The following is a 57,671-nucleotide window of genomic DNA, read 5'->3' as shown; positions in this document are numbered from 1 at the left end:
CAGAAGACTGGGCCTATGCTTATGAGGTTGTAGGACACCCTGAATATGAAGGTGTGCGTTATACTCAAGCCCTAAGTAGTGTTGAAGGTATGCCAGAATATCATGCAGGAGAAGCAGATACGATTTCAGGAATTGAAATCATTAATGATAAGACAATTAAATTTACGTATCATCAGTTTACACCATCACTATTATCAAGTGGTGTATGGGCATATCCGTTAGCTAAGCATATTTTTGAAGATATTCCAATTGCAGAGATGGCATCATCAGATGCAGTACGTCGTAACCCAATTGGTTATGGACCATATAAAGTTGACTCAATTGTTCCAGGTGAGTCTGTAACAATGGTTAAAAACGAAGATTACTGGAGAGGCGAACCACAACTTGATGCTGTAACTGTTCAAGTAATTAACCCGAACGTTGTCGTTCAATCACTTGAAACAGGTCGTGTTGACGTAGTAAGTTCATTCCCAGCTGATCAATATGCAGATAATTATGAAATGTCAAACGTTGAGTTCTTAGGTACAATTGATAATGCTTATACGTACATTGGATTTAAGTTAGGTCGCTGGGATGCTGACGCTGGTGAAGTGGTTATGGATCCAGATATGAAGATGGCAGATGTTAACTTACGTCGTGCAATGTGGCATGCGGTTGATAACGATGCAATCGGGAATCGTTTCTATGATGGCTTACGTTGGAATGCAACAACATTAATTCCACCTTCACATCCAGATTACCATGATGACTCGATTGAGGCACCAACATATGATGTTAAAAAAGCGAATGAAATCTTAGATGAAGCTGGTTATCTTTATGTTAATGAGGATGATGAGTTCCGTTCAGACAAAGATGGCAATGAGTTAGTGATTAACTTTGCCTCAATGTCAGGTGGAGATACGGCTGAACCACTTGCACAGTATTACATGCAAGCATGGGCAGAAGTCGGCTTAAACGTAAAACTTTTAGATGGTCGTTTACAAGAATTCAACACATTCTATGACCGTGTTGAAGCAGATGATCCAGATATCGATGTTTATCAAGGTGCTTGGGGTGTAGGTTCTGACGTTGACCCTTCAGGACTATATGGCCGTACAGCAGCATTTAACTACCCACGTTTTGCAAGCGAAGAAAATGATCGCTTACTAGCAGAAGGTTTATCTGAAGAATCATTCGACTACGAGTACCGCCAAGCTGTTTATAGCGAGTGGCAACAACTTATGGTTGATGAAATCCCAGTATTTCCAACTGTTTACCGTGCACTTATTGTTCCAGTTAACAACCGTGTAACGGATTACTATATCGGTAATGGTACTGGTAAGTATCGCTATCAAATTGGTGTAACTCAAGATGAGCCATTTGAGGCTGATGAAATTACGCCTGTAGAAGAAGAAGAAGCAGACGAAGAGTAAGAATATTAATCTACCCTGTTAGGAACACCTAGCAGGGTAGGTTTTTTATGTGCATTATTTATTTTTCTAGAAAAATAGTGTATAGGTTAATCCACTTTCGGTAAAGCTAGCAAATGGAGGTGGAGAGGATGCATTATTGTCATATTTGTGAGACAAATCAGTCAGAGGGCATGTTTATCTATTATTTATACGTCTGTGATCAATGTCAGACGAAAATGATTGCAACTGATCCAGAAGATCCCAGTTACCGTTTCTTCATTAATAAGTTAAGAAGAATGAGGGAACAGCCGTTAAAAAGTTGACTTAAAAATCTCGTATTCTAATCCACTAAGAATACGAGATTTTTAAGTGAAGCTAGATAATTATACAAAGACCTAAATTATTCATAGTTTATCGCAAAGTAATTGATAATGCTTAACTAAATGCCTTTCGTTTATATGTACGCACTCACTTAAAGGGTGAACGGAAATAATGTATAGTCATCTGAAGACACGAAGACTCCAGCGGGAATCGGATGAGCCGAAGATCCACTTTTGTAGCGATTTTTGCTACAAAAGTTAGCTAAGGCCATCCCCGCGGAACGCGAAGTGTCTTCAGATGACGACCTCTCATATGAATAATTAAGGAAAGAACATTTAATTTTTTCGCATAAACATGATACAATAATAGTAAGAATTAACAGAATGCTTTGTTGATGAGAAATGGATTCTAGCAAAGTGGATCGTCTCAGCAAGCTAAAGGAGAATAATAAAGTGAGTGGATATTTTGTCACATTTGAAGGAGGCGAAGGGGCAGGTAAATCGTCAGCTTTAACTGGTGTTGCGGAATTGTTGAATTTACAAGGCTATTCAGTTGTGATTACTCGTGAACCGGGTGGCATTAGTATTTCTGAACAGATTCGTGAAATTTTATTAGATAAGAAGAATATCGAAATGGATGCCAGAACAGAAGCTTTATTGTATGCTGCTGCAAGAAGACAGCATCTTATGGAAAAAGTTAAACCTGCTTTAGAAGAAGGAAACATCGTTTTATGTGATCGCTTTATTGACAGTAGCTTGGCTTATCAAGGTCATGCACGCGGTTTAGGAATCGATCATATCTATCAGATCAATCAATTCGCAATTGATCATTTTATGCCGGATTTGACCTTATTTTTTGATTTGAAGCCAGAAGTCGGATTGGCTAGAATTCAAGCAAACCAATTTCGTGAGAAAAATCGTTTAGATGTTGAGCACTTATCATTTCATCAAAAGGTTTATCAAGGTTATCAATTATTACAAAAGCGTTTTCCCTCAAGGATTTATTCGATTGATGCGGAGCAATCATTAGAAAGTGTGATTGAAGCATCTTTTAAAAAGATAATGTTGCAAATTAATGGATAGGAAGATTATTCAGGAGGCGACTGATCATGAAGTTAATTATGGCTGTTATTGAAGATAAAGATAGTAATCGACTAATTGATGCACTCAATAAAAAAGATTTTAAGACAACGAAGCTATCTTCAACAGGTGGTTTTTTAAAAGAAGGTAATACAACATTAATTATTGGTTGTGATGATGAGTATGTTGATGATGCACTTGAGATTATCAAAGAGAAGTCTAGTCAACGTGAGCAGATGGTTGCTCCGATTTCTCCAATGGGAGGAAATACAGATTCATATATTCCACAGCCAATCAATATCGAAGTTGGCGGATCAACAGTATTTGTTCTACCAGTGGATCAATTCCATCAATTTTAGTGATTAAAGGATGAACGTATTGTGAAGATTAATAAAGATATTAGGTCACAGCTTGATGCTCGAAAGCCAAAAAAAGCAGCGTCTAAGAAGAAGAGTCTATCTTTTGATGCAATGGTGATGGCGCAGTCCGAAAAGCTACAAGTCGATCAACTTGAACAGTTGATGGAGGAAATTACTGACCAAGGTGAACGTCTTTCCCGTTATCGTACGATTCGAGAATTAACGAAATTCAAACGTTTTGTGAAGGATTTTATTCAAGAAGCTGTCCAGTATGGCTTGGATATATCTCATTCTCATACGTTTCAAATGAATGGAAATAGTCGTCGATTATTGATTGTAAAGCAAATAGATGAAAAATTAATTGAGCTAACGGAAGCAGTTGTCGAGCAAGAAAAGCGTTCAATTGACTTATTGGATATGATTGGAGAAATTAAAGGAATGTTGATCAATTTATACTCGTGAACAAGTGACATTCCAACGATCTGTGGTAAAATAATGATAACAACAAAAGGGTGAAATCGATCATGTTGATTTCATTCTTTTTTAATAGAGTGAATTGAAATTGGTTTCTAGATTGGTGGTGTGGTTATGAGAAGTTGGTCAAATATGATAGAACGTCAACCGATTGCTACAAAAATGTTGCAGCAAATGTTAGTCAGAAAACGTGTTTCACATGCCTACCTAATCCAAGGTGACAAAGGAACAGGTAAGGAAGCAATCGGCTATTTATTAGCAAAGAGTTTATTCTGCAAGCAAATTGACAATAGTGAACCGTGTAATCAATGCCATGATTGTAAGCGAATTGACTCTGGTAATCACCCAGATGTCCATTGGATTCGCCCAGATGGAGCATCGATTAAAAAAGATCAGATTGCTCACTTACAAAAAGAGTTTACGTATACAGGGATGGAGTCGAATCAAAAGGTTTACTTGATTTATCATGCGGATTTAATGACAACAAATGCTGCTAATCGATTATTAAAGTTTTTAGAAGAGCCAAGTCGAAAAACGACTGCTATTTTAATGACTGAAAATAATCAGGCTATTTTGGATACGATTAAATCAAGATGTCAAATACTAACATTAAAACCGTTGTCACCACAATCTGTTCAACAATTGCTAGAAGCTGATGGTGTTTCTCGAGAAAATGCCCGTTTATTTTCTGTTGTGATGCCAAACCTTGAACAAGCGATGAAGTTAGATCAAGATGAGTGGTTTGCGCAGGCACGAAGCTTAATGGTACAATTGATAGGTATACTCCAATCGAATTGGGATGAGACCTTATTTTTTATTCAAAAACAATGGATGACTCATTTTTCAGATCGAGACAAACTTAATTTGGGCTTAGATCTGTTAACATATTGGTTTAAGGATTTGATTTATTTACAGCTTGACCAACAAGAGTCACTTGTTTATCAAAGTTATTTAACAGAGTTAGAGAAGGCTACCTGGCACTGGTCACGACAAGATATTGTTACGATTCTAGCTTTAATCTTAGAAGCTAAAAAACAATTAACACAAAATGTTCATCCGACATTAGTGATGGAGAAACTAGTACTGCAGATGCAGAGGTGATGATAGATGATAGAAGTTATCGGTGTCCGTTTTAAAAAGACGGGTAAAATATATTATTTTGATCCAGACCGTTTAGATATAGTTAAGAATGAATATGTGATTGTAGAAACATTACGAGGTGTAGAGTTTGGTAAGGTTGTGATTGCAAATAAATCAGTTGATGAGGAAGATGTCGTCTTACCGCTTAAAAAAGTCATTCGGATTGCGACGAAAAAAGACAAGCATACCGTTTTAGATAATAAAAAAAGTGCTGAAGAAGCTTATCAAACTTGCTTCGATAAAATTAATCAACACAATCTAGACATGAATTTAGTTGATGTTGAGTATACTTTTGATCGTAATAAGGTGATCTTTTACTTTACAGCTGATGGAAGAATTGATTTTAGAGAATTAGTTAAAGATCTCGCAGCAATTTTCAAAACAAGAATCGAATTAAGACAAATCGGTGTCAGAGATGAGGCAAAGCTATTAGGTGGTATCGGTCCATGTGGTCGGATGCTATGTTGTTCAACTTTCCTAGGTGATTTTGAGCCTGTTTCGATTAAAATGGCTAAAGATCAGAATCTATCACTAAACCCTGCAAAAATATCGGGGCTATGTGGCCGTCTCATGTGTTGTCTAAAATATGAGAACGATGATTATGAACAAGCGAAAAAGCAGCTTCCTGACCTTGGTGAACGAATCGAGACCCCACTTGGAAAAGGAAAAGTTGTTGGTTTAAACATACTTGAGCGTGTGATTCAAATTGAAATTACTGATAAAGAGCGCGTTGTTGAATATACTTTAGATGAATTAATTGAGCAAGGTATTGTTGATTTAATGACCATGGAATAATGAGGTGGTAAGTGTCATGAACAATAAAGAAATGTTTGATCAAGTATCGAGTATGGAAGAACAAATCGGTCAACTTTACCAACAACTAGGTGATTTAAAAGGGCATATTAAAGAACTTTTAAAAGAAAATCATCGGATGACGATCGAAAATCACCATTTACGTCAACGTTTAGACCAAGAAGTTGAACAAGAGGCGACAAAAGCTTCCGAAAAGAGTGATCAGTCAAATGTGATTGGTGAGGGTCATGATAACTTGGCGAGGCTTTATGAAGAAGGTTTCCATATTTGTAATGTTCATTTTGGAAGTCCGAGACAGGACGCAGACTGCCTATTTTGTTTGCAATTTTTAAATAAAAAATAAGTTAAAGTGAGATAAAGACTGGATTTTGGGGTGTAGAGTGACGGACCAATTGGTGCGCAATGCGTACGTAATGCAGAGTCGGCCTTTCCTCAAAAGTTTAGTCTTTTTCTTATCTTGTTATGACAATGTATGGAGGTAAGTTATGGTTGCTTTAGTTGGTGATGAGCGACTTGATTATTTATTTATGGATCAGTCGATGCAAATTATCCAAAGTCCAACAGTCTTCTCTTATTCAATCGATGCAGTCTTATTAGCTAATTTTGCATCAATCCCGCTAACGAGAGGAAAGATGATTGATTTATGTACAGGGAATGGTGTGATCCCATTACTGATCAGTAAAAACACGCAAGTTCCGATCATTGGGGTTGAGATTCAAGAGCGTCTGTTTGATATGGCATCTAGAAGTGTTGAGCATAATCAAAAGCAGGAACAAATCCAGTTAATTCATGATGACATTAACAATATGCCTCACTTTTTTGGTAATGATAAGTTTGATCTTGTCACGGTTAATCCACCCTACTTTAAGACAACGAGTGAAAAACAATTCAATAAAAATGATCATTTGACGATTGCGAGACATGAAATGCTCGTTACTCTTGAACAGGTCATCGATGTCTCAAGCCAGTTAGTAAAACCTGGTGGTAAATTTGCAATGGTCCATCGTCCAGGCCGACTTGTTGATATCATTAACTTGATGAGGCAATATAAACTTGAACCTAAACGGATGCAGTTTGTTTATCCGAAAGCTGGTAAGGAAGCGAATATTTTATTAATTGAAGCGATTCGAGATGGTAAACCAGATTTAAAACTATTACCGCCATTACATATTTTCAATCAAGATGGGAGCTATACAAAGGAGTTGCAGCAACTTGTCTATTGAGCATTGTGTTTATATGATTGAATGTAAGGATGGCTCGTTGTATACGGGCTACACAAACCATTTAACTAATCGGCTTGAGATGCATGAATTAGGTAAAGGGGCTAAATATACGCGTGGTAGAGGTCCATTTAAATTACGTTACCACGAAGTGTTTGAGACAAAAGAAGAAGCAATGCGAGTCGAGTACCGAATTAAAAAGTTAACTCGAAGAAAAAAATTAGCAATGATTCAACAACAAAAGATAGGTGAGCAGATTGAAATCACAGAAAAGCTTTCTTAACCAAGATCAGGCTGGCACACTATATGTCGTTCCAACGCCAATTGGAAATTTAGAAGATTTAACGATCAGAGCGTTAAATTTGTTAAAAACAGTTGATTTAATTGGAGCCGAAGATACACGAAATACAAAAAAGCTGCTAGCACATTACGAGATTCACTGTCCGCTAACAAGTTATCATGAGCATAGTGATGATTCCAAACTGAATTATTTATTGAGTGAATTGCAAGCTGGAAAGCAAATTGCAATTGTCAGTGATGCGGGTATGCCTGGCATTTCTGATCCAGGCACGTCGTTAATTCAACAAGCGATCCAAGCTGGAATAAACGTTGTTGTTTTACCTGGCGCTAATGCAGCGCTCTGTGCCTTAGTTGGATCAGGCTTGCCGACAGATCAATTTTATTTTTATGGTTTTTTACCGAGGAAAAATAAAGACCGTCGCCAAGCTTGGCAAGATTTAAATTGCCAGACAGGGACAATCATTTTATATGAGTCACCTTATCGTGTACGATCAACATTAAAAGAACTGAAAGATCATTTAGGCAATCGGAGCATTGCGATCGCCCGTGAATTAACAAAAAAATTTGAAGAATATGTCCGTGGAACAGTTGATGATGTTTTACAGTGGGCAGAAACAGGCACGATCAAAGGTGAATTTTGTATCGTCATCGAAGGCAATCAGTCGATTCCTCAATTAGAAGAAGATTGGTGGAAGGATTTAACGATAATAGAACATGTTGATCATTATATGGAATCTGAACAACTGATGAGTAAAGAAGCAATCAAAAAAGTGGCTCAGGAACGTCGTTTACAAAAAAGAGCCGTTTATCAAATTTATCATAAAATTGAGGATTAAAAAAAGAGCCATTCGATTGGATTTGTTCATGAGATCAATTCAATCGATGACTCTCTTTTTTTACTTACTTGTTCAATGTTTGATTGATTTCGTCAATCAGTTGTTTTGCACCTTCAGGGCTTAAGATTAACTTACCATTCGCAAGCGAAAGGTTATCATCTGAGATGTCACCAGTAATTGCGCAAGTCATGTTTGGCTTATACTTCTGTAAGATGATACGCTCATCGTCTACATAGATTTCCAAAGCGTCCTTCTCAGCAATACCTAGTGTACGGCGTAATTCGATTGGAATGACCACGCGTCCTAGCTCGTCAACCTTACGTACAATACCTGTTGATTTCATTTTATTCTCCCCTTTAATTTATATTCGGCATATTTCGACAACACCTATATTGAATATACCAGTAATTTCAATAAGTGTCAACAATAAAAAGCCAAATTTATTATAATAAAGGAAAAATATTATTTTAGACCAATTTACTGTACTGAACAGCCTATATTTAATGGAATGAAACCACTTAAACATGGCAAAACTGTAGCAAATACCAATGATTTATCAAGGTATAGATGGTAAAGCAAGCAAAAAACCGTTACAATATATAGAGTGTCAATACATCGTTATTATCGTGATTGGATCAGATCGTTTAGGAGGACAAAACATGTCAGACAAAAAAACATTTTATATTACGACACCAATTTATTACCCAAGTGGAAAACTCCATATAGGTAGTGCGTATACAACTATTGCCTGTGATATTCTTGCACGTTATAACAGACTTCAAGGTAAAGATGTGTATTATTTAACAGGAACAGATGAACACGGACTAAAAATTCAAGAAAAAGCCGAAAATGAAGGAAAAACACCACAAGAATTTGTTGATCGTCAAGCAACAGAAATAAAAGCACTTTGGAGTAAATTAAAAATTTCAAATGATAAATTTATTCGAACAACAGATGATTATCATAAGCAAGTCGTCGCAAAAATATTTGAGAAATTACTTAAGCAAGGTGATATTTATCTTGATCAATATGCGGGCTGGTACTCTGTCTCTGATGAGGAATTTTTCACTGAATCACAATTAGCAGAAGTGTATCGTGATGAGTCAGGAAAAGTGACCGGTGGTAAAGCACCGAGTGGGCACGACGTTGAATGGGTAAGTGAAGAATCGTACTTCTTCCGCATGAGCAAATATGCTGATCGCTTATTAGCTTATTACGAAGAGCATTCAGACTTTATCCAGCCAGAATCACGTAAAAATGAAATGATTAATAACTTTATTAAACCAGGATTAGAGGATCTTGCCGTATCACGTACGACCTTTGATTGGGGTGTTCAGGTTCCTTCTGATCCAAAGCATGTTGTTTATGTTTGGATTGATGCATTAACAAACTATATAACGGCATTAGGCTATGACCCGGATTTAGGTGGATTCGAAAATCAACCTGAATTATTCCAAAAGTTTTGGCCGGCAAACGTGCACATGGTTGGTAAAGAGATCGTTCGATTCCATACAATCTACTGGCCAATTTTACTAATGGCATTAGACTTGCCATTACCTAAACAAGTATTTGGTCATGGTTGGTTGTTAATGCGAGATGGAAAAATGTCTAAGTCAAAGGGAAATGTTGTTTATCCTGACTTTCTAGTCGATCGTTATGGACTGGATAGCTTGCGTTACTACTTAATGAGAGAAATACCATTTGGTTCAGACGGTATTTTCACACCTGAAGACTACGTCATCCGGACAAATTCAGATTTAGCCAATGATCTAGGTAATCTCTTAAATCGAACAGTCGCAATGATTAATCAATATTTTGATGGTGAGATTCCAACATCAGCAGATGAGAAGAGTCAATTCGATCAAGAACTGGAGAAAGTTGCAGGTGAAGTTATTGCTAATTATGGTGAGACCTTAGATCAACTGCAATTTAATGTTACGTTGCAAAATATTTGGACGCTTATTTCGCGGACGAATAAATACATTGATGAGACCGCTCCGTGGGTACTTGCTCGTGAGCAAAAAACAGCAGAATTAGCTAACGTTCTTGCTCACTTAGTTGAAAGTTTACGGATTGTAGCTACATTACTGCGTCCATTCTTTGTTGAAACACCAGTTAAAATTGCTGAACAACTTGGATTGGATTTAGCAACAGATTTAACTTGGGAAAAGTTAACCTATGGTCAATTCCCGGCAGGAAGAAAAGTTGTTAAAAAAGGAGAGCCGATTTTCCCAAGGTTAGATGTTGAAAAAGAAACAACTGTGATTCAAGAATCGATGACAGCACCTACTGAAGATGCGGAGGATGCACCATGGGATCCTGAAGCAATCGATTTAACGACAGTTAAAGCAGGTGATGTCCCATTTGAACAATTTGATCAAGTCGAATTAAAGGTAGCAGAAGTGATCGATTGTACTCGAGTTGAGAACGCTGATAAACTATTAAAGTTCCGTCTAGATGCTGGTGATAAAGGTGGTCACCGGCAAATTCTTTCAGGGGTTGCGGAATACTATCCAGAACCAGAGCAATTGATTGGTAAGAAAGTTGTGATCGTTGCAAACTTGAAGCCAAGAAAAATGCGCGGTGAAATCAGTCAAGGGATGATCTTATCTGCTGAAGACGAATCAGGGAGACTTGAATTATTAGCAGCACCACAAAACATGCCTAACGGATCAATAGTGGGATAATCGATCATATGAATAAACCAAAATTAAAGCTTCTACACAAAGCAAAGGTGTAGGAGTTTTATTTTTGAAAAATCGGTGCTAGTATATTGGGTAACTAATGCGTTCATAGGGCGTTATGATTATTTTAAGGAGGCAGTCAAGATGTTTTTCGATACACATGCACATTTAAATGTTAACCAATTTGCTGAGGATGAGGAAGCGGTCATTAAACGAGCACTTGATCAAGGCGTTTCAAAAATTGCAGTTGTTGGTTTTGATCATGAAACGATCGAGAAAGCACTCAGATTAGCTGAAGCATATCCAAGTATTTATCCGATTATTGGTTGGCATCCAACTGAAGCGGGTAGTTATTCAGATCAAGTGGAAGAAGCGTTAATCGAGCTGATTCAAACACATCCGATTGTTGCAATGGGTGAAATGGGCTTAGATTATCACTGGATGGAAGATCCGAAAGATGTTCAAAAGGACGTGTTTAGAAGGCAGATTCGGGTAGCTAAACAATTAGAGATCCCGATCGTGATTCATAACCGTGACAGTACAGAAGATGTTTATCAAGTTTTAAAAGAAGAACATGTTGAGGATATCGGTGGGATTATGCATAGCTTCAACTTAACACCCGAATGGCAAGACCGTTTTTTAGCTTTAGGCATGCATATTTCTTTTAGTGGTATACTCACATTTAAAAATGCAATTGATATTAAAAAAAGTGCGCAAGTTGTACCGTTAGATAAAGTGTTAATCGAAACAGATAGCCCTTACTTGGCGCCACATCCTAACCGAGGCAAGAGAAATGAGCCGGCATATGTCAAATTAGTGGCAGAAGAAATTGCCTGCTTACGGGGGATGACGGTTGAAGAGGTCGCTCGGATAACAACACAAAATGCTGAACAGCTATTCAAATTGTAGTAAGGAAAACAAATTGGAAATCTACCTAAATAAAGGATTTATTACGTGGATGTGACGGAATTCCGAATTTGTAACCTTTACTTAATATGAGTGAAATAAGTGAGGTTTACGTTTCAAAACCCTTGATAAATCAAGGGTTTTCTTTGTAACAATTTAAAAAACAGTGATTTGACAACCTTTTTAAATGTTTATATAATACTGGCGCATAACAAAAAGGAGGCAAAATAGCATGAACTTAGGATCTAAGCTATTGCCAGTATTAAAAAACAAAATTTTTATTTCATTCATGAGCGTCTTAGCTATTATAGTTGTTAGTTATATTACCTATTTAGAAGTAACGAAGGCTGAAATTGAATTTACTCATAATGATGTAACGGAAACATTCATTACCCGAGAAGACACTGTTGGTGAGTTTTTAACAGAGCAAGGGATTGAAGTGAGTCCACATGATCAATTATCACATCAACTTGACGTAGAAATAGAATCTGGCATGAATTTAAGTTTCAAAGAAGCAAAAGCAGTTGTTCTAACGATTGATGAAGTAGAAGAAGTTCATTATACAACTGAAGATACGGTTAAAGACTTTTTTGCAGAAATTGATTTAACCGTAAGCGAGCACGATCAATTAAATCTAGCACTTAATCAAGCAATTGTGGAGGAATTAGCGATTGTTTTAGATCGAGCTGTCGAAGTGACAATTAATGACGCAACAGAGGAAGAGTCGCTTTGGACGACGGAAAAAACCGTAGCAGATTTATTAGCAGCTCAATCGATCGAGTTAACTGAACTTGACCGCCTTGAGCCAAAGGAAGATGTCGCATTAGAAGCGGACATGGTCGTGACGATTACGAGAGTTGAAGAGGTAACAGACGTTGTTGAAGAGACAATTGACTTTTCGACAGTACGAAGAAATGATTCATCGATTGAAAAAGGAAAAGAGACAGTTGTTGCAGCTGGTTCAGCAGGATTGGTTGAGAAGAAGTTTAAAGTGACACTTGAAAATGGAGAAGAAGTTTCTCGTGAATTGATCAGTGAAGAAGTGAAAAAAGAAAGTGAACAACGTGTTGTTGCAGTTGGTACGAAGGAGATTGCTAAAGTCGTATCTCGTGGTGGCAGTTCAAGTGGGGGTTCAAAATCATTCACGATGTCTTCAACTGCTTATACAGCTGGATGTTCTGGTTGTAGTGGTGTGACGGCAACTGGAATTAACCTGAAAGATAACCCTCATATGAAGGTGATTGCGGTTGATCCAAGCTTAATCCCATTAGGAACACGTGTATATGTCGAGGGCTATGGTGAAGCTGTAGCAGGTGACACTGGTGGTTCGATTAAAGGGAAAAAAATTGATGTCCACGTTCCAACGAAATCCGATGCATATAATTGGGGAAAACGATCTGTGAAAGTAACCATTTTAGATTAAAATACGAACCCTTGTTAATGATTCGATTAACAAGGGTTTTCTTATTGTCATGGATACTTGCGTTTATTAAAAATAGAGGCTTATAATACAGTAGAAGTTTAATTATTGTCAGGAGTTTAAAACATGCGAATAAAAGAGGTTATTGTTGTTGAGGGAAAAGATGATACAGCAAAACTCAAACAATTTTTTGATTTAGATACGATTGAGACAAATGGTTCTGCGATTGATCAAAAAGTACTTGATCAGATTCAGCACGCTCAGGATAAGCGTGGTGTGATTATTTTTACTGACCCAGATTATCCAGGTCAGAGAATTCGTCACATGATTGATCAAGCAGTTCCAGGGTGTAAACATGCCTTTTTAGCTAAAGATGAAGCTCGTGCTAAGCACAACAAAGGAATCGGGATTGAGCATGCAAGTAAAACAGCAATTGAAGCAGCTTTAGCTAAAGTATATCAACTCGCAATGACGGAGCAAAGTTTAATCAGTCGAGATGATTTAATCGATTTTGGTTTAATTGGTGGAGCACAGGCAAGAACGAGGCGGGAAAAGTTAACTGATCGCTTACGTATTGGTCATGCAAATGGAAAGCAGTTGTTGAAGCGATTGCAAATGTTTCGAATTACACCTGAACAACTGAAATTAGAAATGGAGATTATTTTTCAGGAGGAAAGCGATGAGTAGAGAAAAGGCAATTGCAACACCAACACAGACGAAAGCTTATTTAGATCAGTTTGGTTTTTCATTTAAAAAAAGTTTAGGACAAAATTTTATTATTGATGTCAATATTTTAAATAATATCTTGAAGGTTGCTGGAGTAACGAAAGAAGTCGGTGTTATTGAAATTGGCCCGGGTATGGGAGCATTAACTGAACAGCTTGCTCTTGGTGCAGATCATGTTGTTGCATTTGAAATTGACCAGCGTCTTGAGCCAATTTTAGAGGAAACGTTAGCTGATTATGATAATGTTTCAATTGTGTTTGAAGATGTTTTAAAAGCTGACATTCACTCAGTTATAAAACAACATTTTCAATCTGATCAACCGATTAAGCTCGTTGCTAATTTGCCGTATTACGTCACGACGCCGATTATTATGGAGTTATTGATGGCAGGCTTACCACTAGAAAGTATTACTGTCATGATTCAAAAGGAAGTTGCAGAGCGGATGGCAGCAGAGCCGAATAGTAAAAGTTACGGTTCGCTTTCAATTGCGATTCAGTATTATACAGAGGCGTTACATACGTTTAATGTGCCAAAAACAGCATTTATGCCCCAACCTAATGTTGAATCAGCTGTTTTACATTTAACGTTCCGGAAAGAGCCACCTGTTCATGTTGAAGATGAACCATTTTTCTTTAATCTTGTCAGGGCAAGTTTTGCGCAAAGACGAAAAACATTAAGAAATAATTTAGTGAGCTTTTTTAAAGGCAAGTATGATAAAGAAATGGTTGAGGAAAAATTAAAGCAAGCTGAAATAAGTGGCGATCGCAGAGCAGAAACATTATCTATTGAGGAGTTCGCTCAATTAGCAAATGCTTTTAGCTAAATTAAATATAATCAAAACGAGTGACTCTTAGTAAAGGAGATCACTCGTTTTTAAATACTTTATTAATTTAGGCGAGTCACACACTATCGTTGACTTTCATAAGTTATGGTTAGATGGGAAGGAGGCGTTGGAGATGGACTTTATTGTTGGTGATCTTGTGACGAGGCGCTCACATAAGCACGATATTATCTTTCGAATTGGCTCGATTGAAGGAGAGACAGCGATTCTCCATGGTGAGGATCTACGTTTAGAAGCAGATGCACCTTTAGCGGATTTAACGAAGGTGTCAGACCGAGAAATTGAAACGTATCTAGAAAACGAGAAAGAACAGGTCGATTACTCATTTCGGCTATTTAGACAGGATTATCAGTTGATGAAGGAAAAACGTAACTACGAAGCTTCTGAAGGCTATCAGAAGGAAAACTACTTTCAACTCCCCGCTCGTGTTCTCCATTTAGACGGAGATCGCCATTATTTAAAGAAATGCATTGATTTATATAAACGGATTGGTCTGCAAGTTCATGGTCTCCACATTTTAGAGACAGATATGCCAGCTGAAATAGCTGGCTTAATTAAAAGGATTCAACCTGATCTGTTAGTGATTACTGGACATGATGCCTATTCAGAAAAAAGAGGTGATAAAAAGGACTTAAAAGCATATCGCCACTCAAAGTATTTCGTTGAAGCGGTTCGTGAAGCGCGTCGTGTTGAATCGAATTTAGATCAACTAGTCATTTTTGCAGGTGCTTGCCAATCGCATTTTCAATCGATTATTAGGGCAGGTGCAAATTTTGCTAGTTCACCTACAAGGGTCAATATTCACGCACTAGATCCAGTTTATATTACTGCTAAGCTTGCTTATACATCTTTTATGGATAAAGTCACTGTTTCAGATGTGCTAAGAAATACACTTACTGGTGAAAAGGGTTTGGGTGGCATTGAAACACGAGGTTTTTTGAGAACGGGTATGCCATATTTGACAGAAGAGTGAATGATGAGTTGCCAACTTTCCAATTAGATGCATAATTTAACTGTCCAGTGCCATAATACTAACAAATAATCGACAAAGTGATGAATTATAGCAAAAATAAAATAAAATATGTTGACAATCAAAATGAGATACTGTTATAATTAAATATTTTATTGACTGTTATCGCAATTTGTGCTATAATCGGCTTAGAGAGGTGGAGTATAGTGGCAAAAACTTTAGCTGAAATTAAGAGTGCCTTAGATGATCAGATCGGAAAACGCCTAAAACTGATAGCAAATGGCGGTAGAAGAAAGACAATAGAACGTCATGGAATTCTAGCGGAGACATATCCTTCGGTTTTTATCGTTGCATTAGATCAGGATGAAAACGCATTTGAACGTGTGTCTTATAGCTATGCAGACATCTTAACAGAGACAGTTGAATTAAACTTCATCGAAGAAAAACATGCAATCCCCGTAACAGAGCAGTAATCTTAAATTACTGCTTTTTTATTTGTCCTTTTTTAAAAATTGATCAGTTTTTACATAAAATGATTAAACAGCTTGATTAAAACCGAATGTAATGATATATTTATTGAAAATCATTCGGTTTTAGAGAGGTGATCTGATGAAAAGAAGTGATCGTTTAATTGGAATGACGAACTATATATTAGAACATCCATTGGAACTTATTTCGTTACCGTTTTTTACTGAACGCTATCAAGTAGCTAAATCGTCGATAAGTGAAGATTTAACAATAATGGATCGTATGTTTCAGCATGAAGGGATTGGCTATTTAGAATCGATCTCAGGTGCAGCGGGTGGGATTCGTTATATTCCGAAGTATGATCAAGAAAAAAGTGTTGCATTTGTTGACACATTGGCCAAGAGGTTAAATGATCCAAGTCGGATCTTACCAGGTGGTTATTTATTTATGAGTGATATTCTAGGCGAGCCAGAAACAGTGCGTGAAATTGGTCGTCTTTTTGCAACGGCATTTGCACCATTAAATATTGATGTTGTTTTGACTGTTGCAACAAAAGGGATCCCATTAGCCTATGCAGTTGCAACATTTTTAAATGTACCAGTCGTTATTGCACGTAGAGATCCTAAAATAACAGAAGGCTCAACAGTAAGCATTAACTATGTTTCCGGTTCCTCAAGGAAAATTCAGTCAATGGTCTTAACTCGTCGAAGTTTAGAACAAGGTTCAACGGTTTGTATTATTGATGATTTCATGAAGGCTGGGGGAACGATTGATGGAATGAAAAGTTTATTAAAGGAATTTGATGCCACAGTTGCTGCGATTGGTGTGCTAGCCGAAGCAGAGGATGAAGAAGATGAACGAATTGTGACAGATTACACTTCATTGATCCAAATATCAGCTGTGGATGAAAAAAACAAACAAATTGAAGTGGTCAAGGGAAATTATTTTTCCCAAAGTGAACAATAATTTCACAAAATTAGACTTAAAAACATTTGAGTAGGTCAAACTTAAGGGGATTTTGCTTTAAAATTACAGTAAAATGATCTTAAAATCAAAAAAAGTAAAAATTTTTTTCAAATTTATCAAATTAAGCAGGAATTTTGCCTTATGCTGTTGAATTTATCACTTGGAGACGAATGCACACAGAAAAGGGTGGTGAACAAAATGGAAGTAACAGATGTAAGAATACGTGCGGTAAAGAGTGAGAGCAGAATGAAGGCAGTTTCCTCGATCACATTGGACGATGAGTTTGTCATACACGATATTCGAGTGATAGATGGGCATAATGGTTTATTTGTTGCAATGCCATCAAAACGAACACCAGACGGAGAGTTTCGTGATATTGCTCACCCGATTAATTCGAATATGCGAGCTAAAATTCAAGATGCTGTTTTGGCCAAGTATGAACAAATACTCAAAGAAACAGACAGCTATGAAAAAGCAGTTGTATCATAAATCAACTTGTTTTTAAGTCTAATCACTTGATTAGACTTTTTCTATGGTTAAATCTGAGCTATTTTCCCTATTAGTGTTGAAATTAGAGCTCTTTTAAGATATATTTTTTAATGGTATAATTTTAATATCAAATAAATTCACTACAGATTATATTGCGTTCAGTCTGTAGTTCCTATTTGATGCATATATTTAATGACTGTGGCAAATTATTAGTGGAGGTTTCCGAGATGACAAATAAGTACGCAATTGTTTTAGCAGCTGGTCAAGGAACTCGAATGAAATCTAAATTATATAAAGTACTTCATCCCGTAATGGGTTCTCCAATGGTTGAACACGTGATTAACCAGTTAGAGACGCTAGATTTAGATAAAATTATCACAATTGTTGGCCATGGGGCAGAGAAAGTTAAAGAGCAACTTGGCAACCGGACGCTTTATGCTTTTCAAAAAGAGCAGCTAGGTACAGGTCATGCTGTTCAACAAGCGGAAGATTTACTGAAGAATAAAGATGGTCTCACACTAGTTGTGTGTGGAGACACGCCATTACTGAAACAAGAAACGCTATTAAAGCTTTATAATCATCATCAAGAAACAAAGGCAAAAGTTACAGTTTTAACAGCTTCTATCGCAGATCCAACTGGATATGGTCGTGTTATACGAAACCAATCAGGTGATGTAGCAAAAATTGTTGAGCACAAAGATGCATCAGAAGCTGAACAGTTGGTAACAGAAATAAACACGGGTACATATTGTTTTGATAATCAATTTCTCTTTGATGTCTTAGATCAGGTCACGAATAATAATGCACAAGGTGAGTACTATTTGCCAGATGTGATTGAAATTGCTAAGATGGGGAATGAAAAAGTAAGTGCCTATAAAACAGATGATCCAAATGAAACAATCGGTGTCAATGATCGCATCGCACTAGCGCATGCTGAAAAATTAATGAAACAACGGGTTAATGAGTACCATATGATTAATGGTGTCACAATTGTTGACCCTGACCAAACTTATATTGCCCCATCAGTTAAGATTGCTAGTGACGTTGTTATTGAACCTGGAACAGTGATTAGAGGTAAAACAGTGATTGCGACTGGTGCAGTGATTGGGCCAAATAGTGAAATTGAGGATTGCTTAATTGGTGAGTCGACAATTATTAAACATAGTGTTGTTCACCAAAGTGAAATTGGTGTAAATGTAAATATCGGACCGTTTGCTCATGTTCGGCCCCAATCTGAGATTCATGATCATGTGAAGGTTGGAAATTTTGTTGAAGTGAAAAAATCACTTATCGAATCAGGAAGTAAAATTTCCCACTTGAGTTATATTGGTGATACTGATGTAGGAAAAGATGTGAATATTGGTTGTGGTACAATCACCGTCAATTATGATGGAAAAGATAAATTTAAAACAATTATTAAAGATGGTGCATTTATTGGCTGTAACAGTAATTTAATTGCGCCAGTAACAATTGGTGAAGGTGCTATCGTTGCAGCCGGTTCAACAATTAATAAAAATGTCCCAGCTGACGCACTATCGATTGCAAGGTCAAAACAGGAAAACAAAGAGAACTATGCAAAAAAAATTAATAAAAAACCAAATAAGTGATATGGAGGTTTGACGAAATGTCAAGGGGATATCAAGATCGAACGTTGAAAGTATTTACGCTAAATTCCAACCCAGACTTAGCATTGGACATTGCAAAACAAATAGGGGTGCCTTTAGGGGAGTGTTCTGTTTCAACATTTAGTGACGGAGAAATCCAAATTAATATTGAAGAGAGCGTTAGAGGCTGTGATGTCTATGTTGTTCAATCAACCAGTGCCCCAGTAAACCGGCATATTATGGAATTATTAATTATGATCGATGCATTGAAGCGAGCATCGGCAGCAACAGTTAATGTTGTGATTCCATATTATGGTTACGCTCGGCAAGATCGAAAAGCAAAACCAAGGGAACCAATCACAGCTAAACTTGTTGCTGATATTTTACAAGTTGCAGGTGCAACGCGTGTCATTACAATTGACTTGCATGCGCCACAGATTCAAGGGTTCTTTAATATCCCTGTAGATCAGTTAGTTGGTGTTCCGATCCTAGGTGACTATTGGGAGTCGAAAGATTTAGATGAAGTCGTCATTGTCTCACCAGATCACGGTGGTGTATCACGTGCTAGACAGTTAGCTGAACGTCTTAAGGCACCAATTGCCATCATTGATAAAAGGAGACCACGACCAAATGTGGCAGAAGTGATGAATATCGTCGGTGATGTTAAAGGAAAGACAGCCATTTTAATTGATGATATGATTGATACGGCAGGAACAATTAGTTTAGCAGCAGATGCATTAATCAAAAATGGAGCTACTGAAGTGTATGCTTGCTGTACACATGCTGTTTTATCTGGACCAGCGATGGAACGGATTGGACAATCACCAATTAAAGATTTAGTCGTGACGAATACAATTCCATTACCAGAAGAGAAAATCACTGATAAATTAACAATTTTATCTGTTGCTCCTTTAATTAGTGAAGCGATTATCAGGGTACATGAACAACTCCCTGTTAGTGTATTGTTTGATTAATTTGCAAAAAAAGTGTTTAATATGTATGACACAAAGGAATTTAACATGTTGGAAATGTTTATCACCTATCGACAAGATAGCCTAACTTGCCGATGGAAGCATAAATTTTCGCGTTTTTTATTAAAGATGATGATTGCGAATCAATATAAATGAAAAAATTTGGAGGATGAATAATTATGGCAGTAAAATTAAGAGCAGAGCGTAGAGATGATTTAACAAAATCACATACGAATCAATTAAGAAAAAAGGGTTTCATTCCATCAGTTGTTTATGGTAATGACAAAGAAGCAATTACAGTTGCGGTTGAAAATATCGAGTTATTAAAGACACTTCGTGATGAAGGACGAAATGCAGTTATCACTCTTGATATTGAGCAAGGTGAGTCAGTTGAAGTGATGCTTCACGAATATCAAATGGATCCACTTCGTGATGAAGTCATTCACGCAGACTTCTATGTAGTTGACATGTCTCAAGAGATGGACGTTACTGTTTCAATTCAATTAGAAGGAGAACCAGCGGGCGTAAGAGAGGGTGGTATTTTACAACAACCACTTTACGAATTACAAGTTAGAGCAACACCTGCTAATATCCCTGATCAGATTACAATTAATGTTGCTGATTTAGAAATCGGTGATGCAATTTCAGTTTCTGACCTCGATAAGGCAGAAGGTTATGAAGTGACTGAAGCTCCTGATACGACAATTGTTACAATTACGGCACCACAAGCAGAGGAAGCGCTTGAGCCTTCAGAAGATGGTGAGTTTGTAGAGCCTGAACTTGTTGACCAAAAAGGTGATACAGAGGAAACAGAATAAGTAATAATTAATGCTAAATAATAGGCTAACGGGATTCCGTTAGCCTATTTAAATAGTATCACTTTATTTTTACTTGAAAAGCAAGTACAATATGATTCATATATATGCTGCTTAGAAAGATGTGAAAAAGGATGAAATGTATTGTTGGATTAGGTAATCCAGGTCGGAAGTATCAAAAAACACGTCATAATATTGGTTTTATGGTAATAGAAGAGTTGCTTCAACGCAATGGTTGGAAGTTAGATAAGAAAAAATTTAATGGGCATTACAGCATGGAGTTTGTTAATCAGGAAAAAATTATTTTACTTCAACCTCAAACATATATGAATTTATCTGGTGATTCTGTCCAACCAATGATGGACTTTTACCAAATTGAACCGGAAAATTTATTGGTGATCTATGATGATCTTGATCTGCCGACAGGTAAAATTAGATTGAGACAAACAGGCGGGCATGGCGGCCATAATGGGATGCGTTCGATTATTCAATCGCTTGGCACGAAAAAATTTAATCGGATTCGAATTGGTATCGATCGTCCACAACCAGGTATGCAAGTAGTTGACTATGTTTTAAGTCATTTTTCTAAATCAGATCATCCACTTGTTGAGGAGAGTATTCAACGCTCAGCAGATGCTTGTGAAGCATGGTTAGATAAACCTTTCCAAGATGTTATGAACGCATATAACTAACCCAATCAACATAGATTAATAAAGAGATTTATACAAATCAATCTTGTATTATGAGTTTTATTTACACGTATAATGACCTCCTGTTAGGTAATACTAGTTACTGTTAATAGAGGAGGTCGTTAGTTGTGTTGATTCATTATCGTTGTAAACATTGTCAGACTACGATCGCTGATTTAAAGCACGATCATTTGAACTTAGACAAATTGGGATTCAATCAATTAACTGATCAGCAAAAAAATCAAATGATTAAATACTATCATGCAAATGAAGCGGATGTATTTGTTATTTGCGAAAGTTGTGAGTCAGCATTGTACCATTATCCGATTTATCGAGAATTGGACTACTTTATTCATTAAAAAATGAGTAGAAAAGTAAGAAAGCTTTGGTTATGAGTAGCCAAAGCGTTTTTGCACGTACACAAAAAATTGTACGTCACATTAGGGGGATAAAAATGAGAGGGCTTGATCAATACTTAGCAAAGCATGAAGATATCGATTCGATTATCTCTGGAATCGAGGCAAATTTAGATGAACAATTAATTACTGGGCTATCTGGTTCAGCGAGAAGTGTTTGGATTGCAGCGATCCAACAAAAAGTAAACAGACGAACGCTAGTTGTTAGCAATCAACTCACACAAGCACAACAATTATATGATGATTTAACTGAAGTCATTGAATCCGACCGCGTCCATCTTTATCCAGTCAATGAATTATTGATCGCCGAAATGGCGATTGCGAGTCCTGAACTTAAAAGTCAGCGGATTAATGCACTAATCTCTTGGCTCACACATGATGATCATATCTTAATTGTCCCTGTAGCTGCATTAAAACGAATTTTACCACCAATCGACTACTGGAAACGCTTCCAGCTTGATTACAAATTTGGAGAAGTTATTGATATCGAAAATGACTTAAAGATGATGGTTAAGATGGGCTACGAACGTGTAGATATGGTTACAAATCCAGCTGAATTTAGTATGCGTGGAGGAATTATTGATATTTATCCAATCACAGAATCGAACCCGATTCGAATTGAATTGTTTGATGACGAGGTTGATTCAATTCGTTATTTTGATTTAGTGACACAACGCTCGTTAGAAAAAATTAATCAAATGACCATTAAGCCAACGAGTGAATTATTATTAGAAGAAGAGGATATTAGCCGGACGGCTGATCGACTAGAAGTAGGACTATCAAGTGCATTGAGTCAAATGCAAGATGCAAAAGCTAAAACACTTTTGCACCAAAATATTATAGGAGAGATTGAATTACTGCGTTCGAATGAAATCTTCCAAGATCTATACAAGTACAATCGTTATTTTTATGAGAAACCAGCTAGTTTACTAGACTATCTAGGTGATGACGGATTGGTTATCTTAGATGAGATTGGTCGAATTCAGGAAACGGCTGAACAACTTGATCAGGAAGAAGTCGAGTTAATTGAAGTATTACTCGCAGATCAGCGGATTGTTAGAGACTTGACCTTGTCAAATGACTGGCTTACGATTTGGGACCAGATGAATCAGAGAAAAATTTATTTATCTGTCTTTCTAAGACACGTCGCAAATACAGCACCTAAAAATATTGTTAATCTATCGAGTCGACCGATGCAACAATTTCATGGTCAGATGAATCTTTTAAAAGGAGAAATTACTCGTTGGAGTAAAGCAAATTATTCAGTAATTTTCCTAGCTGAAACAAACGAACGAGCGGAGAAGGTTCAATCGATTCTAACAGATTACCAAATTGAGGTCGGTTTAGCTGATCAAACAACAACATTGCCAGTTAAACAACCTGTTATTATGGTGGGCAATTTATCAACGGGATTTGAATTGCCGATCCAAAAACTCGCTGTTGTAACGGATCAAGAGCTGTTTAAAACAAAAACAAAAAAACGCCAACAAAAGCGTCAAAACCTATCAAATGCTGAACGAATGAAAAGCTATACAGAATTAAAAGAAGGTGACTACGTTGTTCATGTCAATCATGGCGTCGGTCGCTTTGTTGGCATTGAAACACTATCAGTTCAAGATGTCCAAAAAGACTTCATGCTGATTAAGTATCGAGGCGATGACCGCTTATTTGTCCCAATTGATCAAATTGACCTCGTTCAAAAATATGTTGGGTCGGAAGCGAAAGAGCCTAAGCTCTACAAACTTGGTGGAACAGAGTGGAAAAAAGTTAAGAGTAGGGTCCAATCTAAAGTCGAAGACATCGCTGATGATTTGATTAAATTATATGCAGAACGTGAAGCGACAAAAGGTTATGCTTTTAGCGAAGATAATGTGATTCAACGTGAATTTGAAGACGCCTTTCCATATGAAGAAACAGATGACCAGTTACGGAGTATCGAGGAGATTAAACAAGATATGCAAAAGGCAAGACCAATGGATCGTTTACTATGTGGCGATGTTGGCTATGGGAAAACTGAAGTAGCCATTCGAGCAGCTTTTAAAGCGGTCATGGAAGGTAAACAAGTTGCCTTTCTTGTTCCAACAACGATTCTCGCGCAACAACATTTTGAAACGATTATTGAGCGATTTCATGATTACCCAATTGAAGTTCGACTATTAAGTCGATTTCGAACACAAAAAGAACAAAAGGAAACGATCAAAGGACTTAAAGATGGGATTGTAGACTTGGTCATCGGTACGCATCGCTTGTTATAAAAAGACGTTATTTATAAAGATCTAGGTTTACTTGTTGTTGATGAAGAACAGCGCTTTGGTGTGAAGCATAAGGAGAGAATTAAACAAATTAAAACAAATGTTGATGTCCTAACATTGACAGCTACTCCTATTCCTAGAACACTGCACATGTCGATGCTTGGTGTACGAGATCTATCGGTAATTGAAACCCCACCAGCCAATCGCTTTCCAATTCAAACATATGTGCTTGAATATAACCCAATCTTTTTAAGGGAAGCAATTGAAAGAGAGATCGGCCGTGGCGGACAAGTTTTCTTTTTATATAATCGTGTTGAAAATATTGATCAAAAGGCACAGGAAATTGCGGATCTTGTGGAGGGTGCAAGAGTTGCTGTTGCTCATGGGCAGATGAATGAAACTGAGTTAGAAAATATTATGATTGCTTTTTTAGCTGGAGAATATGATGTCCTCGTTAGCACAACAATTATTGAAACAGGTGTAGATATCCCGAATGTGAATACGCTAATTGTTGATCGAGCAGATCGGATGGGCTTGAGCCAGCTTTACCAATTGCGTGGACGGGTTGGTCGAAGCAATCGAGTTGCCTATGCGTATTTTACCTATCAAAAAGATAAAGTTTTATCAGAAGTGGCTGAGAAGCGCTTACAAGCAATTAAAGAATTTACTGAACTTGGATCAGGGTTTAAGATCGCGATGCGAGACTTATCCATTCGAGGAGCAGGTAATATTTTAGGTGCAGAACAACATGGATTTATTGAATCGGTTGGTTTCGATTTATATTCTGAAATGTTAAAGGAATCGATCGAGCGCAGAAAGTTAAATCATCATCAAGTTGAAGCTCCTGTAGAGCCTGAATTAAATTTAGCAATTGAAGCCTATATTCCAGACGACTATATATTAGATAGTAAGCAAAAAATTATGATGTATAAAAAGCTTCAAGCAGTTGATAGTCATGATGGCATTGCCGATATTATTGATGAACTGGTGGATCGATTTGGAGATTATCCAAAAGAAGTTGAGCATTTATTAACCGTCTGTCAAATCCGAGTTGACGCTAAAAACTATCGAGTTGAGACAATTAAAGAAGTGAAAAACAAGCTGACGATTATACTCGACGAAAAAATGAGTCAGGAAATAGATGGTGAAAAATTATTTAATTATGCCGTTGATTTTGGGCGGATGATTTTACTAGGGACAGAGCAGAATAAATTAAAAATCACCTTTACATTTCAAAAAAATATTTTTCCTGAGCGGTATCAATATATTCGTTCATTTTTAACTGCTTTGGAAAAATTAAAGCGGGATTAATGTATAGTTCCTCTTTTGGTTATCCATACTAAATGTACGCTGAAATGTTTATCCAATAAAATAATGGGAATATAAATGTATGGTGTTTTTTATTGAAGAATGAATAGCCCATTATGACAGCAGGTTGCGTTTTTCCAATCGCTTTGTCAGGTGATACTGAACTAAATTTGTTAAAGAAGAGAGGTCAAACATATGAAAGCAACAGGTATTGTTAGAAGAATTGATGATTTAGGAAGAGTCGTTATCCCTAAAGAAATTAGACGGACACTTAGAATTAGAGAAGGCGATCCACTAGAGATTTTTGTTGATCGAGAAGGAGAAGTGATTTTAAAAAAATATTCACCGATTCAAGAACTTGGTCACTTTGCGCAGGAGTATGCTGAATCGCTATTCCTGTCACTTAACAAAACTGTGCTGATTTCTGATCGAGATAGTTTTATTGCTGTAGATGGTCCTAATAAAAAAGAGTATTTAAATAAAAGGGTTTCTAGTTTAATTGAACGTGTGATGGAAGATCGCCAACCTTTAGTCAAAGAGTCGTTTGTTGCGCTAGAGTTGGTTAAAGATCAAGCGGTGATCAATGCATCATACATTGTTCAACCGATCATCGCTAATGGCGATCCAGTCGGGGCAATTATTGTCTTCTCTAAAGATGACAAAGCAACGAATGAAGAAAAAGTGACACTCGAAATTGCTGCCAATTTCTTAGGAAAACAAATGCAGTAACCAATAAGAAAATTCCGTTAGCTGATAGACTAACGGAATTTTTTTTATAACAAATCATGCACCGGAAGATTCCCTCACTTTAACGGATAAGTTAGCCTGTGCTATAATGTAGGTGATTTAAGTGTGTAGAAAGGGATTGTGTGAATGACAAGTCAAACAGAACACCGTCAGTTTTTTAAAGGCGCTTTTATCTTGACGTATGCAGGTTTATTAGGAAAGGTCTTAAGCGCCATTTACCGAATCCCTTTACAAAACTTAACGGGTGATGTCGGTTTTTATATTTATCAACAAATCTATCCATTTGTAGGAATAGCGATGGTGCTAGCCTTATATGGGTTTCCAGCGGCTATTTCCAAATTAATGGCCGGCCAAACGAATCGACCGACGAAACAATTGAAGCAAAAAATTATCATTCAACTCACGATATTCTCATCCGCATTATCTTTAGTGCTCTTTTTATTGGCTCCATTCATTGCTGATTTTATGGGCGACAGTGGGCTAACATCCGGTATTCGTGCGAGTGCAATGCCATTTTTACTCGTTCCTTTTGTCGCTTATTTTCGAGGTATGTTCCAAGGTAGAAATAATATGCTACCAACAGCTGGTTCACAGTTGGTTGAACAAATTGTGAGAGTTAGTTTAATTATTATTACGGCATACTTAACAGTAGAGTTAAACCGGTCTCTATATGATATTGGTGTTGGGACAGCGATTGCTTCAACTGGTGGAAGTTTAGTTGCTCTAATGACTTTGTTAGTCTTTTTTTACCGAAAACCAAAAGAACAGCATTTAAAAGTTGAAATGAGACAAACAATTGACGAAAATTTATTTACTGCTGTGATCGGTTATGGGATTGCCATTGCGATTAACCATATGATGCTCTTGCTTTTACAGCTGATGGACGCATTTACTCTTGTTCCGTTACTAAAGCAGACAGGTTATTCATTGACTGAAGCACAAGTATTAAAAGGGGTATTAGACAGAGGGCAGCCTTTAGCACAACTCGGTATTGTCGCAGCTTCTTCACTGGCGCTCGCAATGATTCCATCAGCCACAAAGTTGAGATTAAGTAGTGATCGGATTCGCTTCACCAATTACATAGCAAGTACGTGGCGATTTACCCTCTACTTAGCTTCTGGTGCAACAGTTGGACTGATTGTCTTGTTCCCTGAAGTGAATACACTGTTGTATAAAGAAGATTTAGGGACGTTAAGCTTACAAGTGTTTTCAATAACGATTATTTTTTCAGCTTTAAGCATCTCAACTGCTTCAATTTTGCATGGGCTAGGGCAAATCTATCGAACAGCCTTCTTTGTTGTCATCGGTGTCGTCGTAAAATTAGGATTAAATTTTTTCTTTGTTCCCCAACTGGGTATTTTAGGTGCTGCTATAGCAACAGTGATTGCATCTGTCACGATCTTAGGCTTGAATCTTAATCAATTAAAAAAAGTCACGCCTAAACTAGAGCGGATTCGATTGCCTTGGTTCAGATTTGTTAGTTCATTACTGGTGATGGGTATAGTTGTATATGGTTTAAATCGAGTTGCTCGACCACTATTTTATCAATACGATCGGATGGGCCAATTGTTTTATTTGCTCTGCTTGATTGGTATTGGTGTGATTAGTTATCTCTTTTGTTTAGTAAAGCTATCTGTTTTTACTAAAGAAGAACGTGATGTTTTGCCATTCAAATTTTTAATAAAGGATTGATGATTGATGAGTCGAATTGAAGTTATTGGTTTAGGAGCTGGAGATATTGATCAGCTTAGTTTAGGTGTTTATCGCAAATTAACAGCGAGCCGAGTTCCACTATTTGTTCGAACGGAAGACCACCCTGTACTCAAATCACTAAAGGCGGAAAACATTGACTTTCAAGGGTTTGATTCGATCTATCAAACGCATGATCAATTTGAGGCAGTTTATGATGCAATTGTTGCTGAATTGATTAGTCAGGCTAAACAGCATCAATTGATTCGATATGCTGTCCCTGGACATCCAATGTTGGCAGAACGAACGATACAGTTATTGCTAGACCAAACAGATGTAAAGATAGAAATAAGTGGTGGTCAAAGCTTTTTAGATGATCTATTTTCAGCGGTTAAAATTGATCCAATCGAAGGGTTTCAATTTCTGGATGCGACGAGTTTTGAGCGTGCTCAGATTGATTATACGAGCCACCTGATTTTCTGTCAGGTTTATGATCAAATGATTGCATCTGAGGTTAAATTGACATTACTAGAGGATTTACCACCAGAACACCCGATAGTTATTGTTGAGGCGGCAGGAAGCGTAGCAGAGAACATTAAACATATTCCTCTCGTTGAATTAGATCAAGTCGTGCATTTAAGCAACCTAACAAGTGTTTATATTAAACCAATTAACAAAGATGCACTTTCACATCAATTTAATCAATTTAGAGAAGTAATTGCGACATTACGCGGGCCGAACGGTTGCCCTTGGGATCAAAAACAGACCCACCAAAGCTTACGCATGTATTTAATTGAAGAGGCATACGAATTGATTGATGCGATTGATCAAGAAGACGATAATCAGATCATTGAAGAATTAGGCGATGTATTTCTGCAAGTGATGTTACATAGTCAAATTGGCGAAGATCAAGGATATTTTACGATTGATGATGTGATCCGCTCAATTACAGAAAAGATGATTCGCAGACACCCACACGTATTTGCAAACGGTGAAGCAGCGGATGCACAAGCGGTTAAAGAAAACTGGCAAATCATTAAAGCTAATGAGCAAGGAATGAGTGAACGTAATTCTTTGCTTGATCGGGTGCCCCGGTCAGCGTCATCAATCGTTGTAGCTGATGCTTATCAAAAGGAAGCAGCTAAAGTTGGTTTTGATTGGCAAGAACCCGAGCCTGTTTTTGCTAAAATAACTGAAGAATTAGCAGAAGTGATGGAGGCTGTCAAACAAAATCAAATCGATCAGATTGAAGCGGAGTTTGGCGATTTACTTTTCTCGGTTATTAATCTAGCACGCCATTATCAAGTGAATAGTGATTTGGCGTTAAATCGGACAAACCAAAAGTTCAAGCACCGCTTTCAGTTTATTGAAGCAAGAGTAATCGAGCAAGGAAAACAACTAACCGATTTATCTTTACTAGAATTAGATCAAATTTGGGAAGAAGCAAAAAAATTATTAAAAGAGGAGGGTTAAATGATGCGCTTAGATAAATTTTTGAAAGTGTCTCGATTAATTAAACGACGTCCGCTAGCAAAAGAAGTTGCTGATCAAGGGCGGATTATGATTAATGGTAATCGTGCTAAAGCATCATCAACGGTTGCAATTGATGATGAGCTTGAGATTCAATTTGGACAAAAAACAGTTACAGTACGAGTCAATGATTTAAGAGAATCAACGCGTAAAGAAGACGCAGTAAAACTTTACACGGTTGTTAAAGAGGAATTAAAATCTAAAGAAGAGTAAAAAATCTTAAATGAATAGGGTTCTATCTAGTTTATCTGACACATATCATATTATTGATATTAAAGGAGGGACTAGCATGTTACAAGAAACCAATCATTCATTTACACCCGCGCAGTCAACAGAACACGAAGTAAAAGTTCGTAATCGAAGAATTATTGAAATTACTGGAGTTAAAGAAGTTGATAGTTTTGATAATGAAGAGTTTTTGTTAGAAACGGTATTAGGTTATCTAATGATTAGAGGTGAAAATCTTCAGATTAAGACATTAGATGTAACTAAAGGGAAGGTTGAAATCAAAGGAAAACTACTTGATTTTTCCTATTTAGATAATCATCAAAATGATCAGACAAAAGGATTCCTTGGGAAACTCTTCAAATGACCATTGAGATTCAATTCGCCTCTTTTTTTAGTATGATTGTAACTGGTTTTTATTTAGGTTGTATGTTTGATACGAATGAACGAATCGCTAGAGCGATTAAAGGTCACTTAATTTTCAACTTCATTTGTCAGTTTGTTTTTTGGTTAATCCAAAGTATGCTTATTTTCTATGGATTGGTTCGAGTTAATGGTGGACAAGTTCGTCTTTACTTTTTGATTGCAATTATTTTTGGCTATTGGTTGTACTTTTTTCTGTTTCGTAAAATCTATCAACTCATATTAGAAAAAATCATTCAGTTAATTCGGACTCTTTTTTTGACTTTTCTAAAAATAATTAACTTATTTTTAATCAAACCAGTAAAATTTGTCTTTCAAGCCTTTTTAACTGTTGTAAATCTTGTTATAATGGTTGTAATGAAGCTATTTTCCTTCTTGTTGCTAATTTTAAGTTGGTTTTTTAGGCCTATCTTCCTAATCATTCCGAAAAACATGAGGAAATACTTAGTTTCATTACCGCAATTATATAGTAAGATAAAAGATATCGTTGGAAAACGTAAACAGAAATAGAGGAGGATTTGTGTCATGCCCAGAAACCGATCAAATGTATCTCGTATCGACTCACCATATATGAATCAATATGATGCACACGTAGAAAGACAACGTAAAAGAAAACGTTTGTTAAAAAGACGGCTGATTTTGTTTGGCGCAATCGTTGTTATCTCCTTCTTTAGTCTATTTACATACCATCTGAGTCAACGAGAACTTTACGCTGAGAAAAAAGCTCAATATGAGTTGTTGCAACAACAAAAGCAGGAATTAATAACAGAGGAATCCGCATTGACCGAAGAAATCAAACTTTTAGAAGATGAATCCTACGTATTGCGTATTGCAAAAACCAATTACTTTTTCACCGAGGAAGGAGAAATTGTGTTTAAACTGTTAGAAGAGGCACCTGCTTATTGACAGAGTTTTCATTGCGTGGCTATAATATAGTTAAGTATATATATGTTTTTAAATTTTAAGGAGGAGCATTTTTTTTATGTCAATCGAAGTAGGCAGCAAATTGCAGGGTAAGGTAACAGGAATCACTAACTTTGGAGCGTTTGTAGAGTTGGAAGCAGGTAAAACCGGTCTCGTTCATATTAGTGAGGTTGCCGATAATTATGTAAAAGATATTAACGATCACTTATCTGTCGGCGATGAAGTAACCGTTAAAGTCATTAATGTTGAAAAGGACGGTAAGATTGGCTTATCCATCAAGAAGGCAAAAGACAATCCAGCTCCGGCACGTCGTAAACCATCAAGACCAGCAGTACGGACAGAAAATTTTGAGTCAAAAATTGATCGCTTCTTGAAAGATTCTGAAGATCGTTTAGCTACTTTACGTAAACATACAGAATCTAAGCGTGGCGGAAGAGGTGCTAGAAAAGGATAATTTGCTGTCTAATGAATATAAAATAAATTATTAAACCTGTTTAACAATAAATTAGATCAGTTATAAATATAGAAAATTACTAGAACCACTTAAATGAGGTCTAGTAATTTTTTGTGTTCGATTTGGTTTAATGTTGATGAAAAACGGTTATGATAAGAGTGTGGATAGATTGTCAAAGAAAGTTAACAAACTATTTAATATTTTTAATATTTGTATATACAAATATTAAAAATTGTGCTAAGATAATCTTTGTACATTATTGAACAAACAATAAATAAAGAAAGTGGGGACAAAAATGAAAGCAAAATTTAAAGTGTTTTTAACGTTATTATTAGCAGTAGGTTTGTTAGTTGCATGTGGAGGTAATGATACTGACACTGATGCAGATGGTGCAGATGAGGGTACAGACGTTGTTGCAGCAGCTTCATTCGCAGGAGATGCTGACGAATTAATAGCAACAGCAGGTGACAATGGCGCTTGGATTATTATCCCAACAACTGATATCAGTGTTGATGAAGAGTTAGTGGTAAGTGGAACGTTCCATGACCAAGGCGATGAGGCAAATGATGTTTATCGTAAACTTGCAGCATATGATACTGATGAAAATCAAAACATTACTGAACAGCGTACAATTACAACACCACGTTTAGTTGTTAAAAGTGAGAACTTGTACTTTAAAGGTGGAACTCTAGACGGTGATGTCTACGTTGAAGCAGACGGATTTGAATTAGATGAAACAGCAATAATCACTGGTGACCTTGTATTCGCTAATGCTGATGTTGAAGCATCTGCAACGATTACAGGAACTGTTGAAGGCGAGACTTCAGTAGAATAAATGATTAAATAAAAAGCGAACAGCCATTAGGTTGTTCGCTTTAATAATTGGTTCGTTAATTCATGCAAAGTATCTTTATAATCACCATCAGGTAATTTCGCTAACTGTTGTAACGCTTTCTTCGTATAACGGCGTGCTATATTTTGAGCTTTCTCGATTCCTTGTGTACGTTCAATACAAATCAGTAACTGCTCAAGGTCTTGTTTTGATAGCTGGTCTTTTTTATTGAGAATTTTAGCAATAGCTGTTGGATCATCTTTCATTGCATAAATAAGAGGCAATGTGTAAACCCCTTGCTCAGCATCTGTCATAACAGGCTTGCCTAACTTATCCCCATCACCTTGATAGTCTAAAATATCGTCAGTAATTTGATAGGCCATCCCGATATAATGCCCCATATTCCAAGCACGTCTAACTTCTTGTTTACTTGCTTTACTTTCAACCGCACCCACAAAACAACTTAGAGCAAAAAGCTGTGCTGTTTTACCAGAGATTCGCGATAAATAATTTTTAACACTTGTTGGTGGCTGAAATCGTGAATGGAGTTGTTCGAGTTCACCAGCTAGTATTTTCTGCATACTTTTGCTGTTATAAGCAATGTTTGATAGTGAACTTGAATACTCAGATAGGATCGAAAAACAAACTGAAAATAAGTAGTCACCAGCATAAATAGCAAATTTATTATCATATAAGTCATGAAGTGTCGCTTTGCCTCTTCGCGTACTAGCTTGATCAATCACATCATCATGAATGAGTGTCGCTAGGTGCAATGTTTCTAAAGATGCAGCTAATGCAACTGCTTTATCTTGATCTTGATCAGAACCAATCTTGCTACAAAGCAAGGCGTAAGCTGGTCGGAGTAATTTGCCACCAGATTGGATTACTTCATTTATAATCGCTTTAATTTTCTTGTCTTTAATTCGAATATGTGAGTGAATGACTTGATCTACTTTTATTAATTGATGATTAAGTTCGGGATAACCATGCCAAAATGGATGGATTTCCATGATATAACCTTCCTTCGTTGTCAATTAGGTCGATCTTAAGAACGTATAATAGTGTAATCGATCGACATGTTTTAATAAATAATTTGCTGTGATCCCGATTGCAAAACCCGTCATTATGCCAATAATACTTTGGACAGGCAAATAAAGCATCACAGCCGGTGTTTGTGCAATCCAACTTGCGATAAGAAGCTGACCAACATTATGGAAAACGGCTCCTGTCATACTTACACCAATGAGACTGATCGGTAATATGTGTAGTTTTTTAACTGCTAACATTGATAAAAAACTTAATAAAGCACCTGCTGAACTATAGATAAACGTTGATAGAGTTCCACCTAATAAAGTAGCTAGAATAATTCGTATAAGGACAACTTTTCCGGCATCTTTAACCGATAGCGTGTAAAGTGCGATGCATGTAATAATATTTGCTAAACCAATTTTTGCTCCAGGCATAAAGAAAAATGGAGAAGGGATCGATCGTTCAATCAGACTGATAATGACTGCCTGAGCAGCTAATAAAGCAATATAAACAAGCCGTTGATTTTTAGTCATTTAATCACATCCTAAAAAACAAGAAATTAAGAACTTATAATGTCAACTTGGTCGTCTACAATGTGTTCATCACCAACATTTTGAATTTCAATGACTAACTGATGAGGCAGGCAAATGATTGTTTGTCCGGCTCGATTGATAAAACCTGTTCTGACACAAACTTGATCATTGCATGTTGCACTTTTAATTTGAATTCGTCCATCTGATAACTCAATCGTATTTATCTCATGATCATGGGTCACAATATCAAAAAGTTCATGCCCTACATGTTCAGAAAGATTAATTTCATGTGTTACTTCATTTTCTAACGAGATCACAGCAATTAGCTTTTCACCATCAACTTGTGCTTGTTGCCAAGTGAAAATGGCAAGTGGGGTAAAAGAGATGAGCAAGAGTAGAATAATGATCATAATATCCCCAATTTTTAATGTTGTTATTACGTTTCTCATGTCTAGTCCCCTTTTGAATTAACGCGTTTATTATTTTAAAAAAGAACACAATTCTGTCGATGATTGCGTTCAAACTCGATCATTGCTAAATCTTATTTTATTATACATGATAAAAATAAGATAGCGAAAGACTCTTTATTTAAAAGAGCCAATCGCTGATCAATGTAAAACTATTAATCTAAAAAGTTATTTATCTCGATAGATTGATCGTTCGGTTCCATACCAGAAACGACCTAATTTATTCTGAATGTATGGAATGACCCAATAGTCGAGACCGAATGTACGGCCAGATCCGTTCATTAATGCAATTGAAGCAGGTAATGCCCAAATCTTATCCCAACCAAGCATTGCAGTTAGAGTGAACATTGTTAGGAAACCGACACTTGCAGCATTCGCTAACCAAGTAAATAAACCGAATAGAATGGCTAGACCAATTCCAATTTCAATAAAGACCATCATTTTTTGCATAAATAATGCAATTTCAGCAGTTGGCATCATAATTTGCATAATCCAAGCAAACCAACCAGGCATCTCACTTAAGATCGGCTCTGCCCATTCAGTAGCTGCTTCTGTTGCACCACTTGTAGGGTCTTGTAGCCAAGGGAAGTCCATATTAATTGTTGAAGACAATAGCCATGAGTCTTGACCGATTCCTTTGAATAGCAATGGTAGGTTACCAATACTTGAGGTTGCCTTTTGCCAAATTTCTTGACCCCATAACTTTGAACCACCTTCAACAAGCCAGAAACCACCGACAAAGATTCGAAGCGGTAAACTCCACAGAACATTTCCATAACGTGTTAAGAGATCACGGAAAACATTTCGTTTGTCTCTCGTTTGGAAAAATTCATGTTGAACATATTTAACCATATAATAGCCACTTCTAATTGTGAACAAGTAAAATAGGTTAACTAAATGTTTAACAAAAATAGCAAACCAGCCACTTAGGTGAATCCCCATTAAGTTCGCGACACCATATCGTGCACCGATTGAAACCATGATGCCGTGATATTTACCTTCATAGGCTGTTTTTTCTTCATTTTTGATTTCAGCGATAATATTTTTAGCCGCTGTTGCACCTGTTTGCTCTGCAGCCTCTACAATTTGTGGTGTTGGTTCACCAGGTTGTTCTTCAAAATAAGCAAGATCCCCAACAACATAGACACCCTCATATTGTTCAGATTCCATATACTGATTGACTTTAAGTCGACGAGCATGTGCTTTCTCCATGCCATAGTTTTCGGTATCAGAATTACCTTGAATCCCTGCTGTCCACGCTAATGTGTAAGTAGGAATTGTTTTTTTGCTCATTAGAACAACTTCATGTTCACGGACTTCTACAATAGGTGAATCTTTTAAGATTTTAACACCTTTCTTATTTAAATAAGCTTCTGCTTTATCCGCTTCACGACGTTCTAGCATGTTTAGGATGGTTGTCGCTGCTTCAACTACATATAAAGTAATTTCATCAGGATCAACTTTATGATCTTTTGCTAGACGTTCTTTCCATTCTACCAATTCACCGATAAGCTCGATCCCAGTGAATCCAGATCCACAGACAACAAATGTAAGCATAGCACGACGTTTCTTTTCATCATGCTCAATCGCTGCTTTTGCAACAGTTGTTTCAATGTGTGATCTTAACTTAATAGCGTCTTCAAATGACCAAAGTGTAAATCCATGTTCGTTTACTCCAGGTGTTTTAAAGTCGTTAGGCTCAGCACCCATCCCTAAGATAAGGTAATCATATGGATACTCGCCATTTTCAGTTTCAATCTTTTTAGCATCATGATCAACGTGAGTTACATTATCTGTGACAAGCTTGACCTTAGTTCTGTTAAATAAACGTCGAAGGTCAAATTGAATGGCATCCGGTTCAACGCGATGTGTTGCAACTTCATGCAGCTCTGTCATCATTGTATGGTAAGAATGGCGGTCAATTAGCGTGATCGATACGGAATCATCTTTTTTGAACTTCTTAGCTAATTTTTTTGCAGCATTTACGCCAGCGTAACCAGCACCGATGATAACAATGTTTTTGTTAGCCATTATTTTTCCACTCCTCTATTTTAATTTAGTTATAAAAAGTTAATAGTGTGAATAACTGAACAACGATAACTATTGTAGCCTTGTTTACAATCATTGTCTAGGGTTTTTAAAGATTTTATACAAAAAACTACGTAAAGTTTGTCTAGTTGTCAATAAATCGATAGAATTAACTCGGAAAATAAAGTTTTAGTATTCACATCTTCGGATAAACACGTTAAAATGAGGCTTGTATTTAAAAGGAACACAAACGATTAATCGTCGTACTTGCATGCCAAGATGGAAAAATTTGATCTGTTGTTGGATTGGATAAATTAAGGAGAGTCATAGTTAATGGTATATAGACGAAGTATTTTATTATTGATAATCGGTCTACTCGTTTTGACGGCTTGTCAGTCGAATCAATCAGACTTATTGGATACACCACATCGGAAAACAGAGTTCTTACTTGGAACAGTTGTTAGTCTAAGTGTTTATGATGCAGATAAAGAAGATGTCATTGATCAAGCACTTGAGCGAATTGAACAATTGGAATATATGCTGAGTGATGAAATTGAAGCAACTGAAGTTGACCAAATTAATAAAAGTGCTGGGATTGAGCCAGTCCAAGTGTCTGAAGAATTGTACTATTTAATCAAGCAAAGTATTGATTACGGAGAAATATCAGAAGGTGGATTTGATGTAACGATTGGTCCACTAACGAATTTGTGGCGAATTGGTTATGATGATGCCAGAAAGCCGGAAATGGATGAAATTAAGCAAGTGTTGCCACTAATCGATGATCATAAAATTGAGTTAGATGATGAAGCCCAATCTGTCTATTTAATAGAGGAGGGTATGCAACTCGATTTTGGTGCAATTGCTAAAGGGTATATGACTGATCAGGTTCATGAACTTTTTATTGAAGAAGGTGTAACGACGGCGATTATCGATCTTGGGGGCAATATTTTTGTCATGGGTCACCGTCCCCAAGGAAATGAGTGGAATGTTGGGATTCAAAACCCCTTTTTAGCTCGTGGCGAAATTATTGGACGGATACGTGCCTCAGATCAGTCAATTGTTACATCTGGTATTTACGAGCGATATTTAGAAGTTGATGGTGTCCAATATCATCATTTACTCGATCCTAATACTGGCTATCCGTTTGATAATGAGATTGCTGGCGTCTCAATTGTTAGTGATGCATCGATTGATGGTGATGCTCTTTCGACAGTCGTCTTTACCAAAGGGTTAGAAGCAGGGAAAGCATTTATTGAAACATATCAAGGTGCTGAGGCGATTTTTATTACGAAAGATCGAGAAGTTATTTTAAGTTCAGGGTTAGTCAGTAGCTTTGAATTAACAAACGATCAATTCGAATTGATTGAGGACTAGAAAGAAGAGGGTTGTATGTCGTTTAGATCATTTTTAAAATTAGTTGAGATTCAAACAAAAATTGCTAGTTTATTTCCTTTCTTAATTGGGCTACTGTTTGTTATTTTTAAATATGACCAGTTTAATTTAGTAAACACATTAATTTTTTTCAGTACGATGTTGTTATTTGATTTAACAACAACAGCGATTAATAATTATGTTGACTATCAGAAGGCAAGCTCCAAAACCTACAGAGAGAGAGACAATGTGATTGGCCAAATTGGACTGCCATTAAATCTTGTTCGAGCAACGATTTTGATAATGTTAATCACTTCAATTGGGCTCGGACTGTGGCTCGTTTATCGAACAGATTTATTAATATTATTAGTTGGCATGCTTTTTTTCGCCATCGGAATCTTTTACACTTTCGGACCTATTCCCCTATCAAGGATGCCTTTAGGAGAAGTGTTTTCTGGCATGACCATGGGGTTTGGAATTATTTTCTTAACGGTTTATATCAATGCTTCTCAAGCTAGAATTGCTAGCTTGAGAATTGAAGGGCTGGTTCTTCAATTCAATGCAGATTTATTACTTTTATTTCATATTTTGATTATTGCTTTGCCAAGTGTTTTGACAATCGCGAATCTAATGCTGGCAAATAATATTTGTGATCTAGAAGATGATATAAAAAACCACCGTTACACATTGCCATATTACATTGGTAAGCAACGGGCAATTTACTTATTTAATGCTCTCTATGTTCTTACCTTTATTAGTGTAGTTGGAGCTGTTTTATTAAATTTAGTACCGACACTCTTACTTGGAATTGTCATTATTATTGTCCCAATTTATAAAAATGTAAAAAAATTCAATCTAAAACAAGTTAAATCAGAAACATTTTCTCTAGCAGTAAAAAACTTGATTTTAATTAATGGAACAATTGTTATTTTGTTTGGAATGGCATTAATATGGATTTAAAAAGGAACGTGAGTGAAATGAAGCAACACCCAATACTATCAATTAAGGATGTTTCTTATAGTTATGATCTTAGGCATGAAGATTATGCTTTGTCACAAATCTCTTTAGATGTTAAACGTGGAGAATGGCTGACGGTCTTGGGTGAAAATGGATCAGGTAAATCAACACTTGCACGGTTAATTGTCGGGTTAGCAGAACCCGAATTCGGCACAATTACATTTAACGATCAAACAGTGACTCAAGCAAATAAATCAACTTTCTGGGAAAAGGTCGGTATTGTTTTTCAAAATCCCGACAATCAATTTATTGGCACAACAGTTCAAGATGATGTTGCTTTTAGTCTTGAAAATCTGAACTTAAGTTATCATGAAATGAAGCAGCGCGTTACAAATGCACTGAACCAAGTCGGTATGTATGAGTTAAGGGAAAAGGATCCTTCCCAATTATCTGGTGGACAAAAACAAAGGGCTGCAATTGCGGGTGTGTTGGCGCTGGAACCAGAGTTGATGATATTCGATGAAGCGTTTATTATGCTTGACCCTCAGAGTCGAACTCGTTTGTTAAAAGAGTTAAAATTGATTCAGAAAAACCTTGGATTGACGATCATTTCAATTACTCATGATCATAATGAGACTGTTTTTGCGGATCGCCTTCTTTTACTCGCTAATGGTCAAGTTGTCGATCAAGGGAATCCGCGAACTGTATTTAACCGTAATCATTACGTTCAACCCCCTTTTGCTGAGCAATTTCGCCGAGAGTTGGTGCAACGTGGAATTTCAGTTCCCGATAATTATATGTCAAATGATGAATTGGTGGAATGGTTATGCAAATAAAATTTGATCAAGTTAGCGCGGATTATCAACTAGGTCCGATTCGAGCAAAAAATATCATTGATAATGTTTCATTACAAATTGCTCCCGCCACATTTACCGCCGTTATCGGTCAAACTGGTGCGGGTAAAACAAGTTTATTAAAATTAATTAATGGGATACTCCGTCCTTCATCAGGCTCGATTCAAGTCGGAGAGTTTACTTTAGATCATTCAGCAAATAAAGCAACTTTAAATCAAGTCAGAAGCCGCGTTGGGATGGTTTTTCAATTCCCAGAAAATCAATTGTTTGCTGAAACTGTGGAAGCAGATATTGCTTTTGGACCGAAAAATTTTAATTTTTCTGCTGAAGAAGTAGACCAAAGTGTTTATCGAAGTTTAGAACGAGTTGGGCTAGATCAATCATTGTTAAAACGATCACCTTTTTCATTGTCGGGTGGTCAACAACGCCGTGTTGCTTTAGCGGGAGTGCTAGCAACAAAACCTGATATTTTAGTTTTAGATGAACCAGGAGCTGGTTTGGATGCAAGAGGAAAGCAAGAGATTTTTGCTTTAATTAAAAAATTAAATCAGCAGGATCGTGTGACTGTCTTAGTCGTTACTCATGATATGAACGATGTTGCGATTTACGCTGATCACGTTTTATTATTAGATCAAGGAAAAGTGGTCACGTATCAAGAGACAAGGGCATTCTTTAGTGATCAAGATCAATTAACAGAGTGGAATCTTGAACTACCTGACACTTTACATTTGCAACGTCAAATTGAACGGCGCACAGGGATTAATTTTAAGCAAATTTCTTTAACACAAACAGAATTAATTGATCAACTTATTGAGGAAAAACTATTATGAATAAATTAATTTTAGGACGTTATTTCCCGGGTAATTCCTTTTTACATCGGATTGACCCGCGGGCAAAACTGTTAGCGGCTCTTTACTTTATTGGATTATTGTTTTTTGTCGACTATTTTGTTGGGTTTATTTGGATGATTTGTTTTACCTTATTAGTGATTAAAATCTCTGGTGTATCACTTAGTATTTATCTAAAAGGAATCAAACCATTAATTTGGCTTATTTTAATGTCTGTTTTCTTTCGAGTTATCTTTACTGCTGGTGGGACAATTTATTTTAGTAAAGGTCCTTTTGCGATTTCAAGTTACGGTCTTTTGTTAGGCTTTTTTTCATTTAATCGTTTCATTTTGATTATTATCATTTCAACAGCTTTAACCTTAACAACAAAACCGATTGATTTAACTGATGCGATTGATGCGCTACTAAAACCACTCAGGCTTTTAGGGATCTCAACTGCTGAATTTTCACTCATGCTTTCAATCTCACTGCGATTTATTCCAAATCTATTAGATGAGACTCAGAAGGTTCTTGATGCGCAACGTGCTAGGGGAGTTGTTTTTGGTGAAGGGAATCTACTTGAACAAATGAAGAAGATTGTGCCTTTAATTATTCCACTCTTCTCGAGCTCATTAAAGCGTGCTGAAGAAATAGCCGATGTGTTGGAAGTTAGGGGTTATCAGCCAAGTAAAAAGCGGTCAAGCTTTAGGCGACTATCATGGCGATTCCATGATACAGCTAGTCTGTTAATCATGGGGGTATTGACGATCGGTGTCATCATTTTAAATCAATTTCCAATTATCGAACAATGGTTATTATAAAAAGAGTGGATTAACTAACTAAAGTTAATCCACTCTTTTTATTTAGTAGCGGCGGAGGGGATCGAACCCACGACCTTTCGGGTATGAACCGAACGCTCTCGCCAGCTGAGCTACGCCGCCATCATTCAATTGTTTTAAGGCACAAGTGATATCATACAACAGCAATTAAAGTGTGTCAATAGTTTTTGCTTATAATTCATCAATATCACTTAACGCCGACTAGAAAAAAGTCGAATGATTCTTCTAATCTGAACTGATAATTTGACAAATTATCTTGTTCAACTGTGTTTTAATAGACCACATACTAATAAAGAGGTGAATAGATTGTGGCAATGATTTCAAATTTTATCAAAGAAAAAAACAAACGTAACCATCGGAATCGCTGGCTAGAAAATATATATCGGTCAATTAAAGAGCGGGATTTAGTCCTCTATATTGTTGCTTTTTTATTAGGTCGAGCCGTCATTTTAAACGAGTTAATCCCCTTTTCACTCGCCTATTTAGTTAGTGTCTGGCTTGTCAAAAAAGAACGCTCACGTCTAGTCGTTGTTGCTAGTCTATTAGGTGCAATCACTGTAGGTTTAATGAATGGACTTACTCTAACGATAAGCTTTTTGTCGTTTGGCTTTTTCATTACATTAGGGCTATTTGTTGATTCACAAAAATATTTACCATATATTATCTTTTTTTCAAGCTTGATTAGCCGTGTGACAATAACAAGTTTGATTGGAGCTTGGACAAGCTATTGGTTTTTGATTGCGCTTGTCGAAGCGCTATTGAGTTCCGTTTTATTTTTGATTTTTATTCAAAGTACACCTTTATTAACACCAAAGCGGTATAAAATAAATTTGAAAAATGAAGAGTTGATTTCGTTTGTGATCCTATTTACCTCTGTGTTAGCTGGTTTATCTGGATTGGTTATTCGTGGGGTAAGCCTCGACTTTATCGTTTCGCGCTATTTAATTTTATTGTTTGCTTTTACTGGCGGGCCTACGATCGGCGCAACAGTCGGGGTTGTTATTGGGTTGATATTAAGTTTAGTTAATGAACCGACTTTGGCGCAAATGAGTTTATTAGCTTTTAGTGGCCTGTTAGGTGGTTTGCTAAAAGAGGGTAAGAAGTTCACCGTGAGTTTAGGTTTGCTCATTGGCACCTTTTTACTTGGTTTTTATAATTTTGATGGAAGTGGTTTATTCCCATCAATGCTAACGACAATCATTGCGATTGGTTTGTTCATTGTGACACCGAAATCGCTAATCCAGCGTTTAGCACGCTACATTCCTGGAACGAATGAACAATTAGAAGAGCAACAACAATATTTACAAAAATTACGTGATGTGACTGCGAATCGGATGGAGCAATTTTCTGATGTGTTTATGGCGTTGTCTCAAACTTTCACAGGTAAATTAATTGAACAACCGACTATTGAAGATGACCAAAAGGATACCGATGAGTTTTTAAGTCATGTAACTGAGCGAACGTGTCAAACATGTTTTAAGAAAGCCTATTGCTGGTCAGAGAATTTTGATGATACTTATCAACAGATGAAACAAATGAAACAAGAACTGACAGAGAATGGAGTTGTATCACATATGACTGAAGCAAAATTTAATAAACATTGTGTTAAACCACATAAGGTTGAGGCGGTAATGAAAGAAGAACTGTCTTATTATCAGGCAAATCAACAGTTGAGACGTCAAGTTGGAGAAAGTCGGCGGTTTGTTGCAGATCAATTACTCGGCGTTTCGGAAGTTATGAATGACTTTGCTAAGGAGATTGTCCATGAACGAGATTATCATGATCAGCAAGAGCAACAAATTTTAACTGCTCTACAGTCGATTGGGATAGAAGTTGACCAGATTGATATTTATTCATTGCGAAAAGGGGAAATTGATATTGAGATGACACTTTCTGTTTATCAATATCATGGCGAGGGTGAGAAAGTGATCGCCCCAATCCTGTCAGATATTTTAGCAGAGATTGTGATTGTAAAAGAAGAGGAAGTTTCACCAATGCCTAACGGTTATTGCTTTTTAATTTTTCATTCAGCAAAACAATATCAATTAGATGTTGGCGTCTCCCATGCAGCGCAAAACGGTGGGTTTATTTCTGGGGACAGCTACTCAACGATGGAACTTGCAGCAGGGAAGTTTGCTTTAGCAATTAGTGATGGGATGGGGAATGGTAGACGAGCAAGTGAGGAAAGTATGCAAACGTTAAGGTTATTACAACAAATTTTGCAGTCAGGGATTGATGAGCAGGTTGCAATTAAATCGATTAATTCAGTTTTATCTTTGCGAATGACAGATGAAGTTTTTTCGACACTTGACTTGGCGATGATTGATCTCCAAACTGCCCATGCCCAATTTTTGAAAATTGGTTCAACGCCTAGTTTTATTAAACGTGGGCGGCAAGTGATTCAAATTGAATCTAGTAATTTGCCAATCGGGATTGTTAAAGAGTTTGATGTTGAGGTTGTTGAAGAACAATTGCAAGATGGTGATTTGTTAATAATGACGAGTGATGGGATCTTTGAAGCACCTAAAGTGATCGAAAATCCAGAGATCTGGTTGAAGCGAATGATTAAAACGCTTGAAACGAATGATCCCCAAGATGTGGCTGATGTCTTACTTGAAGAAGTTATTCGCCAAACATCTGGGCTGATCGAAGATGATATGACTATTCTAGTCGGGAAAATTGAAAAATTCCAATCAAAATGGGCAACAATCTCGACTTATCATAAGCAAGTCAATTAAACGATTGCAAGATTCATTTCTCAGGTATATAAAGCTCTGCTTTTGTCGAGAATGATGATAGTTCATGATCACAGGAGGTAAGGAAAAGTGAAGCAAGGTAAACTTAAACAAATTTTACTGATTACAGATGGTTGTTCAAATCAAGGTGAAGACCCAATTTTAGTTGCGAACTACATCCAAGAGCAAGGGATTACAGTCAATGTGATTGGCGTGCTTGACCAAGGACAGACACAATCTGACAGTCTATCAGAAGTAGAAGCAATTGCAACAGCTGGAGGGGGTGTATGTCAGCTTGTTTATCCTCAAGCATTGAGCCAGACTGTTCAGGCCGTTACGAGACAAGCGATGACACAAACACTCCAAGGTGTGGTCAATCAAGAGTTACAACAAATTCTTGGTAAAGATCAAACGATTGAGGAGCTTCCACCCGAACAAAGAGGTGAAGTGATTGAAGTTGTTGAGGAGCTCACAGAGACGAGTGATTTACATTTATTCGTTTTAGTTGATACAAGCGCAAGTATGCAAAAAAAATTAATTACGGTAAAAGAAGCTCTGATTGATTTGTCAATTAGTATGAATTCTAGAGTTGGTGATAACCAATTTGCAATTTATAATTTTCCAGGTAAAAAGAAGTCGACTAGTAAAGTGCTTGATTGGTCTAGCAAGCTAAACAAATTAGAAGCAGTTTTTCCAAAATTAACGAGTGGTGGAATGACACCGACAGGTCCAGCATTAAAAGAGGCGTTATATTCATTTAGTCAAACCGGATTATTAAGGAGCTTGAGAAGAAATGTTGAGCCAGAAGAAGCTGACTTCGGCTTTTAATTTACCAATCGGGAGTCAGATCATAGGTAAATGGGATAGACAACGTTATACGATTACACGGCTGCTAGGGAAGGGTGCGGTTGGTGCAGTTTACTTAGTTAAACGTGATGACGGTCATTTAATTGCTTTAAAAATAAGTGACCAAATTGCATCGATTTCATCTGAAATTAATGTGTTGAAAAAATTAACTAAGGTCCAAGGAACAAGCCCTGGACCTTCTTTGTTTGATGTTGATGACTGGATTAGTCCAACAGGTGAGAATTATCCGTTTTATACAATGGAGTATGTCAAAGGCGAGCGTCTTGATCAATTTATTCAACGTAGAGGCATGGATTGGATTAGCCTTTTATTTGCTCAGCTTTTATCGGAATTAGCTAAACTTCATCAAGCAGGCTTTGTCTTAGGGGATTTGAAATTGGAAAATTTAATTGTAACGAGTGATCCGATTCGGTTACGTTTCATTGATGTTGGTGGTGTTACTTTATTTGGTCGGTCTGTTAAAGAATATACTGAATTCTACGATCGTGGATACTGGCAATGCGGTGATCGAAAAGCTGAACCGAAGTATGACTTATTTTCTTTAGCAATGGTTGCAATCCACTGTGCCTATCCAAAGCAATTTAATAAAACAGACCAACCGAAGCAACAGTTGCTGGCTAAATTAAGACAAGCGAAGTCATTAAATCGCTATCAACTGTTTTTAGAACGAGCGCTCTTGGGTCGCTATAAAGGGTGTTTAGAGATGAAGCGGGATTTAGAAAAACATTATTTAAGCAGGATGAGTAAAAATAAGAAAGTAATCTTACCGAGCAATCACGATCAACAGACAAGCTGGCTTGAAATCTCAATTTTTTCGATCATTAGTCTGATCACATGGCTATTAGCCTATTTAAACTAAATTCAAAATTTCACTGAGTACTAGGTGAAAAGTTATTGGCTATTAAGAATCGATCAAGGCATTGTATCGTAAAGACTTTGCTTTTAATTTATGCTTTTTTTTGATACGATAGTTAGCGTAATAAATTACGCAATTAAAGAAGGTTATCGTCATGTTAACTGAAGAAGTTGATCGTTATATTCAAAGACATCAATTAATCAAACCGAACTCAAAAGTCATGATTGCCGTTTCAGGTGGACCTGATTCGATGGCACTATTACACTACCTCTTGGCTCAACAGGAACGATTTAATTTGGATTTGATTGTCGTTACGATTGAACATGGATTAAGAGGAGCAGAGTCGCTTCGTGATGTTGATTATGTTGAGGACTTTTGCCGACAATATCATGTTAAGTTTGACAGCAAACGAATTGATGTCAAGTCATATAAAAAAAAGCATAAATTAGGCACTCAGGAGGCATCTCGTATTCTCCGATATCAAGCTTTTGATCAATTGATGAGAAAGCATCATGCTAATTATTTGGCATTAGCCCACCATGCTGATGACCAAGTAGAGACGGTTTTCATGCGATTAACAAGAGGAACGCAGCTAGACACATTGCAAGGAATCAAAAATAAACGCCGATTTTCGATAGGCCAACTGATTCGTCCCTTTTTATCAATTACTAAGGAAGCAATCGAAAATTACTGTCAACAACATGGGATTATACCAAGACATGATCAATCAAATGATGAGGATGCGTATACACGGAACTACTTTCGGATCCATGTACTGCCGTTGTTGAAAGTGAAAAATCCAAACCTATCTGAAACAGTTATGCATCTGACAGAAAACATTGCAGCTGATCGGCATTATTTAATGACAGAAGCAAAAAAATTGAGTGAAGAATTACTAAATTACTCAAATCATCCGAAAAAAGTGACCGTTCGAATTAATGCTCTCAAAAAGCGACCTCTTGCTTTACAAAGAAGATTGTTTCATCTAATATTAGAATATCTATATGAAGAATTTCCAGATCATTTAAGCTATCGACATGAAACCCAATTTTTTGATTTAGTCAATAGCGATCGAGCTAATGCATCAATTGATTTACCATTCCGTTTAAAAATGATTAAATCTTATCAATTATTGACCTTTTATTTTGCTGAAAAAGAAACTCTATCCTACCATGTTTCTTTGGCTATTCCTGGACGAACAGTTTTGCCGAATAAAGCTGAAGTGATCACTGAATTTGTCGAACAAGTTGAAGCATCCACAGCCAACGATTCCATTTTTTATTTACCAGTTAAAAATAATCATTATCCAAATCTGGTGATTCGGTCACGCTTACCAGGGGATCGGATCCATTTAGCTCATATTAATGGGAGGAAAAAGGTTAGCCGAATTTTTATCGATAAAAAAGTGCCATTAGAGAAACGGGATCAATGGCCGATCTTAGTTGGTGCAGAAGATGAGATATTGTGGGTGGTCGGATTGGAGAAGAACGACAATCCCGAGCAAAAGATGACTCAATATATTAAAATAACATATCAATTAAGTTGAAAGCTTTAGGAGGGTTCAAATGCATAGTGATATTGAAAGAATACTCGTATCCGAAGAAGAAATTCAAGAAAAATGCCGAGAATTAGGGAAGCAACTTGCAGAAGAATATGAAGGTCGATTTCCACTAGCTATCGGCGTCTTAAAAGGTGCCTTACCTTTTATGTCGGATATTCTCCGTCATATGGATACGTATCTTGAAATGGATTTTATGGATGTTTCAAGTTACGGTGGTGGAACGCGTTCATCTGGAGAGGTTAAAATTGAAAAAGATTTAAATACAAAGGTAGAAGGCCGGGATCTATTGATTATTGAAGATATTATTGATTCAGGTCTGACACTAAGTTATTTAGTCGATCTATTTAAATATCGCAAAGCACGATCAATTAAGGTTGTCACGCTGCTTGATAAACCAGAAGGAAGAACGGCAGATATCAAGGCGGATGTAGTTGGTTTTAAAGTACCAAATGAATTTGTCGTCGGCTATGGTTTAGATTATCAAGAAAAATATCGTAACCTTCCTTACATAGGAGTATTGAAACCACACATTTATAGTGAGGAGTAATTCAGACTTATACGATGTTTAAAAATAATAAAACTAAAAAAACAGCATAAAGACATTATATTATCGAAATAATAAGGGCAATATATTTGTCAGAAATGTTTTTTCTATGGTACGATATACTGTAGTTTTTCTCGTTTTGGGAGGAGGAAAGTAATGAAGCGTTTAACGCGAAATTTAATCTTTTATTTTGTCATTTTCCTTGTCATTATGGCTGCAATGCAGTTAATAACAGGGCAAGTCAATAGAACAAAAGAGTTTAAATTTAATGAATTTATCGAAGTATTAAGCAATGAAGAAATTGAAAGCATGAAAATGCGCCCGGCAAATGGTGTCATGCGTGTAACAGGTGTCCTTAATGATGAGAATAAAACTGAATTTATCACTAATATTCCGGATAACCCAGATATTGTTGCAAGTATAACTGTTCAAGGTGCTAATCAAGAAGTGCTTGAAGTAATGGAAGAAGAACAACCAAGTCCTTGGGTGAGCTTCTTACTTACACTCGCACCATTTATCATTGTGATCGTGATCTTCGTCTTCTTGATGAATCAATCGCAAGGTGGCGGCAACAAAGTGATGAACTTTGGTAAAAGTAAAGCTAAGATGTATCGTGAAGATAAGAAAAAAGTTAGCTTTGATGATGTTGCTGGTGCCGATGAAGAGAAACAAGAGTTAGTAGAAGTCGTTGATTTCCTGAAAGATCCACGTAAGTTTACAGCTATTGGCGCAAAAATTCCTAAAGGGATGTTATTAGTCGGTCCCCCAGGAACAGGTAAAACATTGTTAGCCCGTGCTGTTGCGGGAGAAGCTGGTGTTCCATTCTTCTCAATTAGTGGTTCTGATTTTGTTGAAATGTTTGTTGGTGTTGGTGCTTCAAGAGTTCGTGATTTATTTGAAAATGCGAAGAAAAATGCACCGTGTATTATTTTTATTGATGAGATTGACGCGGTTGGTCGTCAGCGTGGAGCTGGTGTTGGTGGTGGACACGATGAGCGTGAACAGACATTAAACCAATTACTCGTTGAGATGGATGGTTTTGGTGATAACGAAGGAATTATTATTTTAGCAGCGACGAACAGACCGGATATTTTAGATCCGGCATTACTGAGACCAGGGCGTTTTGATCGACAAATTAGAGTTGATCGTCCAGATCTAAGAGGGCGTGAGGCGATTCTAAAAGTTCACGCACGCAACAAACCGTTAGCTCCAGAAATTGACTTGAAAACAATTGCCATGCGAACACCAGGATTTTCTGGTGCTGATTTAGAAAACTTACTGAATGAAGCGGCTTTAGTTGCAGCTCGAACGGATAAAAAACAGATTGAACTTGTCGATATTGATGAAGCAACAGATCGAGTGATTGCTGGTCCGGCGAAGAAGAGCCGAGTTATTTCAAAGAAAGAGCGTAATATTGTTGCCTATCATGAAAGTGGTCATACGATTATCGGCTTAGTACTTGACGAGGCTGACCTCGTTCACAAAGTAACAATTGTTCCTCGTGGGCAAGCTGGAGGATATGCAGTCATGCTTCCACGAGAAGATCGCTACTTTATGACAAAACCCGAATTACTTGATAAAGTAACCGGATTACTTGGTGGCCGAGTCGCTGAAGAAATCATCTTTGGTGAAGTCAGTACGGGTGCACATAATGACTTCCAACGTGCAACAAGTATTGTTCGAAAAATGGTTACTGAATATGGTATGAGTGACAAGATTGGTCCAGTCCAGTTTAATGGCAGTAGTGACCAAGTATTTCTCGGTCGAGATATGCAGAGTGAAGCGGGCTATAGTGACGCAATTGCATATGAAATTGATCAAGAAATGCAAAGTATGATTAATTTATGTTATGAAAAGGCAAGAGAAATTTTAACTGAGAATAAAGAAAAGTTAGAACTCATTGCTCAGACATTATTAGAAGTTGAGACGTTAAATGAAGCACAAATTAAATCGCTATTTGAAACTGGGAAGTTGCCTGAAGAAGATTTGGCAAAGCAAACTGAACAGGTAAGCGAGTCGATTGACCAAAATTCTGAAGACGTTAAAGTAACGATTCAAGCAAAGGAAATGTCTGATGAAGATCCAGCGATCGCTCAAGAGTTAGACGATAGTCCAGACAACTCTACTGAGGATCACAATAACGATTAAGCAATTCTAAACCAGGTTATTCCCTTATGAAAGGTGTAGCCTGGTTTTTAATTTCTAGTTAGGCTCAGTATAAGGTAAGCATGTTAATAAAAATGTTTGAATCTGCTGATTCGTTGCAGTATGATCAAAATTAAGTAGAGCAATCGCTTTATTTTGTGAATCAATCAAAAAGCAGTAAAATAGAACTAAAGAAAAATTAATTGTCTAAAGAGTGGTGATTGTATGTTATTAGTTCTTGATGTCGGAAATACGAATACAGTACTAGGGCTGTTTGAAAACGATCAATTAGCTTTTAAATGGCGGATCCGAACTGATCGAGAAAAAACTGAGGATGAATATGCTGTCCTCGTCAGCTCATTATTTGAACACCGTGGTGTCAAACTAAATGTTGTGAGTGATATCATTATTTCTTCAGTTGTTCCACCAATTATGTATGCATTAGAAAAAATGGCTAAATATTATTTTAATGTAAAACCGATTGTCGTTGGTGACTATCCGATTGATCGTTATTTAAAGATGACTTATCCAAATCCGAAAGAGTTAGGTGCTGACAGAATTGTTAATGCGGTAGGGGCAATTAAAGAGTATGGACAGCCCTTGATTATCATTGATTTTGGTACAGCAACAACATATTGTTACATCAATGAAGATTCTGCATATGTTGGTGGCGCGATTATACCCGGTATTAAAATATCAGTAGATGCTCTCTATGATCGAGCGGCGAAACTTCCACGTGTCGAAATTGAGAAAACAGATAAAGTGATTGGGACATCAACAATTGAAGCCATTCAATCCGGTGTTTATTATGGTTATGTAGGACAAGTTGATTCAGTGATTCGGCAAATCAAAGCTGAATCTAAACAAAACCCTAAAGTCATTGCAACAGGAGGGTTAGCTGAGCTAATCGGTCAACAGTCTCAAGAAATTGATGTGATTGATATGTCCCTTACGCTAAAAGGACTAGCAGAAATATATCGAAATGTTAAATAAAAAGGAGTTTTAATTTTGAAAGATTATTTATTAAAAGCAACTGCATGTAATGGATCGGTTCGTGCTTATGCGATTCAATCAACTGAATTAGCTGAAGAGGCGAGAAGACGTCAGGATACATGGGCTACAGCAACAGCTGCATTAGGGCGAACGATTACGATTGTAGCAATGATGGGTGCAATGTTAAAAGGTGAAGATAAAATTACGATTAAAATAGAAGGTGACGGGCCTACTGGACCAATTGTGGCTGATGCAAATGCAAAGGGTGAAGCGAGAGCTTATATTACAAATCCACACGTTGACTTTGATCTAAACAAACGAGGTAAATTAGATGTTTCACGTGCTGTTGGAACAAATGGTTACTTGAGCGTTGTAAAGGATTTGGGTCTTAAAGAACACTTCACCGGTCAAATTCCAATTGTTTCCGGAGAGATTAGCGAAGACTTTACTTATTATTTTGCTAGTTCTGAACAAATTCCAACTTCAGTTGGTGCAGGTGTTTTAGTTAACCCTGATCAGTCAGTGTTGGCGGCTGGTGGCTTTATTATCCAAGTCATGCCAGGAACATCAGATGAGACAATTGATTATCTTGAAAAGCGGATTACTTCAATCCCGGCTATATCGGCACTGATAGAGGCGGGCAAAAAACCTGAAGATATCCTGATTGATATTTTTGGTGAAGAAGATGTCAATATTCTAGATAAAGTGCCTGTTGCTTTCGTCTGTACGTGCTCGATTGAGCGGATTAAAAACGCAATCATGAGTTTAGCTGATGAAGAGCTGACAAAGATGATTGAGATTGATGAAGGAGCAGAAGCGACGTGCCACTTCTGTAATGAACAATATGTCATTACAAAAGATGAGTTAATTGAAATTAAACAATCCAAGGAGAAATAAATATGCGCAAAATATGGCTTTGGATCATTCTTATTTTAATTGTTTCGAATATACTAACATTTGTACTGATGCGAAACGGTGAGAAAGAGACAGAACGAACGACACCAGTTGAAGAAATTGATGTTGAACTTCCAATTGCAACGATTGATGATCAAGAAATTTATTATGATGACTGGATTTCATATTTAGAGACACACTACGGTGAGGAAGCTTTAGCTGAGATGATTGATCAACATGTGATAAATAAATTGGCAAAAGAGCATAACTTAGCAATTGATCCTAAATTAATTGATTTAGAGATTTCCTTTTTAGCAACATTAGTCGGGCAACTACGGGAGGATAAAGTTGAAAAGACTGAAGCTGAGTGGCGAAAGACGATCGAAAATCGCTTGCTGGCAGATATGCTTTTTGCAAAAGATGTGATAATCCCAGAGGATGAGTTGCGAGCATACTATGATACGTATCAATCACAATATCAATTTTCCCATCGGGTCGAGCTTTCGCATATCATCGTAAATGACCAGGAAACAGCTGATCGTGTTTATCAAGAGTTGGAAGGTGGAGCTGAATTTAAAGCATTAGCCTATGAATATACAATTGATGATGATTCTAGATCTGCCGGTGGATACTTGGGTTTCTTTACAAGGGAAAGCAGTTTTCTGCCTGCTAATTATTTTGATCAGACAAGAAATATGGCAGAGCATAGTTATAGCGAGCCCTTTTTAGGTAATCAAGGTTATGTCATTCTCTATTTACATCGAGAACTACCCGAAATTCAGTTAGACTTTGATCAATTAAAAGATCATATTCGAATTAAAATTGCAATTGAACAATTGGGCATAACACCATCAATCCAAGATTTTTGGACTGAATTTGATATTGATTGGATTTATTGACAAATAAATCTGTTTGATATATAATTAAACTAATAAGATTACTCGGAATTAGGAGGGTGTTTAAATGAAAGTAGCAAATTCAATAGCTGATTTAATTGGCAACACACCGATTGTAAAGTTGAATCGTTTGACAGGACCGGAAGATGCTGAAGTTTATGCTAAGCTCGAGTACATGAACCCAGGTAGTTCAGTAAAAGATCGTATTGCTTTAGCGATGGTTGAAGCTGCTGAAAAAGCGGGGCACTTAAAAGAAGGTTCAACAATTATTGAACCGACAAGTGGTAACACTGGAATTGGGATTGCGATGGTTGCAGCAGTCAAAGGCTATAAAGCCATTCTAGTTATGCCAGACACGATGAGTCTTGAAAGACGAAATTTATTACGAGCATATGGTGCAGAACTCATCTTAACACCTGGTTCAGGTGGAATGAATGCAGCAATTAAGAAAGCAAAAGATCTAAGTGAAGAGCATGGCTACTTTATGCCACAACAATTTGAGAATGAAGCAAACCCAAATATTCATGAACAGACAACGGGACAAGAGATTGTTGAGCAAATGGGTGACCAACTTGATGCGTTTGTATCAGGTATTGGTACAGGTGGAACGATTACGGGTGCAGGGAAAGTTTTAAAAGAAAAGTATCAAGATATTAAGCTGTATGCGGTTGAACCAACAGATTCAGCAGTTTTATCAGGAAAAGAAGCCGGTCCACATAAGATTCAGGGAATAGGTGCTGGATTTGTTCCTAAAGTATTGGATACAGAACTTTATGATGAAATTTTTACGGTAACAAATGATCAAGCATATGAAACCGCAAGAGCTGCGGCTCGATTAGAGGGATTATTAGGTGGTGTTTCCTCAGGAGCAGCAATCTACGCAGCAACTCAAATTGCAAAATCACTAGGTAAAGGAAAAAAAGTGCTAGCAATTATTCCGAGTAACGGGGAACGGTATTTATCAACACCGCTATATCAATTTGAAGATTAAGCTAAATTAAAGCAATTCTCATTATTTTATGAGAGTTGCTTTTTTTATTGTAAAATAATGTTATGATTAAAGGGTAGACTTTTTTCGTCGAAAATGTGTAAAAAAACTGCTATCTGATGATGAATGGTGGTAGAATGGAATAAAAACAATAGGGGCGATCAATTTGATTCAGATGATTAAAACGAAGCAGGGAAAACTAGATCTCAAAAAGAAAACAGCGATTATGGGGATTTTAAATATAACACCTGATTCATTTTCTGATGGTGGACAATATAATCAAGTTGAGTATGCAGTTGCACAAGCTGAGAAAATGGTTGCAGACGGTGCCGATATTATTGATATCGGAGGTGAGTCTACTCGTCCGGGATACACACCGGTAAGTATAGCAGAGGAGATTGACCGTGTTGTTCCTGTTATTAAGGCGATCAGACAATCTTTATCTGTTCCAATTTCAATTGACACATTTAAGTCTGAAACAGCCAAAGCAGCGATCGAAGCTGGAGCAGATATGATCAATGATATTTGGGGAGCAAAATTTGATCCTAAAATAGCCGAAATTGCTGCGACTTATGATGTGCCAATTATTTTAATGCACAATCGAAAGCAAGCTAATTACAGTCATCTAATTGAAGATATGAAAAATGATTTGCAAGAAAGTATTAAGATTGCTAAAGCATCTGGTGTTAAAGATGACAAGATTATCCTAGATCCAGGCATTGGTTTTGCTAAAACTATGGATGAAAATATCGAGGCCATTCGGCAATTAGCTTCATTTAAAGCAATGGGTTATCCACTATTATTAGGTGTTTCTAGGAAACGTGTGATTGGCCATGTGTTAGACTTGCCAATCGAAGAACGCGATGAGGGTACGGGTGCACTTACGGGTTATGGGATTACTAAAGGGGTCGATGTTGTGCGTGTGCACAATGTTGAACTGAATGCACGAATTGCAAAAATGACAGATGCACTTGTTGGAAAGGGTGTTGACTGAATGGATAAGATTTTTTTAAATCAATTATCGTTTTATGGCTATCACGGTGTACTTAAAGAAGAGAATGAGTTAGGTCAAATATTCCAAGTTGATTTAGAGCTGTTTTTAAATTTGAAGAAGGCTGGTCAGACAGATCAAATGGAAGACTCGATTCACTATGGTGAAGTTTTTAATCAAGTAAAAGAAATTGTTGAAGGTAAGTCATACGCATTAATAGAAGCAGTTGCTGATAAGGTAGCAAAAAAACTTCTAGCTGAATACGATCTTTTAGAGGCGTGTAAAGTAAAGGTCATTAAGCCCAATCCACCGATTGCTGGTCACTACCAATCGGTAGCAGTCGAAATTTACCGGGAGAGAAAAGATTATGAATAAGGTGTACATTGCTCTGGGATCGAATATAGCGCCAAGAGTTGATTATTTAAATCAAGCAATTGAAGCGATTGGACAAGTTGAGCAGATGTCAGTCGTCAAACAGTCTTCTATTTATGAGACTGAACCAGTCGGATATCAAGATCAAGCTAAGTTTCTAAATCAGGTGATCGAAGTTGAGACGACGTATTCACCGATGGAAGTATTGCTAGCTAGTCAATCAATTGAAAATAAATTAGGCCGGAAACGCGAGGTAAGGTGGGGTCCTCGGACAATTGATCTTGACATATTGCTCTATAATCATGAAAATATAATGACGAATCAATTAATTGTGCCCCATCCACGAATGGATAGTAGAGCTTTTGTTTTAGTACCATTAGTTGAATTAAATCCAGAACTGGTTATTCCTACAACTAATCAGACCGTATCTGAACAATTATCTTTAATTGCAAATCATGAAAAAAGAGGTGTTGTTAAGTGGATCAAGAAAGATGGGGTAGACGAATCAGGGCTTATCGAAAATTAAAGGGTTATACACAAATCGAGTTTTCTGATGCCCTAGGTATTTCATTGTCAATTGTCGGAGAGATTGAACGTGGTAAACGTAAACCAACAAAGGAGTTCTTAGAAAGAACTGTTGAAACTTTGGGTATTCCTTTAGTAGAGTTAGAGCCTCCCCAAGAGCGATAATTCTTGCAGTCAAATGGTTAATAAGTAATAATATTAACTTGTTGATCAGAGTGATCTGTAAAGATTAAAGGTAGGTTAGATAACTGAGATATGCTATGATACACTAATGAATAACTACTATATATGAAGACAATCAAGAATCGGAGTGAATTATTATGTCAGAAGAATTAAATGAGCATATGAGGGTTCGTAGAGATAAAATGAGTGACATGCGAGCGAAAGGAATTGACCCTTTTGGGGACAAGTTTGACCGAACTCATATGGCAAGTGAATTAGTTGCAGAATATAATGAGGTTTCTAAAGAGGAATTAGAGGAAAGGTCGGTTAATGCAACGGTTGCGGGCCGAATTATGACTAAGCGTGGGAAAGGAAAAGTAGGCTTCTCACATATTCAGGATTTTAGTGGACAAATCCAAATATACGTCCGTAAAGATGAAATTGGTGAAGATGCATACGAACTCTTTAATACGGCAGACTTAGGTGATATTGTTGGTGTGTCAGGAGAAGTTTTCAAAACGAATGTTGGCGAATTGTCGATAAAAGTTACGTCATTTACTTTCTTAACAAAATCATTAAGACCATTACCTGAAAAATTCCATGGATTAAAGGATGTCGAGCAACGTTATCGTCAACGCTATCTTGATCTAATTACAAATCAAGAGAGTAAAGAGACATTTATTATGCGCAGTAAAATTATTCAATCCATGCGACGCTATTTAGATAACGCAGGATTTTTAGAAGTCGAAACACCAATGATGCATAACATTCCGGGCGGGGCATCTGCTCGTCCATTTATTACACATCACAATACATTAGATATCGAGCTTTATATGCGAATTGCTATCGAACTTCATTTAAAGCGATTAGTTGTTGGTGGAATGGAGCGCGTTTATGAAATTGGTCGGGTCTTTAGAAATGAAGGAGTCTCAACCAGACATAATCCTGAGTTTACAATGATTGAACTTTACCAAGCCTATGCTGACTACGAGGATATTATGAATTTGGTCGAAAATATGGTTGCGCATATCGCTGAAGATGTTACTGGCTCGACAACAGTTCAATACGGTGATGACAAGATTGAATTAAAGCCAAATTGGAAAAGAGTTCATATGGTTGATATCATTAAAGAATACACAGGTGTTGATTTCTGGCCAAAGATGACTGATGATGAAGCTAGAGCTTTAGCAAAAGAGCACAAGATAGAAATAAACAGTATGATGACCTATGGACATATTGTAAATGAATTTTTCGAGCAACGTGTCGAAGAGCAACTCGTTCAACCAACATTTGTCTATGGTCATCCAGTGGAGATTTCACCGCTAGCGAAGAAGAATCAAGAGGATGGTCGATTTACTGATCGTTTTGAATTGTTCATCGTCCGCCGCGAGCATGCGAATGCCTTCTCCGAATTAAATGATCCGATTGATCAACGAGAGCGTTTTGAAGCGCAAGTTAAGGAAAGAGAACAAGGAAATGATGAAGCGCATGAAATGGATGAAGATTTCCTTGAGGCACTTGAATACGGAATGCCTCCAACTGGTGGTTTAGGAATTGGAATTGACCGCCTAGTGATGCTATTAACGAATGCGCCATCGATTCGAGATGTTTTACTGTTTCCTCAAATGAAAAATAAATAATACGATAAGTTCCTATTATAAGATCAGGGCTGTAGTTAGTGAATTAATTATTCATTTCATGGTTATCTTATAATAGGAACTTTTTTATTAAAAAAGGGTTGACGAAGAAATGAGTCCATGTTATATTAATCAAGTCGCCAAAATTGGACAACAAAACAAGTGAAAGTTTTTGAAAAAAGATGTTGACATTTGAATGGCGTTCGTTATATAATATAAAAGCTGTCGCAAAGAGGACGGCAACAATTGATCTTTGAAAACTGAATCCAAACAACCAAAGAAGTTAAGAAAAGAAGTAAACAGAAGCTAGTGCTTCAA

Annotated in this window: 59 protein-coding genes, 1 tRNA gene and 1 pseudogene (1 of these 61 running past the window's edge); 55 read left to right on the top strand and 6 right to left on the bottom strand. The window is 36.9% G+C overall.

The window, feature by feature from the left end:
• The 11 genes from opp4A to rsmI form a co-directional block, all read left to right on the top strand.
• A protein-coding gene (gene opp4A, locus ABD814_RS10950) for an oligopeptide ABC transporter substrate-binding protein (RefSeq protein WP_344913076.1) crosses the window boundary here: on the top strand, window positions 1–1,412 show its 3' portion. It extends 397 nt beyond the left edge of the window; 1,412 of the gene's 1,809 nt are visible here — the last part of the coding sequence; its start codon lies off the left edge, out of view; the stop codon is at window positions 1,410–1,412.
• 128 nt (window positions 1,413–1,540) lie between these two features.
• Window positions 1,541–1,714, top strand: coding sequence for a sigma factor G inhibitor Gin (locus tag ABD814_RS10945; protein WP_344913074.1), 174 nt, complete (start codon window positions 1,541–1,543; stop codon window positions 1,712–1,714).
• 450 nt (window positions 1,715–2,164) lie between these two features.
• A complete protein-coding gene (gene tmk, locus ABD814_RS10940; RefSeq protein WP_344913072.1) occupies window positions 2,165–2,794 on the top strand; it encodes a dTMP kinase in 630 nt (209 codons plus the stop codon).
• Window positions 2,795–2,820: 26 nt separating this feature from the next.
• Window positions 2,821–3,150 (top strand): cyclic-di-AMP receptor, encoded by a 330-nt coding sequence (locus ABD814_RS10935; protein ID WP_344913070.1) that lies wholly within the window; start codon window positions 2,821–2,823, stop codon window positions 3,148–3,150.
• Window positions 3,151–3,171: 21 nt separating this feature from the next.
• Window positions 3,172–3,612 (top strand): YaaR family protein, encoded by a 441-nt coding sequence (locus tag ABD814_RS10930; protein ID WP_344913068.1) that lies wholly within the window; start codon window positions 3,172–3,174, stop codon window positions 3,610–3,612.
• A gap of 126 nt (window positions 3,613–3,738) precedes the next feature.
• On the top strand, window positions 3,739–4,725 hold the full coding sequence (holB, locus tag ABD814_RS10925) for a DNA polymerase III subunit delta' (RefSeq protein ID WP_344913066.1): 987 nt from the start codon (window positions 3,739–3,741) through the stop codon (window positions 4,723–4,725).
• 6 nt (window positions 4,726–4,731) lie between these two features.
• Window positions 4,732–5,559, top strand: a complete 828-nt coding sequence (locus ABD814_RS10920; RefSeq protein WP_344913064.1) for a PSP1 domain-containing protein — start codon at window positions 4,732–4,734, stop codon at window positions 5,557–5,559.
• 16 nt (window positions 5,560–5,575) lie between these two features.
• Window positions 5,576–5,920: a DNA replication initiation control protein YabA gene (gene yabA, locus ABD814_RS10915; RefSeq protein ID WP_344913062.1), complete on the top strand. Its 345-nt coding sequence runs from the start codon at window positions 5,576–5,578 to the stop codon at window positions 5,918–5,920.
• Between the two features lie 142 nt (window positions 5,921–6,062).
• Window positions 6,063–6,800: a tRNA1(Val) (adenine(37)-N6)-methyltransferase gene (locus ABD814_RS10910; protein ID WP_344913060.1), complete on the top strand. Its 738-nt coding sequence runs from the start codon at window positions 6,063–6,065 to the stop codon at window positions 6,798–6,800.
• Window positions 6,790–7,080 (top strand): GIY-YIG nuclease family protein, encoded by a 291-nt coding sequence (locus ABD814_RS10905; protein WP_344913058.1) that lies wholly within the window; start codon window positions 6,790–6,792, stop codon window positions 7,078–7,080. The genes ABD814_RS10910 and ABD814_RS10905 overlap by 11 nt, the downstream gene beginning before the upstream one ends.
• Complete coding sequence (gene rsmI, locus ABD814_RS10900; protein WP_344913056.1) at window positions 7,055–7,933, top strand: 16S rRNA (cytidine(1402)-2'-O)-methyltransferase; 879 nt, start codon at window positions 7,055–7,057, stop codon at window positions 7,931–7,933. Before ABD814_RS10905 ends, rsmI begins: the two co-directional genes overlap by 26 nt.
• 64 nt (window positions 7,934–7,997) lie before the next feature.
• Here rsmI and abrB read toward each other — a convergent pair whose 3' ends face one another.
• The gene (gene abrB, locus ABD814_RS10895; RefSeq protein WP_344913054.1) at window positions 7,998–8,276 is read right to left on the bottom strand and encodes a transition state genes transcriptional regulator AbrB; all 279 of its coding nucleotides are present in this window, start codon (window positions 8,274–8,276) and stop codon (window positions 7,998–8,000) included.
• A 316-nt stretch (window positions 8,277–8,592) separates the two neighbouring features.
• On the opposite strand from abrB, the gene metG reads away from it, so the two are divergent.
• The 24 genes and pseudogenes from metG to ABD814_RS10775 all read left to right on the top strand — a co-directional run bounded on the left by metG (window position 8,593) and on the right by ABD814_RS10775 (window position 32,285).
• The gene (gene metG, locus ABD814_RS10890; RefSeq protein ID WP_344913052.1) at window positions 8,593–10,620 is read left to right on the top strand and encodes a methionine--tRNA ligase; all 2,028 of its coding nucleotides are present in this window, start codon (window positions 8,593–8,595) and stop codon (window positions 10,618–10,620) included.
• 141 nt (window positions 10,621–10,761) lie between these two features.
• Window positions 10,762–11,526: a TatD family hydrolase gene (locus tag ABD814_RS10885; RefSeq protein WP_344913050.1), complete on the top strand. Its 765-nt coding sequence runs from the start codon at window positions 10,762–10,764 to the stop codon at window positions 11,524–11,526.
• Between the two features lie 229 nt (window positions 11,527–11,755).
• Window positions 11,756–12,946: a ubiquitin-like domain-containing protein gene (locus tag ABD814_RS10880; RefSeq protein WP_344913048.1), complete on the top strand. Its 1,191-nt coding sequence runs from the start codon at window positions 11,756–11,758 to the stop codon at window positions 12,944–12,946.
• A 123-nt stretch (window positions 12,947–13,069) separates the two neighbouring features.
• Window positions 13,070–13,630 (top strand): ribonuclease M5, encoded by a 561-nt coding sequence (gene rnmV / locus ABD814_RS10875; RefSeq protein ID WP_344913046.1) that lies wholly within the window; start codon window positions 13,070–13,072, stop codon window positions 13,628–13,630.
• Window positions 13,623–14,492: a 16S rRNA (adenine(1518)-N(6)/adenine(1519)-N(6))-dimethyltransferase RsmA gene (gene rsmA, locus ABD814_RS10870; RefSeq protein WP_344913044.1), complete on the top strand. Its 870-nt coding sequence runs from the start codon at window positions 13,623–13,625 to the stop codon at window positions 14,490–14,492. The genes rnmV and rsmA overlap by 8 nt, the downstream gene beginning before the upstream one ends.
• 133 nt (window positions 14,493–14,625) lie before the next feature.
• The gene (yabG, locus tag ABD814_RS10865; protein WP_344913042.1) at window positions 14,626–15,483 is read left to right on the top strand and encodes a sporulation peptidase YabG; all 858 of its coding nucleotides are present in this window, start codon (window positions 14,626–14,628) and stop codon (window positions 15,481–15,483) included.
• A 203-nt stretch (window positions 15,484–15,686) separates the two neighbouring features.
• Window positions 15,687–15,953 (top strand): biofilm formation stimulator Veg, encoded by a 267-nt coding sequence (gene veg, locus ABD814_RS10860; protein ID WP_344913040.1) that lies wholly within the window; start codon window positions 15,687–15,689, stop codon window positions 15,951–15,953.
• A 136-nt stretch (window positions 15,954–16,089) separates the two neighbouring features.
• Entirely contained in the window at window positions 16,090–16,914 is an 825-nt protein-coding gene (gene purR / locus ABD814_RS10855) for a pur operon repressor (protein WP_344913038.1), read from the top strand.
• A gap of 198 nt (window positions 16,915–17,112) precedes the next feature.
• Window positions 17,113–17,403: a septation regulator SpoVG gene (spoVG, locus tag ABD814_RS10850; RefSeq protein WP_344913036.1), complete on the top strand. Its 291-nt coding sequence runs from the start codon at window positions 17,113–17,115 to the stop codon at window positions 17,401–17,403.
• A gap of 227 nt (window positions 17,404–17,630) precedes the next feature.
• Window positions 17,631–19,010: a bifunctional UDP-N-acetylglucosamine diphosphorylase/glucosamine-1-phosphate N-acetyltransferase GlmU gene (glmU, locus tag ABD814_RS10845; protein ID WP_344913035.1), complete on the top strand. Its 1,380-nt coding sequence runs from the start codon at window positions 17,631–17,633 to the stop codon at window positions 19,008–19,010.
• A gap of 17 nt (window positions 19,011–19,027) precedes the next feature.
• Entirely contained in the window at window positions 19,028–19,981 is a 954-nt protein-coding gene (locus tag ABD814_RS10840; RefSeq protein WP_344913033.1) for a ribose-phosphate diphosphokinase, read from the top strand.
• A gap of 176 nt (window positions 19,982–20,157) precedes the next feature.
• Window positions 20,158–20,796 (top strand): 50S ribosomal protein L25/general stress protein Ctc, encoded by a 639-nt coding sequence (locus ABD814_RS10835; protein ID WP_344913031.1) that lies wholly within the window; start codon window positions 20,158–20,160, stop codon window positions 20,794–20,796.
• Between the two features lie 131 nt (window positions 20,797–20,927).
• On the top strand, window positions 20,928–21,485 hold the full coding sequence (pth, locus tag ABD814_RS10830; protein ID WP_344913029.1) for an aminoacyl-tRNA hydrolase: 558 nt from the start codon (window positions 20,928–20,930) through the stop codon (window positions 21,483–21,485).
• Between the two features lie 125 nt (window positions 21,486–21,610).
• Window positions 21,611–21,841 carry an anti-sigma-F factor Fin family protein gene (locus ABD814_RS10825; protein WP_344913027.1) on the top strand — a complete coding sequence of 77 codons (231 nt, stop codon included), beginning with the start codon at window positions 21,611–21,613 and terminating at the stop codon, window positions 21,839–21,841.
• Window positions 21,842–21,936: 95 nt separating this feature from the next.
• Window positions 21,937–25,461, top strand: a pseudogene (gene mfd, locus ABD814_RS10820) (transcription-repair coupling factor).
• Window positions 25,462–25,653: 192 nt separating this feature from the next.
• Window positions 25,654–26,187 (top strand): stage V sporulation protein T, encoded by a 534-nt coding sequence (spoVT, locus tag ABD814_RS10815; protein WP_344913025.1) that lies wholly within the window; start codon window positions 25,654–25,656, stop codon window positions 26,185–26,187.
• Window positions 26,188–26,331: 144 nt separating this feature from the next.
• The gene (locus ABD814_RS10810; RefSeq protein ID WP_344913023.1) at window positions 26,332–27,897 is read left to right on the top strand and encodes a putative polysaccharide biosynthesis protein; all 1,566 of its coding nucleotides are present in this window, start codon (window positions 26,332–26,334) and stop codon (window positions 27,895–27,897) included.
• 6 nt (window positions 27,898–27,903) lie between these two features.
• A complete protein-coding gene (yabN, locus tag ABD814_RS10805) occupies window positions 27,904–29,367 on the top strand; it encodes a bifunctional methyltransferase/pyrophosphohydrolase YabN (protein WP_344913021.1) in 1,464 nt (487 codons plus the stop codon).
• 3 nt (window positions 29,368–29,370) lie between these two features.
• Window positions 29,371–29,637 (top strand): RNA-binding S4 domain-containing protein, encoded by a 267-nt coding sequence (locus ABD814_RS10800; RefSeq protein ID WP_344913019.1) that lies wholly within the window; start codon window positions 29,371–29,373, stop codon window positions 29,635–29,637.
• A 76-nt stretch (window positions 29,638–29,713) separates the two neighbouring features.
• Window positions 29,714–30,016 carry a sporulation protein YabP gene (yabP, locus tag ABD814_RS10795; protein WP_344913018.1) on the top strand — a complete coding sequence of 101 codons (303 nt, stop codon included), beginning with the start codon at window positions 29,714–29,716 and terminating at the stop codon, window positions 30,014–30,016.
• Window positions 30,013–30,582: a spore cortex biosynthesis protein YabQ gene (gene yabQ / locus ABD814_RS10790; protein WP_344913016.1), complete on the top strand. Its 570-nt coding sequence runs from the start codon at window positions 30,013–30,015 to the stop codon at window positions 30,580–30,582. The genes yabP and yabQ overlap by 4 nt, the downstream gene beginning before the upstream one ends.
• A gap of 15 nt (window positions 30,583–30,597) precedes the next feature.
• On the top strand, window positions 30,598–30,978 hold the full coding sequence (locus ABD814_RS10785; protein WP_344913014.1) for an FtsB family cell division protein: 381 nt from the start codon (window positions 30,598–30,600) through the stop codon (window positions 30,976–30,978).
• 76 nt (window positions 30,979–31,054) lie between these two features.
• Window positions 31,055–31,450, top strand: a complete 396-nt coding sequence (locus ABD814_RS10780; protein WP_344913012.1) for a S1 domain-containing RNA-binding protein — start codon at window positions 31,055–31,057, stop codon at window positions 31,448–31,450.
• Window positions 31,451–31,745: 295 nt separating this feature from the next.
• Complete coding sequence (locus ABD814_RS10775; RefSeq protein WP_344913011.1) at window positions 31,746–32,285, top strand: hypothetical protein; 540 nt, start codon at window positions 31,746–31,748, stop codon at window positions 32,283–32,285.
• Between the two features lie 26 nt (window positions 32,286–32,311).
• Here ABD814_RS10775 and ABD814_RS10770 read toward each other — a convergent pair whose 3' ends face one another.
• The 4 genes from ABD814_RS10770 to ABD814_RS10755 form a co-directional block, all read right to left on the bottom strand.
• A complete protein-coding gene (locus tag ABD814_RS10770) occupies window positions 32,312–33,292 on the bottom strand; it encodes a polyprenyl synthetase family protein (RefSeq protein WP_344913009.1) in 981 nt (326 codons plus the stop codon).
• Window positions 33,293–33,316: 24 nt separating this feature from the next.
• Window positions 33,317–33,844, bottom strand: coding sequence for a Gx transporter family protein (locus tag ABD814_RS10765; RefSeq protein ID WP_344913007.1), 528 nt, complete (start codon window positions 33,842–33,844; stop codon window positions 33,317–33,319).
• Window positions 33,845–33,870: 26 nt separating this feature from the next.
• Window positions 33,871–34,293 (bottom strand): NusG domain II-containing protein, encoded by a 423-nt coding sequence (locus tag ABD814_RS10760; protein ID WP_344913005.1) that lies wholly within the window; start codon window positions 34,291–34,293, stop codon window positions 33,871–33,873.
• 186 nt (window positions 34,294–34,479) lie between these two features.
• Complete coding sequence (locus tag ABD814_RS10755; protein ID WP_344913003.1) at window positions 34,480–36,342, bottom strand: FAD-dependent oxidoreductase; 1,863 nt, start codon at window positions 36,340–36,342, stop codon at window positions 34,480–34,482.
• Between the two features lie 330 nt (window positions 36,343–36,672).
• On the opposite strand from ABD814_RS10755, the gene ABD814_RS10750 reads away from it, so the two are divergent.
• From ABD814_RS10750 to ABD814_RS10730, 5 genes are read left to right on the top strand one after another with little or no spacing between them, the layout of a single operon-like run.
• Window positions 36,673–37,713 (top strand): FAD:protein FMN transferase, encoded by a 1,041-nt coding sequence (locus tag ABD814_RS10750; RefSeq protein WP_344913001.1) that lies wholly within the window; start codon window positions 36,673–36,675, stop codon window positions 37,711–37,713.
• Between the two features lie 15 nt (window positions 37,714–37,728).
• Window positions 37,729–38,670, top strand: coding sequence for a 1,4-dihydroxy-2-naphthoate polyprenyltransferase (gene menA, locus ABD814_RS10745; protein WP_344912999.1), 942 nt, complete (start codon window positions 37,729–37,731; stop codon window positions 38,668–38,670).
• Between the two features lie 17 nt (window positions 38,671–38,687).
• On the top strand, window positions 38,688–39,503 hold the full coding sequence (locus ABD814_RS10740; RefSeq protein WP_344912997.1) for an energy-coupling factor transporter ATPase: 816 nt from the start codon (window positions 38,688–38,690) through the stop codon (window positions 39,501–39,503).
• Complete coding sequence (locus tag ABD814_RS10735) at window positions 39,494–40,351, top strand: energy-coupling factor transporter ATPase (RefSeq protein WP_344912995.1); 858 nt, start codon at window positions 39,494–39,496, stop codon at window positions 40,349–40,351. The genes ABD814_RS10740 and ABD814_RS10735 overlap by 10 nt, the downstream gene beginning before the upstream one ends.
• Window positions 40,348–41,169 (top strand): energy-coupling factor transporter transmembrane component T family protein, encoded by an 822-nt coding sequence (locus tag ABD814_RS10730; RefSeq protein ID WP_344912993.1) that lies wholly within the window; start codon window positions 40,348–40,350, stop codon window positions 41,167–41,169. Before ABD814_RS10735 ends, ABD814_RS10730 begins: the two co-directional genes overlap by 4 nt.
• 46 nt (window positions 41,170–41,215) lie before the next feature.
• Here ABD814_RS10730 and ABD814_RS10725 read toward each other — a convergent pair.
• A tRNA-Met gene (locus ABD814_RS10725) sits at window positions 41,216–41,289 on the bottom strand.
• A gap of 212 nt (window positions 41,290–41,501) precedes the next feature.
• Here ABD814_RS10725 and spoIIE point away from each other — a divergent pair.
• The 15 genes from spoIIE (at window position 41,502) to lysS (ending at window position 57,356) form a co-directional block, all read left to right on the top strand.
• On the top strand, window positions 41,502–43,925 hold the full coding sequence (gene spoIIE, locus ABD814_RS10720; RefSeq protein ID WP_344913083.1) for a stage II sporulation protein E: 2,424 nt from the start codon (window positions 41,502–41,504) through the stop codon (window positions 43,923–43,925).
• 87 nt (window positions 43,926–44,012) lie between these two features.
• On the top strand, window positions 44,013–44,750 hold the full coding sequence (locus ABD814_RS10715) for a vWA domain-containing protein (RefSeq protein WP_344912991.1): 738 nt from the start codon (window positions 44,013–44,015) through the stop codon (window positions 44,748–44,750).
• On the top strand, window positions 44,716–45,648 hold the full coding sequence (locus tag ABD814_RS10710) for a serine/threonine protein kinase (protein ID WP_344912989.1): 933 nt from the start codon (window positions 44,716–44,718) through the stop codon (window positions 45,646–45,648). The genes ABD814_RS10715 and ABD814_RS10710 overlap by 35 nt, the downstream gene beginning before the upstream one ends.
• 151 nt (window positions 45,649–45,799) lie before the next feature.
• Complete coding sequence (tilS, locus tag ABD814_RS10705; protein ID WP_344912987.1) at window positions 45,800–47,191, top strand: tRNA lysidine(34) synthetase TilS; 1,392 nt, start codon at window positions 45,800–45,802, stop codon at window positions 47,189–47,191.
• 19 nt (window positions 47,192–47,210) lie between these two features.
• Window positions 47,211–47,753, top strand: a complete 543-nt coding sequence (gene hpt / locus ABD814_RS10700; RefSeq protein WP_344912985.1) for a hypoxanthine phosphoribosyltransferase — start codon at window positions 47,211–47,213, stop codon at window positions 47,751–47,753.
• Window positions 47,754–47,906: 153 nt separating this feature from the next.
• A complete protein-coding gene (ftsH, locus tag ABD814_RS10695) occupies window positions 47,907–49,898 on the top strand; it encodes an ATP-dependent zinc metalloprotease FtsH (protein WP_344912983.1) in 1,992 nt (663 codons plus the stop codon).
• Window positions 49,899–50,120: 222 nt separating this feature from the next.
• The gene (locus ABD814_RS10690; protein WP_344912981.1) at window positions 50,121–50,888 is read left to right on the top strand and encodes a type III pantothenate kinase; all 768 of its coding nucleotides are present in this window, start codon (window positions 50,121–50,123) and stop codon (window positions 50,886–50,888) included.
• 15 nt (window positions 50,889–50,903) lie between these two features.
• The gene (gene hslO / locus ABD814_RS10685; RefSeq protein ID WP_344912979.1) at window positions 50,904–51,785 is read left to right on the top strand and encodes an Hsp33 family molecular chaperone HslO; all 882 of its coding nucleotides are present in this window, start codon (window positions 50,904–50,906) and stop codon (window positions 51,783–51,785) included.
• A gap of 2 nt (window positions 51,786–51,787) precedes the next feature.
• Window positions 51,788–52,681 carry a peptidylprolyl isomerase gene (locus tag ABD814_RS10680; protein WP_344912978.1) on the top strand — a complete coding sequence of 298 codons (894 nt, stop codon included), beginning with the start codon at window positions 51,788–51,790 and terminating at the stop codon, window positions 52,679–52,681.
• Window positions 52,682–52,745: 64 nt separating this feature from the next.
• Window positions 52,746–53,669, top strand: a complete 924-nt coding sequence (cysK, locus tag ABD814_RS10675; protein WP_344912976.1) for a cysteine synthase A — start codon at window positions 52,746–52,748, stop codon at window positions 53,667–53,669.
• A 172-nt stretch (window positions 53,670–53,841) separates the two neighbouring features.
• Complete coding sequence (folP, locus tag ABD814_RS10670; protein ID WP_344913081.1) at window positions 53,842–54,660, top strand: dihydropteroate synthase; 819 nt, start codon at window positions 53,842–53,844, stop codon at window positions 54,658–54,660.
• The gene (gene folB / locus ABD814_RS10665) at window positions 54,661–55,032 is read left to right on the top strand and encodes a dihydroneopterin aldolase (protein ID WP_344912975.1); all 372 of its coding nucleotides are present in this window, start codon (window positions 54,661–54,663) and stop codon (window positions 55,030–55,032) included. It abuts the gene before it with no gap.
• Window positions 55,022–55,555 (top strand): 2-amino-4-hydroxy-6-hydroxymethyldihydropteridine diphosphokinase, encoded by a 534-nt coding sequence (gene folK, locus ABD814_RS10660; RefSeq protein ID WP_344913079.1) that lies wholly within the window; start codon window positions 55,022–55,024, stop codon window positions 55,553–55,555. The genes folB and folK overlap by 11 nt, the downstream gene beginning before the upstream one ends.
• On the top strand, window positions 55,507–55,719 hold the full coding sequence (locus ABD814_RS10655) for a helix-turn-helix domain-containing protein (RefSeq protein WP_344912974.1): 213 nt from the start codon (window positions 55,507–55,509) through the stop codon (window positions 55,717–55,719). The genes folK and ABD814_RS10655 overlap by 49 nt, the downstream gene beginning before the upstream one ends.
• A 155-nt stretch (window positions 55,720–55,874) precedes the next feature.
• Window positions 55,875–57,356: a lysine--tRNA ligase gene (gene lysS, locus ABD814_RS10650; protein WP_344912973.1), complete on the top strand. Its 1,482-nt coding sequence runs from the start codon at window positions 55,875–55,877 to the stop codon at window positions 57,354–57,356.
• Window positions 57,357–57,671 lie beyond the last annotated feature (315 nt).

Source organism: Amphibacillus indicireducens, assembly GCF_039539605.1.
In the GTDB taxonomy this organism is placed as follows: domain Bacteria; phylum Bacillota; class Bacilli; order Bacillales; family Amphibacillaceae; genus Amphibacillus; species Amphibacillus indicireducens.
This window is presented reverse-complemented; position numbering and strand designations above follow the sequence as displayed.

Bases quoted from the DNA above. Each gene is read 5' to 3' on its own strand.
- spoIIE (WP_344913083.1), top strand. From the start codon at position 41,502: ATGATTTCAAATTTTATCAAAGAAAAAAACAAACGTAACCATCGGAAT.
- ABD814_RS10735 (WP_344912995.1), top strand. From the start codon at position 39,494: ATGCAAATAAAATTTGATCAAGTTAGCGCGGATTATCAACTAGGTCCG.
- ABD814_RS10770 (WP_344913009.1), bottom strand. From the start codon at position 33,292: ATGGAAATCCATCCATTTTGGCATGGTTATCCCGAACTTAATCATCAA.
- ABD814_RS10690 (WP_344912981.1), top strand. From the start codon at position 50,121: ATGTTATTAGTTCTTGATGTCGGAAATACGAATACAGTACTAGGGCTG.
- purR (WP_344913038.1), top strand. From the start codon at position 16,090: ATGAAAAGAAGTGATCGTTTAATTGGAATGACGAACTATATATTAGAA.
- hpt (WP_344912985.1), top strand. From the start codon at position 47,211: ATGCATAGTGATATTGAAAGAATACTCGTATCCGAAGAAGAAATTCAA.
- yabQ (WP_344913016.1), top strand. From the start codon at position 30,013: ATGACCATTGAGATTCAATTCGCCTCTTTTTTTAGTATGATTGTAACT.
- ABD814_RS10750 (WP_344913001.1), top strand. From the start codon at position 36,673: ATGGTATATAGACGAAGTATTTTATTATTGATAATCGGTCTACTCGTT.
- folB (WP_344912975.1), top strand. From the start codon at position 54,661: ATGGATAAGATTTTTTTAAATCAATTATCGTTTTATGGCTATCACGGT.
- tilS (WP_344912987.1), top strand. From the start codon at position 45,800: ATGTTAACTGAAGAAGTTGATCGTTATATTCAAAGACATCAATTAATC.
- lysS (WP_344912973.1), top strand. From the start codon at position 55,875: ATGTCAGAAGAATTAAATGAGCATATGAGGGTTCGTAGAGATAAAATG.
- ABD814_RS10730 (WP_344912993.1), top strand. From the start codon at position 40,348: ATGAATAAATTAATTTTAGGACGTTATTTCCCGGGTAATTCCTTTTTA.
- ABD814_RS10945 (WP_344913074.1), top strand. From the start codon at position 1,541: ATGCATTATTGTCATATTTGTGAGACAAATCAGTCAGAGGGCATGTTT.
- ABD814_RS10740 (WP_344912997.1), top strand. From the start codon at position 38,688: ATGAAGCAACACCCAATACTATCAATTAAGGATGTTTCTTATAGTTAT.
- ABD814_RS10775 (WP_344913011.1), top strand. From the start codon at position 31,746: ATGAAAGCAAAATTTAAAGTGTTTTTAACGTTATTATTAGCAGTAGGT.
- yabA (WP_344913062.1), top strand. From the start codon at position 5,576: ATGAACAATAAAGAAATGTTTGATCAAGTATCGAGTATGGAAGAACAA.
- ABD814_RS10765 (WP_344913007.1), bottom strand. From the start codon at position 33,844: ATGACTAAAAATCAACGGCTTGTTTATATTGCTTTATTAGCTGCTCAG.
- ABD814_RS10835 (WP_344913031.1), top strand. From the start codon at position 20,158: ATGGCAGTAAAATTAAGAGCAGAGCGTAGAGATGATTTAACAAAATCA.
- yabP (WP_344913018.1), top strand. From the start codon at position 29,714: ATGTTACAAGAAACCAATCATTCATTTACACCCGCGCAGTCAACAGAA.
- ABD814_RS10680 (WP_344912978.1), top strand. From the start codon at position 51,788: ATGCGCAAAATATGGCTTTGGATCATTCTTATTTTAATTGTTTCGAAT.
- ABD814_RS10710 (WP_344912989.1), top strand. From the start codon at position 44,716: ATGTTGAGCCAGAAGAAGCTGACTTCGGCTTTTAATTTACCAATCGGG.
- ABD814_RS10785 (WP_344913014.1), top strand. From the start codon at position 30,598: ATGCCCAGAAACCGATCAAATGTATCTCGTATCGACTCACCATATATG.
- ABD814_RS10800 (WP_344913019.1), top strand. From the start codon at position 29,371: ATGCGCTTAGATAAATTTTTGAAAGTGTCTCGATTAATTAAACGACGT.
- folP (WP_344913081.1), top strand. From the start codon at position 53,842: ATGATTAAAACGAAGCAGGGAAAACTAGATCTCAAAAAGAAAACAGCG.
- ABD814_RS10760 (WP_344913005.1), bottom strand. From the start codon at position 34,293: ATGAGAAACGTAATAACAACATTAAAAATTGGGGATATTATGATCATT.
- cysK (WP_344912976.1), top strand. From the start codon at position 52,746: ATGAAAGTAGCAAATTCAATAGCTGATTTAATTGGCAACACACCGATT.
- yabN (WP_344913021.1), top strand. From the start codon at position 27,904: ATGAGTCGAATTGAAGTTATTGGTTTAGGAGCTGGAGATATTGATCAG.
- abrB (WP_344913054.1), bottom strand. From the start codon at position 8,276: ATGAAATCAACAGGTATTGTACGTAAGGTTGACGAGCTAGGACGCGTG.
- ABD814_RS10840 (WP_344913033.1), top strand. From the start codon at position 19,028: ATGTCAAGGGGATATCAAGATCGAACGTTGAAAGTATTTACGCTAAAT.
- glmU (WP_344913035.1), top strand. From the start codon at position 17,631: ATGACAAATAAGTACGCAATTGTTTTAGCAGCTGGTCAAGGAACTCGA.
- spoVG (WP_344913036.1), top strand. From the start codon at position 17,113: ATGGAAGTAACAGATGTAAGAATACGTGCGGTAAAGAGTGAGAGCAGA.
- holB (WP_344913066.1), top strand. From the start codon at position 3,739: ATGAGAAGTTGGTCAAATATGATAGAACGTCAACCGATTGCTACAAAA.
- ABD814_RS10755 (WP_344913003.1), bottom strand. From the start codon at position 36,342: ATGGCTAACAAAAACATTGTTATCATCGGTGCTGGTTACGCTGGCGTA.
- ABD814_RS10920 (WP_344913064.1), top strand. From the start codon at position 4,732: ATGATAGAAGTTATCGGTGTCCGTTTTAAAAAGACGGGTAAAATATAT.
- ABD814_RS10935 (WP_344913070.1), top strand. From the start codon at position 2,821: ATGAAGTTAATTATGGCTGTTATTGAAGATAAAGATAGTAATCGACTA.
- menA (WP_344912999.1), top strand. From the start codon at position 37,729: ATGTCGTTTAGATCATTTTTAAAATTAGTTGAGATTCAAACAAAAATT.
- ABD814_RS10885 (WP_344913050.1), top strand. From the start codon at position 10,762: ATGTTTTTCGATACACATGCACATTTAAATGTTAACCAATTTGCTGAG.
- ftsH (WP_344912983.1), top strand. From the start codon at position 47,907: ATGAAGCGTTTAACGCGAAATTTAATCTTTTATTTTGTCATTTTCCTT.
- rsmA (WP_344913044.1), top strand. From the start codon at position 13,623: ATGAGTAGAGAAAAGGCAATTGCAACACCAACACAGACGAAAGCTTAT.
- yabG (WP_344913042.1), top strand. From the start codon at position 14,626: ATGGACTTTATTGTTGGTGATCTTGTGACGAGGCGCTCACATAAGCAC.
- rnmV (WP_344913046.1), top strand. From the start codon at position 13,070: ATGCGAATAAAAGAGGTTATTGTTGTTGAGGGAAAAGATGATACAGCA.
- pth (WP_344913029.1), top strand. From the start codon at position 20,928: ATGAAATGTATTGTTGGATTAGGTAATCCAGGTCGGAAGTATCAAAAA.
- ABD814_RS10810 (WP_344913023.1), top strand. From the start codon at position 26,332: ATGACAAGTCAAACAGAACACCGTCAGTTTTTTAAAGGCGCTTTTATC.
- ABD814_RS10780 (WP_344913012.1), top strand. From the start codon at position 31,055: ATGTCAATCGAAGTAGGCAGCAAATTGCAGGGTAAGGTAACAGGAATC.
- ABD814_RS10880 (WP_344913048.1), top strand. From the start codon at position 11,756: ATGAACTTAGGATCTAAGCTATTGCCAGTATTAAAAAACAAAATTTTT.
- metG (WP_344913052.1), top strand. From the start codon at position 8,593: ATGTCAGACAAAAAAACATTTTATATTACGACACCAATTTATTACCCA.
- spoVT (WP_344913025.1), top strand. From the start codon at position 25,654: ATGAAAGCAACAGGTATTGTTAGAAGAATTGATGATTTAGGAAGAGTC.
- ABD814_RS10910 (WP_344913060.1), top strand. From the start codon at position 6,063: ATGGTTGCTTTAGTTGGTGATGAGCGACTTGATTATTTATTTATGGAT.